The sequence below is a fragment of the Pseudomonas sp. GM78 genome (assembly GCF_000282475.1).
GTDB lineage: Bacteria > Pseudomonadota > Gammaproteobacteria > Pseudomonadales > Pseudomonadaceae > Aquipseudomonas.
Genome location: NZ_AKJF01000009.1, coordinates 1 through 49340, shown reverse-complemented (window position 1 = coordinate 49340; position 49340 = coordinate 1). Strand labels below are relative to the sequence as shown.

At 60.6% G+C, this 49340-nt stretch carries 41 protein-coding genes; 24 read left to right on the top strand and 17 right to left on the bottom strand.

Annotated features, from left to right (window positions below):
* The first annotated feature begins 315 nt into the window (after positions 1–315).
* Positions 316–843 (top strand): BRO-N domain-containing protein, encoded by a 528-nt coding sequence (locus tag PMI35_RS30855; RefSeq protein ID WP_008054646.1) that lies wholly within the window; start codon positions 316–318, stop codon positions 841–843.
* A gap of 51 nt (positions 844–894) precedes the next feature.
* Here PMI35_RS30855 and PMI35_RS30860 read toward each other — a convergent pair whose 3' ends face one another.
* Both PMI35_RS30860 and PMI35_RS30865 read right to left on the bottom strand, forming a co-directional pair.
* Complete coding sequence (locus PMI35_RS30860; protein WP_007980826.1) at positions 895–1200, bottom strand: HigA family addiction module antitoxin; 306 nt, start codon at positions 1198–1200, stop codon at positions 895–897.
* An 8-nt stretch (positions 1201–1208) separates the two neighbouring features.
* Positions 1209–1487 (bottom strand): type II toxin-antitoxin system RelE/ParE family toxin, encoded by a 279-nt coding sequence (locus tag PMI35_RS30865; RefSeq protein ID WP_008054645.1) that lies wholly within the window; start codon positions 1485–1487, stop codon positions 1209–1211.
* 579 nt (positions 1488–2066) lie between these two features.
* Between PMI35_RS30865 and PMI35_RS30870 the strand changes: the two genes are divergently transcribed.
* Entirely contained in the window at positions 2067–3560 is a 1494-nt protein-coding gene (locus PMI35_RS30870) for a YifB family Mg chelatase-like AAA ATPase (RefSeq protein WP_008054644.1), read from the top strand.
* 6 nt (positions 3561–3566) lie between these two features.
* Here the strand turns inward: PMI35_RS30870 and PMI35_RS30875 are convergent, their stop codons facing one another.
* Positions 3567–4778: an aldose 1-epimerase family protein gene (locus tag PMI35_RS30875; RefSeq protein ID WP_008054643.1), complete on the bottom strand. Its 1212-nt coding sequence runs from the start codon at positions 4776–4778 to the stop codon at positions 3567–3569.
* A 266-nt stretch (positions 4779–5044) separates the two neighbouring features.
* On the opposite strand from PMI35_RS30875, the gene PMI35_RS30880 reads away from it, so the two are divergent.
* From PMI35_RS30880 to PMI35_RS30930, 11 genes are read left to right on the top strand one after another with little or no spacing between them, the layout of a single operon-like run.
* Complete coding sequence (locus PMI35_RS30880) at positions 5045–6463, top strand: SrfA family protein (RefSeq protein WP_008054642.1); 1419 nt, start codon at positions 5045–5047, stop codon at positions 6461–6463.
* Between the two features lie 6 nt (positions 6464–6469).
* Entirely contained in the window at positions 6470–9535 is a 3066-nt protein-coding gene (locus PMI35_RS30885) for a virulence factor SrfB (RefSeq protein WP_008054641.1), read from the top strand.
* Positions 9532–12246 carry a putative virulence factor gene (locus PMI35_RS30890; protein WP_008054640.1) on the top strand — a complete coding sequence of 905 codons (2715 nt, stop codon included), beginning with the start codon at positions 9532–9534 and terminating at the stop codon, positions 12244–12246. Before PMI35_RS30885 ends, PMI35_RS30890 begins: the two co-directional genes overlap by 4 nt.
* Positions 12247–12249: 3 nt before the next feature.
* A complete protein-coding gene (locus tag PMI35_RS30895; RefSeq protein ID WP_008054639.1) occupies positions 12250–13287 on the top strand; it encodes a hypothetical protein in 1038 nt (345 codons plus the stop codon).
* Positions 13287–15278, top strand: coding sequence for a vWA domain-containing protein (locus PMI35_RS30900; protein WP_032831250.1), 1992 nt, complete (start codon positions 13287–13289; stop codon positions 15276–15278). The genes PMI35_RS30895 and PMI35_RS30900 overlap by 1 nt, the downstream gene beginning before the upstream one ends.
* Positions 15279–15288: 10 nt before the next feature.
* The gene (locus PMI35_RS30905; RefSeq protein ID WP_008054637.1) at positions 15289–15990 is read left to right on the top strand and encodes an ABC transporter ATP-binding protein; all 702 of its coding nucleotides are present in this window, start codon (positions 15289–15291) and stop codon (positions 15988–15990) included.
* Positions 15974–17197: an ABC transporter permease gene (locus PMI35_RS30910; RefSeq protein WP_008054636.1), complete on the top strand. Its 1224-nt coding sequence runs from the start codon at positions 15974–15976 to the stop codon at positions 17195–17197. Before PMI35_RS30905 ends, PMI35_RS30910 begins: the two co-directional genes overlap by 17 nt.
* Positions 17187–18731 carry an SUMF1/EgtB/PvdO family nonheme iron enzyme gene (locus PMI35_RS30915; protein WP_008054635.1) on the top strand — a complete coding sequence of 515 codons (1545 nt, stop codon included), beginning with the start codon at positions 17187–17189 and terminating at the stop codon, positions 18729–18731. The genes PMI35_RS30910 and PMI35_RS30915 overlap by 11 nt, the downstream gene beginning before the upstream one ends.
* A gap of 34 nt (positions 18732–18765) precedes the next feature.
* Positions 18766–19503, top strand: coding sequence for a hypothetical protein (locus PMI35_RS30920; protein ID WP_008054633.1), 738 nt, complete (start codon positions 18766–18768; stop codon positions 19501–19503).
* 4 nt (positions 19504–19507) lie between these two features.
* Entirely contained in the window at positions 19508–20014 is a 507-nt protein-coding gene (locus PMI35_RS30925) for a hypothetical protein (RefSeq protein ID WP_008054632.1), read from the top strand.
* A gap of 57 nt (positions 20015–20071) precedes the next feature.
* Positions 20072–21583: a vWA domain-containing protein gene (locus PMI35_RS30930; protein ID WP_008054631.1), complete on the top strand. Its 1512-nt coding sequence runs from the start codon at positions 20072–20074 to the stop codon at positions 21581–21583.
* Here PMI35_RS30930 and PMI35_RS30935 read toward each other — a convergent pair.
* Positions 21580–22521, bottom strand: coding sequence for a LysR substrate-binding domain-containing protein (locus tag PMI35_RS30935; protein WP_008054630.1), 942 nt, complete (start codon positions 22519–22521; stop codon positions 21580–21582). The genes PMI35_RS30930 and PMI35_RS30935 overlap by 4 nt on opposite strands.
* Before the next feature lie 157 nt (positions 22522–22678).
* Between PMI35_RS30935 and PMI35_RS30940 the strand changes: the two genes are divergently transcribed.
* Complete coding sequence (locus tag PMI35_RS30940) at positions 22679–24067, top strand: NorM family multidrug efflux MATE transporter (RefSeq protein WP_008054629.1); 1389 nt, start codon at positions 22679–22681, stop codon at positions 24065–24067.
* 116 nt (positions 24068–24183) lie between these two features.
* On the opposite strand, the gene PMI35_RS30945 is transcribed toward PMI35_RS30940, so the two are convergent.
* Complete coding sequence (locus tag PMI35_RS30945; RefSeq protein WP_008054628.1) at positions 24184–25857, bottom strand: putative bifunctional diguanylate cyclase/phosphodiesterase; 1674 nt, start codon at positions 25855–25857, stop codon at positions 24184–24186.
* Positions 25858–26111: 254 nt separating this feature from the next.
* Between PMI35_RS30945 and rep the strand changes: the two genes are divergently transcribed.
* Positions 26112–28121, top strand: coding sequence for a DNA helicase Rep (gene rep, locus PMI35_RS30950; protein WP_008054626.1), 2010 nt, complete (start codon positions 26112–26114; stop codon positions 28119–28121).
* Positions 28122–28177: 56 nt separating this feature from the next.
* Positions 28178–28750 (top strand): xanthine phosphoribosyltransferase, encoded by a 573-nt coding sequence (locus tag PMI35_RS30955; protein ID WP_007934646.1) that lies wholly within the window; start codon positions 28178–28180, stop codon positions 28748–28750.
* 113 nt (positions 28751–28863) lie between these two features.
* On the opposite strand, the gene PMI35_RS30960 is transcribed toward PMI35_RS30955, so the two are convergent.
* From PMI35_RS30960 to dadA, 5 genes are all read right to left on the bottom strand, one after another.
* Positions 28864–30786, bottom strand: coding sequence for an acetyl-CoA hydrolase/transferase C-terminal domain-containing protein (locus PMI35_RS30960; protein WP_008054619.1), 1923 nt, complete (start codon positions 30784–30786; stop codon positions 28864–28866).
* A 139-nt stretch (positions 30787–30925) separates the two neighbouring features.
* Positions 30926–31339, bottom strand: a complete 414-nt coding sequence (locus PMI35_RS30965; protein ID WP_032831249.1) for a c-type cytochrome — start codon at positions 31337–31339, stop codon at positions 30926–30928.
* A 182-nt stretch (positions 31340–31521) separates the two neighbouring features.
* Complete coding sequence (locus PMI35_RS30970) at positions 31522–32070, bottom strand: cupin domain-containing protein (RefSeq protein WP_007947433.1); 549 nt, start codon at positions 32068–32070, stop codon at positions 31522–31524.
* A 128-nt stretch (positions 32071–32198) separates the two neighbouring features.
* Positions 32199–33272: an alanine racemase gene (gene alr / locus PMI35_RS30975; protein WP_008054617.1), complete on the bottom strand. Its 1074-nt coding sequence runs from the start codon at positions 33270–33272 to the stop codon at positions 32199–32201.
* Between the two features lie 119 nt (positions 33273–33391).
* A complete protein-coding gene (gene dadA / locus PMI35_RS30980) occupies positions 33392–34696 on the bottom strand; it encodes a D-amino acid dehydrogenase (protein WP_008054616.1) in 1305 nt (434 codons plus the stop codon).
* Positions 34697–34853: 157 nt separating this feature from the next.
* On the opposite strand from dadA, the gene PMI35_RS30985 reads away from it, so the two are divergent.
* Entirely contained in the window at positions 34854–35342 is a 489-nt protein-coding gene (locus tag PMI35_RS30985) for an Lrp/AsnC ligand binding domain-containing protein (protein ID WP_003177284.1), read from the top strand.
* Positions 35343–35349: 7 nt separating this feature from the next.
* On the opposite strand, the gene PMI35_RS30990 is transcribed toward PMI35_RS30985, so the two are convergent.
* Positions 35350–35703, bottom strand: coding sequence for a YkgJ family cysteine cluster protein (locus PMI35_RS30990; protein ID WP_008054615.1), 354 nt, complete (start codon positions 35701–35703; stop codon positions 35350–35352).
* 146 nt (positions 35704–35849) lie between these two features.
* Here PMI35_RS30990 and PMI35_RS30995 point away from each other — a divergent pair, with 146 nt between their 5' ends.
* Positions 35850–37163 (top strand): NAD(P)/FAD-dependent oxidoreductase, encoded by a 1314-nt coding sequence (locus PMI35_RS30995; RefSeq protein ID WP_008054614.1) that lies wholly within the window; start codon positions 35850–35852, stop codon positions 37161–37163.
* Between the two features lie 142 nt (positions 37164–37305).
* Here the strand turns inward: PMI35_RS30995 and PMI35_RS31000 are convergent, their stop codons facing one another.
* Positions 37306–37551, bottom strand: coding sequence for a DUF1127 domain-containing protein (locus tag PMI35_RS31000; RefSeq protein WP_008054613.1), 246 nt, complete (start codon positions 37549–37551; stop codon positions 37306–37308).
* Between the two features lie 179 nt (positions 37552–37730).
* Here PMI35_RS31000 and PMI35_RS31005 point away from each other — a divergent pair, with 179 nt between their 5' ends.
* Both PMI35_RS31005 and PMI35_RS31010 read left to right on the top strand, forming a co-directional pair.
* Complete coding sequence (locus PMI35_RS31005; protein WP_008054612.1) at positions 37731–39164, top strand: aminotransferase-like domain-containing protein; 1434 nt, start codon at positions 37731–37733, stop codon at positions 39162–39164.
* Positions 39165–39224: 60 nt separating this feature from the next.
* On the top strand, positions 39225–40793 hold the full coding sequence (locus PMI35_RS31010) for a phospholipase D family protein (protein ID WP_008054611.1): 1569 nt from the start codon (positions 39225–39227) through the stop codon (positions 40791–40793).
* Here PMI35_RS31010 and PMI35_RS31015 read toward each other — a convergent pair.
* The gene (locus PMI35_RS31015; RefSeq protein ID WP_008054610.1) at positions 40790–41935 is read right to left on the bottom strand and encodes an MFS transporter; all 1146 of its coding nucleotides are present in this window, start codon (positions 41933–41935) and stop codon (positions 40790–40792) included. The two genes, PMI35_RS31010 and PMI35_RS31015, sit on opposite strands and share 4 nt — an antisense overlap.
* A 176-nt stretch (positions 41936–42111) precedes the next feature.
* The gene (locus tag PMI35_RS31020) at positions 42112–43605 is read right to left on the bottom strand and encodes an aldehyde dehydrogenase (RefSeq protein ID WP_008054609.1); all 1494 of its coding nucleotides are present in this window, start codon (positions 43603–43605) and stop codon (positions 42112–42114) included.
* 234 nt (positions 43606–43839) lie between these two features.
* On the opposite strand from PMI35_RS31020, the gene PMI35_RS31025 reads away from it, so the two are divergent.
* Positions 43840–44202: a cupin domain-containing protein gene (locus PMI35_RS31025; RefSeq protein WP_008054608.1), complete on the top strand. Its 363-nt coding sequence runs from the start codon at positions 43840–43842 to the stop codon at positions 44200–44202.
* 71 nt (positions 44203–44273) lie between these two features.
* Here the strand turns inward: PMI35_RS31025 and rpmG are convergent, their stop codons facing one another.
* Both rpmG and rpmB read right to left on the bottom strand, forming a co-directional pair.
* A complete protein-coding gene (gene rpmG / locus PMI35_RS31030) occupies positions 44274–44429 on the bottom strand; it encodes a 50S ribosomal protein L33 (RefSeq protein ID WP_007894709.1) in 156 nt (51 codons plus the stop codon).
* 11 nt (positions 44430–44440) lie between these two features.
* Positions 44441–44674 (bottom strand): 50S ribosomal protein L28, encoded by a 234-nt coding sequence (gene rpmB, locus PMI35_RS31035; RefSeq protein ID WP_003176907.1) that lies wholly within the window; start codon positions 44672–44674, stop codon positions 44441–44443.
* Positions 44675–45120: 446 nt separating this feature from the next.
* Between rpmB and PMI35_RS31040 the strand changes: the two genes are divergently transcribed.
* A complete protein-coding gene (locus PMI35_RS31040) occupies positions 45121–46707 on the top strand; it encodes an ABC transporter substrate-binding protein (RefSeq protein ID WP_008054607.1) in 1587 nt (528 codons plus the stop codon).
* 118 nt (positions 46708–46825) lie between these two features.
* Here PMI35_RS31040 and radC read toward each other — a convergent pair whose 3' ends face one another.
* Positions 46826–47500: a RadC family protein gene (gene radC, locus PMI35_RS31045; protein ID WP_008054606.1), complete on the bottom strand. Its 675-nt coding sequence runs from the start codon at positions 47498–47500 to the stop codon at positions 46826–46828.
* 136 nt (positions 47501–47636) lie between these two features.
* Here radC and coaBC point away from each other — a divergent pair, with 136 nt between their 5' ends.
* Together coaBC and dut are read left to right on the top strand one after the other, a co-directional pair.
* Positions 47637–48845: a bifunctional phosphopantothenoylcysteine decarboxylase/phosphopantothenate--cysteine ligase CoaBC gene (gene coaBC, locus PMI35_RS31050; RefSeq protein ID WP_008054605.1), complete on the top strand. Its 1209-nt coding sequence runs from the start codon at positions 47637–47639 to the stop codon at positions 48843–48845.
* Between the two features lie 5 nt (positions 48846–48850).
* Positions 48851–49306, top strand: a complete 456-nt coding sequence (dut, locus tag PMI35_RS31055) for a dUTP diphosphatase (protein ID WP_008054604.1) — start codon at positions 48851–48853, stop codon at positions 49304–49306.
* The last annotated feature ends 34 nt before the right edge of the window (positions 49307–49340 follow it).

Genomic DNA, 49340 nt, shown 5'->3' with positions numbered 1-49340 from the left:
CGAAGGCTGCGATTTTTTGATCCTAAGCCCCGCAACAATCCAGGCAACGTCCTACAAAATTCTCATCCGCCGTCCGATTGCGCCGCGATCCTCCGGTTCCTAAGCTCACCCTCAGCTGAATGTTTCAGCTCTGGGTTTGGCGACCTGGAAGCTTAAGGAGCATGACGACCATCGATGCAAGTCATGGCGGTTGTGCGTGGGAGACCTCCGGGTCTGCCGGGTTCCTTTTGCTCCGGTTCGCCAACCCGCGTACAACTGCCACCCAATTGTTTGGCGACAATTGCCGGCAGCCCTTAAGCAAAAGGAGCTGTATCAATGAATCGAGATGATGCTTACCTGATCCCCCACGTCTTCACCCGCCACAAACTCCACTTCCACGCCGTACTCCTGCAAAACCAACCCTGGTTCAGCGCCCGCGACCTCGGCCGCCTACTGCGCATTTACCTCAACGACCGCCAACTCCGAAAACTCGATCCCGACCAATACCAAACTACCAAAACCCTCATCTACGGCCGCATCGAAAACACCCTGCTGATCAGCGAATCCGGTGTTTACGCATTGTTGGTCTATCACTATTGCCCCGAATACCGAGGCCTGCGCGAATGGCTGACCCACGAAGTCGTCCCAGCTTTGAGAGATGCTCACCTGCCAACCTCAGCCGAACGCCCGATTCTGAGCCTGCTCAACTGGCCGGAAATGTCGCTAAGCTTGCTGCACTGGAACAACCAGCCGTGGATTCGGTTGCAGGATGTTCCGCAGATACTGCCTGATCAAGACACTCCAAGGTGCGCGATCAATGCGCCTTGGTGGAAAAGAGCCGCGAAGATGCTTCACGCATTTTGAATAAAAAACCCCACGCTTTTGGCGTGGGGCTCAATAAATCCCAGACTACAATCATGCGCAGTGCGCAAGCCGCTCGACCTGATCTCGAATCGCAGCCCCTCGTTCAATCTCGGCTTTACGCAAATCGTAAGTCGATTGAAGGTTCAGCCAAAATTCTGGGGTCGTGTCCAGACAAATCGATAGCCTTAGAGCCATATCAGCACTGACGCCCCGACGCTGGAGCACAATATCGTTCACCGTAGGTGTCGACACGTTCAATGCTCTGGCCAGAGCAGCAGCAGTCAGGCTCAAAGGCTCCAGGTATTCCTCTTTGAGGATCTCGCCAGGGTGTACCGGGCGCATACCATTCTTAGTCATTACTCACCTCAGTGATAATCGACGATTTCGACATTCTCCGGCCCGTTATAGCCCCAGACAAAGCAAATTCGCCATTGAGCGTTGATGCGGATGCTGTGCTGCCCTTTTCGATTTCCCTCCAACGCCTCCAGGCGATTGCCCGGCGGAGATCGAAGATCTTTCAGCGCCACAGCATCATCAAGCATCGTCAACTTTCGTTCCGCGACACTCAGAATGGCTGAAAACAAACGGGTCTTACCGTTGCAAAACAGATACTCGGTCTCAGAACACCTAAAGCTAACGATCATAATTTAAAGCTTAACGTTATGCATTAATCTTGAGTGTATAACCTGAAACCATAAATGCAAACGCGCTATGACGAAGCTTGGCCACCCTTTCAGAACTTTAGGAAAAGGACTACAAGCAGCCTTCAGAAAGCCTTTGAAATCCAGCTGATGCCTACAAAAACATACGGCAATTCTCATTGCGTCCGGACCGTGCTTGCCTCTTAAGCTAACTGACGAAAAAAAGCTCACACACAACTGGAGCTCGCTATGAAAAAAAGCCGTCGAGCAAAACTACTACACATCGTTCAACTTCATAACGAGGCACGCCGGTTAGCCGGGAACCTTTCAGCCAATCAACTCCGTTTTTTGGAGGTCGCTCTTGCTCGGGGCAAAGAGCTTGAGCCAAGTGGTTGGCTTGCAGGCGGAAGTGCCTATAAAGACCCTCCAAAATTAACCACCTGACTGGGCTTTTGACTAGGTATCAGCTCACTCGCAACATCCAGTGAAAGTTTGCCCCATCAGCTACCCCATCAAAGCCTCAGCCTACGTCTACTCTTGAAAAACCGCAGGAAGCGGCCTCCGTCACCTCAAGGAACGACCATGTCCCTATCCATCGTCCACAGCCGCGCCCAGGTTGGCGTGGATGCTCCCTCTGTCACCGTTGAAGTCCATCTGGCCAATGGTTTGCCATCGCTGACCATGGTCGGCCTGCCCGAGGCGGCGGTGAAGGAAAGCAAGGACCGGGTGCGCAGTGCGATCATCAATTCGGGGCTGCAGTTTCCGCCACGGCGCATCACGCTGAATCTGGCGCCGGCGGATTTGCCCAAGGATGGCGGGCGCTTCGATCTGGCGATTGCGCTGGGGATTCTCTCGGCCAGCGTGCAGGTGCCGACTCTGACGCTCGATGATGTGGAGTGCCTGGGAGAGCTGGCGCTGTCAGGTGCGGTCCGGGCCGTGCGTGGTGTATTGCCGGCGGCATTGGCGGCGCGCAAGGCCGGGCGTTCTTTGGTGGTGCCGCGGGCCAATGCCGAGGAAGCGTGCCTGGCGTCGGGCTTGAAAGTGATTGCGGTGGATCATTTGCTGGAGGCGGTCGCGCATTTCAATGGGCATACACCGATCGAGCCCTATGTCTCCAATGGTTTGCTCTACGCCAGCAAGCCCTATCCCGATTTGAATGAAGTGCAGGGTCAGCAGGCAGCCAAACGAGCGCTGTTGATTGCCGCGGCGGGCGCGCACAACCTTCTGCTCAGCGGGCCACCGGGGACCGGAAAAACGCTGTTGGCCAGTCGCCTGCCCGGGCTCCTGCCGCCGCTGTCGGAAAGCGAAGCGCTGGAGGTGGCGGCGATTCAATCGGTCACCAGTTGCGTACCGCTGAGCCATTGGCCGCATCGGCCGTTTCGCCAACCCCACCACTCTGCCTCAGGGCCCGCGCTGGTGGGCGGCGGCTCGAAACCGCAGCCGGGCGAGATCACCCTTGCGCACCATGGCGTGTTGTTTCTGGACGAGCTTCCAGAGTTTGAACGCAGGGTGCTTGAGGTATTAAGAGAGCCCCTGGAGTCCGGGCATATCGTTATTTCCCGGGCGAAGGATCGCGTACGGTTTCCAGCGCGGTTCCAGTTGGTGGCGGCGATGAATCCCTGCCCCTGTGGATATCTTGGCGAACCTACCGGGCGCTGCTCCTGCACACCTGACATGGTTCAGCGCTATCGCAACAAGCTGTCGGGCCCGCTGCTGGATCGGATCGACTTGCACCTGACCGTGGCACGGGAGGCCACGGCCCTGAATCCAGCCGTGAAACCGGGAGAGGACAGCGCCAGCGCTGCATTGATAGTGGCCGAGGCACGCGAATGCCAACAGAAACGTCAGGGCTGTGCCAATGCCTTTCTCGATCTGCCGGGGCTGCGTAAGCACTGCAAGTTATCCACAGTCGATGAAAACTGGCTGGAAACCGCTTGTGAGCGGCTGAACCTCTCCCTGCGTTCAGCGCACCGGTTGCTCAAGGTCGCGCGCACACTGGCGGACCTTGAACAAGCCGACGGAATCAGGCGCGAACATTTGGCCGAGGCGCTGCAATATCGACCGACAACGCTCTAGCCAGCGTCACCCCTTGGTCAGATCGACCAACGGCGTCTGCCGCACCTCAGTCTCCCGCCCACCTTGAATCTCGCTCACCTGCTTCAAGGCCTTATCCACAGCCGCCTTATCCGCCAACAAGCTGTAGCTGATGCGGAACTGCTTGCGTTCCTTCGGCCCGATTGTCGGTACCAGGTTCAGTGGCCGCTGATAACGGCGGTTGTAGGAAAAACTTGTTCCCGGCTCCAGCCCCGTGACATAGCCCTGGCCTTGGGTATCGGTGTTTTTCCACAGGGAGAAAACGGGCAGTGTCTGAGTGTTGAAGCCGACCGAAACCCCCAGGCTGCCGGCCTTGTTGTGCAACACGGTCAACGTATCGCCCTTGGCATCGGCATACGGCACCACGTTGTAAACCGTCTCGTCGTAGTCCTTGGTCGGTGCGCGGTAGGTTTGCCAGTCCGACAGATCGCCTTTGGCTTTGTCGTTGAACGGTGAGACCTGTTTCACCGGTGCGGCGAAGCGGGCGCCCTGTTCCAGGAACGGCGTGCTGAAGTTGCTGTGATACAGCGCCTGGTATTCCTTCGGATAGTCACCGTTGTTGGTCAGGGTGTCGTTGAGCGCGAACGTTACGCTGCCGGGTTCGGTGACCAGTTCTGTCGCCACGGAGAAGTCGACTTTCTTGAACGCCTGCTCTTTCAGTTCGCCGCGCAAGGTGATGGCGTACGGTGGTTTTTCATCGATGTGCAGGGTGACTTTGTTCGCAGGAATGTTGGCGGCTCGACCGTGCAGGGTCAGCAGTTCGCCGTTGTCGACGCCGGGGTGGCCGACCCATTCGTAGCCGCAGCGGGTGACCAGCTCATTGAAACCTTCCAGCCAGCCCAGACCACCGCGGCCATTGAGTTCGATGAAGGACGGATTGACCACTTCCTTGACTGGCGAATCCCAGCCCATGCGCACACTACCGACCGACGCCTGCAGCACGTTCATCCCGCGAGTCGGCACCACCGAGAGCTTCATCGTGCCGTTATCGATGTCGACGATGCTGACGCCCTCTTGCCGCCCGCCGTGCAAGGTACGAAGTGTCACGGAGAAGGGTTGGTCGGTTTTCACACCGAGTTGCTGGCTGGTGATCTGCCAGTTTTGCGCGGCTTTGTCGCTGTCGAGCAGGACGTAATCCCAAGCCATGGCGTGGGAGGCGGACAGCGCGCCAAGGACAACGAGGAGTTTGAGCGGGGACATGGGGAAAGCCTTTCTTGGAGTTGTGCATTTTTTATAGCGCTGATGAAACGATTCAGCAAGCTTAAAAAGTGCACCCCCTAGCCTTCCAGAGCCAATTAATATTGACCTTATGCAACCTCCGCACGCTTACGTTAGTCTCATGAGGTTTAAACCTCCTGCAGCTTGACGGCGACACCATTATGGCATCATGGTCACTTGCCAAATGCAGGAGCAGGTACAGGCACATTTGTCTGTCATTTTTGCGCAACGGATCGTATGGAGTTTGAATGCGCGGGGCACTATTACGCAGCGGTAAGAGCGGGTCATTCACTGCCCTCGGCGAAACAGGTCAACCGGTCTACCGGGCAGCCCTGCAATTGCGCGAAGCCATTCGCCGCAAGAATCCCGATTTGGTAGATCATCTGGCCATCCCTCAAAGCGATGAGCTCGGTAACCAGATCGATTGGTACAGCGCCCTCGACGGCGATGTGATTCCGTGGAGCAGCGCGACCGAAGAAGAACGCGCCCCTGCCCGCCGCCAGCTTGAAGCGCTGAAGACCGCGCTCGAAGAATTGAGCCAGCGTTTCCTGGGTACTGACTCCGCCGAACAGCAGCAAGGCGACAAAGCCGTGTTCGGCAAGCTACTCAAGCGCGTGATTCATTTCCCGGACGAAAACTTCGTTTATCTGGTGCAAGGCAAGCCGGTGCTGACCTTCTGGGGTTTCGAGCATGCCGGTACTGGCAATAGCGATCCCCTGCACTGCCTCTATCAGGTCCCGCCCGCGTTCACGCTGCCACCCGTGGCCGAAGCGCCTGTTGTTGCGCCTGTCGTGCCGGTGGTTGCCCGTCCGTGGTGGCGTCGTTGGTGGTGGCTGTTGCTGCTGCCGCTCCTGCTGCTGCTTTTGTGGCTGTTGCTCGGCCTGCGAGGGTGCGTCCCGATCCCGTTGGTGGCGGTAGATTTTCTGCCCAAGGGCGTTGTACCGGTGGAAAAACAACTGGAAGAGCCGCCTCTGACCGGCAATGTCACGACGCTGAATGGCGTCCCGGTGACAGGCACCGTTATAGGCTCAACCACTGGAACCGGCACCGCCGTGACCGGAACGCAGGGTGTGGAAACGCCGGCCGTCGAGGGTAACGAGGCTGACATGGCACCCGCCGACTTGAGCAAAGACCCGGCCATAGACCCCGCAGCTGAAAACAAAACTGCGCCACCCGAAAACAAAACTGAGTCACCTGAAGACAAGACCGCGCCACCCGAAAACAAAACCGCGCCGCCGGATGTCACATCGCCCGAAGCAGAAAAATCCGCCGCCGCAAAATCCGGCCCGCCCCTGAGCATCCCGCCAGACGCCGCCGACGGTGCCGCCAAATTTCTCGATGGCCAGTACAGCGCAGGCGCCGGGATACAGGACAGCCGAACCGGCAAACCGCTGCGCCTGGAATACCAGCTCAAGGACGGTAAGGGCCAAGTCACCGTCCACCAGGCCAACGGATCGAAATGCAGTGGGCCGGTGAGCGCTACTATGAAGGGTGGCAGCCTGGCCATCGACAGCCAGGGCCAGGCCGTTTGCGCCGATGGCAGCACTTACGAGATGCCCAAGGTCAACTGCCGCCCAGGGGCGACCACGATCGCGGACTGCACCGGCGGTTACGGAAAAGAACAATTCCCCATGTCCATGCGGCAAGTGGCCGAAAAAACGGAATAACCCGACATGTTGCCTGAAGTCACTCAATTCGAAGACACCGTCACGCTGGTCAGCGACACCGGCATCCAGTTCATGGATTTCGCCCTGCGCCTGGATCCCCGCAAGGAACCGGCGGGCGAGTTCGCACCGATGATCAGTGGGCTGATCTGCCGCCTGGCGTACAACGAAGAGAAAGACTTCTTTTTCTACGAACCTGAACCGGAAAAGGTCGAAAAAGCCAAACCTGCGTTCAGCGTCGACATGAAAAGCAGCCTCGATTTGCTCGACGGTATCTGGCTGCCGATCCCGTTTTTCCGCTTCATGCCGCCGCATCGCTTCGACGAAGGTCCGAGCAACTGGTCGCGCATGCGCTTGGTGAAACTGGAGACTCCCGACATCGACGGCAACACCCACCGCCTGACGATGGCGTTCGACAGCCGTGTGATGCCCAAGCGTGACGGCACTGCCTATCTGGCGCCCAACGAAGAAGACATCAGCTCCGGCGTGTCTTTCAAACTGGCGACCAAAGCGAGCGAAACCCGCTGGTTTCTGGCGCAGCCGTGGGTCAACGAGTGGTTGCTGGAAGTGTTCAATGAGGGCAATGCCCACCGTTCGCGCGCAGAGCTGGACATCGATATCCGCGCCAACCACCACCTGGCGCACTACCTCAACTTGCTCAGCCTGTTGAGCAAACCGTCAGCCGCCCAACAGTCGAAGGTCCAGGCGAAAGTTGAAATCCCCGAGCTGAAAGTGGTTGCCAACGACAGCAATGGCCTGGTCAAACCGATACCGGTGGACCTGGTGCTGGACGTCGGCAACTCGCGCACCTGCGGCATCCTGATCGAAAACCACGGTCAGGCCGGTTCCGGACTGAAGCAGAACTACGTGCTGGAACTGCGCGACCTGATCACCCCCGAACACACCTACAACCTGCCGTTCGAAAGCCGCGTGGAATTCGCCCAAGCGTATTTCGGCAAGGACCACTGTTCGGTCAAGAGTGGTCGTCACGATGCGTTCCAATGGGCGACGATTGCCCGTGTCGGCAATGAGGCCGGTCGCCTGGCCAGTCGTCGTCGCGGCACCGAAGGCTCCACTGGCCTGTCCAGCCCGAAACGCTATCTGTGGGACGAAAACGCCTATGGCCACGGCTGGCGCTTCAACTGCTCGTACATCAAGACCGACAATGAACCGTTTGCCACCGCCGCGCCGTTCTCGCACCTGATCAACGAAACCGGCGAGGCGCTTTACAGCCTCGAAGAAGACGATCGCCTGCCGGTGTTCATGCCGCGTTACTCACGCAGCTCGCTGATGACCTTCATGCTCGCCGAAGTACTGGCCCAGGCGCTGTCGCAAATCAACAGCCCGGCCCAGCGCTCGCGCCAGGGTCACACCCGCGTGCCGCGCCAGCTCAACAGTATTACCCTGACCGTGCCGCCGGGCATGCCGCAGGCCGAGCGCAGCATCCTCAACGAACGCATGCTGCAGGCCATCGGCCTGGTGTGGAAAAGCCTCGGCTGGCATGCCGGTGAGGAAGATCCACATCTGGACCAGGCCGTCAGCCCGCGCACGCCGATCCCGAGTATCCGTGTGGAATGGGACGAAGCGTCCTGCGGCCAGCTGGTTTACCTGTACACCGAGGTCAATGAGAACTTCGCCGGTCACCCGGAAGAGTTTTTTGACACCATCGCCCGACCGGACAAGGCCGACCGCCAACGCATCACCCTCGCGACCATCGACATCGGCGGTGGCACCACGGACCTTGTGATCACCGACTATCGTCTCGACCGCGCGGGCAATACCGGCAGCGGCAGCAACGTGCACATCGTGCCCGAACAGCGTTTTCGCGATGGCTTCAAAGTGGCCGGCGACGACATCCTGCTGGACGTGATTCAGGACTTCATCCTGCCGAGTTTCGAAAAAGCCTTGCAGAACGCCGGCGTGAAGGCCCCGAACTCACTGATGTCGCGGCTGTGTGGCGATGAATCGGTCAGTGCCCAGGACATGATCCTGCGTCAGCAATTGAACCTCCAGGTGTTCGCCCCGCTGGGCCTGGCGCTGCTCAAGGCGTACGAGCATTACGATCCGCAGGTCCCGCAAGAAGTCATCCCGCAAAGCTACCGCCAATTGCTCGGTGACAACGCGATCAGCCAGACCGTGCTCGACTACGTCAATGCCGCCGTGCGTCGCGATGTCGGCGCCCAGAGCGGTTTCGACCTGTATGCCGCGCCGATCAGCTTCGACCTGCAAAAGCTCCACGCCGCGTTCCTCAACGACCAGATCAACATCACCAAGATCCTCGGGGCGCTGTGTGAAGTGGTCGCGCATTACCCGTGTGATGTCCTGCTGCTGACAGGCCGCCCTTCGCGCCTGCCCGGCATCCAGGCGTTCATTCGCAAGGTGCTGCCGCTGCCACCGGGGCGCATTCTGGCGCTGCAAAACTACCGCACCGGCGGCTGGTATCCGTTTCACAAGAACGGCCGGATCGACGACCCGAAAAGCACCGCCTCGGTCGGTGCCATGCTCTGCCTGTTGTGCGCCAACCACAGCGTGCCGAACTTCTACTTCCGGGCATCGGCGCTCAAGCCGTATTCGACGGTCAAGAACATCGGCGTCATCGATCTGAACAACGTGATCAAGGACGCCGACGTGCTGTACCGCGATATCCAGTCCGAAGACTACAAAATCAAGCTACCGGTAATTGGCGATGGCGACGCCGCCGACACGCCACAGCTGGAAATGCGCGGCGATCTGCGCCTCGGTTTCCGCCAGTTGGCCGCTGAACGCTGGGCCGCTTCGCCGTTGTATACCTTGCGGTTCACCAAGGCGGGTCGGGAGAAGTTCTCCCGCGCGATCGGTGAAAACGGCAGCGCGCCGCTGCTCAAGGTACGGTTCGAGGTCAAACCGGCGGACAAATACACCCGCAAGCAGGATCTGGTCAGCGACCGCCTCTCGGTTCGCGACATCGAATCCAACAGTAACAACGTCAACTTCAACCCGCGCAGCGACCTCGAGCTGGAACTCAACACCATGCTCGACGCCGGCCTGAGCGAGACCAAGTACTGGCTCGACAGTGGAAGTGTGAAACGCAAATGAACGACCTGACCCCTGATCAAACTCAGCTCTCTGCCAGTTGGGCCGCTGTTTATGAAGGCGCCGGTCAGGCGCTGGACTGGATTGGCCAGACACGCGGCAATGCACCGCGCCTGGACAGCGAAGCCGACAACCTGAACATCCGCCTGCACCGCGCCCGCAACCTGGCCCAAAGCCTCGGTCGCGTGGCCTGCACGCCGATGACCATTGGCTTTTTCGGCTTGTCCCAGGCCGGCAAGTCCTACCTGATTTCGGCCCTCGCCGCCGGTCAGAACGGCAAGCTGGAAACCGAGTTCGGCGACCAGCGCCTGGACTTCATCAAACACATCAACCCGGTGGGTGGTGGCAAGGAAGCCACCGGCCTGGTAACGCGTTTCAGCCGTCGGGCGACGGTCAGTCAGGACAATGACTTCCCTGTAGAACTCACGCTGTTCAAGGAAATCGAGCTGGCGAAGATTCTCGCCAACGCCTGGTTCAAGGATTTCGACCTTGAACGGATTTCCTACGAGATCGATGAAGAGCGCATCCAACGCGTGCTCAAACCGTTCGAAGGCCGCGAAACCGGGCCGCTGCAAACGGGCGTCAACGCCGACGATCTGGTGTCGCTGTGGGATTACCTGCGCGACAACTTCCGCAACTCGGTGAAGAAGCTCGAGCACCTGTACTGGCCCAAAGCGTTGCAACTGGCGCCACGCCTGAATTTCCAGGAAAGGGCCGAGCTGTTTTCGATTCTCTGGGGTGAGCAACGCGAGTTGACGCGCGTGTACCAGCAACTGGCCGGTGCGCTGCACAAGCTGGGTCTGCCCGAGACCGTATTCGCACCTCTGAAGGCCTTGGTGAGTTTCGACAACGACACCTACAGCCAGCGCGACAGCATCATGAACGTCGACATCCTCGAACGCTTCGGCAGCCCGCAGGACTTGCCGATCGATGTTCGACCACTGGTTGGCGATCGCCTGCAAAACAGTCAGGCCATTGCGGTCGCGCAACTGGCGGCACTGACCGCCGAAATGACCTTCCGCCTGATCGAAGCGCCAGTAGATGACATCGTCAATCAGGTCGACCTGCTGGACTTCCCCGGTTATCGCGGGCGCCAGAAACTGCACGAGATCGCCGATTCCAGCGACCCCGAGTCTACCGCCAAGGACAACTCCGTTTCCCAGCTGATCCTGCGCGGCAAGGTCGCCTACCTGTTCGAACGCTACACCGACAATCAGGAAATGAACGCGCTGGTGGTGTGCACAGGCTCGACCAAACAGAGCGACGTCAACGACGTGGGCCCGGTACTGACCCGCTGGATCGAAAAAACCCAGGGCGCCGACTCGGCCGCCCGCAGCAAGCGCGACACCGGCCTGATCTGGGCGCTGACCATGCTCGACCTGCGCATCACCAACTCCCTGAGCCTGACGCCTGATCAGTACGACGAGAGCTGGAACGGCATGATCAAGCTGACCATGCTGGAGCGTTTCGGCAGCCTGAGCTGGATGAACGACTGGGCCGGCACACCGTTCCAGAACACCTACCTGGTGCGCAAACCGCGTATGGACGCGGCGTTCATCGGGCAAGACGCGACCGGTGCGGAAACCGGCCTCAATGCCCTCTATCAGGAACGTGTCAGCGCGCTGGGCACCAGCTTCGCCAGCAACGCTCTGGTGTGCAAACACATCAAGAGCCCGGCCAACGCCTGGACAGAAATGCTGCGCAACGATGACGGTGGCATCAGCCACTTCAGCGGCAGTTTCAAAGGCGTGGCCAATATCGAATTCAAATTGCAGCGCATCCGCGAGCAATTGAGCGAATGCCTCGAAGGCCTGACCACTCACGGCCTGAGCAGCTGGTACCACGCTGACGACGACAGCGCCGCAGCCGCCAAGAAAGCCAAGGCGCAAATGATTCTGACGGGCCTGGGCCGTCGCCCGGCCGTACTTGGCGAATTGATCGATCAACTCGACATGCCGAGCGAAGAGGTGCGCGACCTGTACCTCAGCGGCGTGTACGAAACCGATGACGAGCCGGCCGTGACCGACGAACCGGTCGCGCCGACGCCGAGCCAGAGCCTGTACGGCAACGACGCCGGTTTCGACTTCGATTTCGGTGACGACCTGAGCCCCACCAGCACGCCGGCGAGCAACAAAACCGGCACCCCGGCGCCCGAGCTGCAAAGCAATGAGCATCGCTTTGCCAAAGCGGCCTTCAAGGCCTGGATCGCGCACCTGCGGGAACTGACCACCCGGCAAAGCCTGCTCAACCTGCTGGGGCTGGAAAAGGCCTTGCTGGAAGCGGTGGTCGATGAACTGATCACCGCCGGCTATCGCCAGGACCTGCCGGGGCAATTGAGCCGCGCCGTCCTCAAGCGCGCACAAAGTGGCGCGCGGCGCGATCAACTGGTCGAGCGCCAGGTACTGGAAGTGCAACGTGTGCTGCGCGATTTCGTGTCCTGGTTCGGCTACCTCCAGAAGCCGGTGAACGAGCGCCCGAACAGCCGCACCGGAGCCAAGGCGCCCTTGTTTTCGTTCTACACCGACATTAGCCCGGGACAAGTGCCCGAACTGCCGGCGCAACCGTCGAACCAGGCGCAACGGTACCTGGGCGACTGGCTCTCGGGCCTGGCCTACATCACCCAGGACAATGCCGGCCATGGTGCCGGACGTGAAATCACCCCTGAACAGAACGAACGGCTGGGCCAAGTGCTCACAGCCTTCGCAGCGAGATAAGCAATGCCAATTCGTGTCGACCTGCTCGCGTTAGAGCCCAATGTGCCTGGCCAGGCCCGCCTCACTGTGAAGAAATGGCAGGGTGGCGAGGAACAGCTGGAGTTTTCCATTCAGCGCAACCAGGACGGTTTTTACCTTCAGGACCAAAAGGCCTGGAGCAACAATCCATTCTGGTTCAAGGTCTCGCGTTTCAACCTCTCGGCCGACGGCGAAGCTTTGGAGACGCAGGTCGGTCCGGACGTGGTCGACCCGCTGCTGGAAGGCGTCGCCAACTCGCAATTCCAGATCGAACTGCGCGAACAGAGCCACGGTCATGCCGATAAAGGCGTGGTTCGCCCTGGCGTTGGTTTGCTGCCGTCCACGGCCGGTGGCCAGACACGTTCGACTTACGGCAGTGCCGAATTGACGGCGCCGAGCGCACCGGCACCGGAACCAGAGATCCCGGAGATCCCGGACCTGCCTGAACTGACCCTGTCCACCGCCGAGCCAGAACTGGAGTTGGAGTCGGTGCACACCGAGCCTGCCTATTCGCCTCCTCCCGCACCGGTTAAAAAAAGCAACAAAGGCCTGATCGGTCTGTTGATTGTGGTGTTGCTGCTGGCGGCAGGCGCCGGATTCTGGTTCTACAAACGCACCCCGGCCCCTGCGGTTGCCACCACTGCCACCGCCCCCGTCGCACCTGCCGGCGCCGACGCTCAAGCCTGCACCCTCGACAGCATGAACAGCCTGCCCGAGCTGACCTTCGTCCAGACCTGCATCAAGGCGGCGCCCGACAGTGCCAAATTGCTGGAGATCATCAACCAGGCCAAGGCCAGCAAGCACTGCGGCGTCGCCCAGCGCCTGTACGCCAACCGTGCCCAGGCCGGTGACGCGCTGATCGCCAACGCCTATGCCCGTGAATACGACCCTAAATACCTCAAGGCCAGCGAGTGCTTCCCGACTGCGGACAACGCCACCGCCGCCTACTGGTACGAAACCATCCTGACCCAGGACCCGAACAACGCCGAAGCCAAGCAGCGCTTCGAGGAGTTGCAGAAGTGATGCGTTCGCCCCTGAGTCGATTCCTGCTGAGCGGTGCCGCATTACTGGCGCTGTGCATCAGCCCGCTGTCCCAGGCCGATGACAAACCGCTGATCCAGGCCGGTAAAAAGACCCTGTTCCAACGCGTGCTGACCACGCCGGGCTGCAAAGTCAGCCCGACGGCGGGCGGTGCGGCAGGCGACGCACCGCCCGTCTTCAGCCGCTTTTATGTGTACGAGCGCGCCCAGGCGAACAACGCCGAGTGGCTGAAAGTCGGCCCCGACAGCTACGGCAAAACCATTGGCTGGCTGCCTGCCAGCTGCACCACCGACTGGAAGATGCAACTGACGCTGGCCTTCACCAACCCGGCCAACCGCGACCGGCTGCTGTTTTTCAAGGACCGCGCCACCGTCGAGGGCATTCTTGATGCGCCGGACCCGGTCAGCAAAGTGGCGCCGCTGCGGGCCACGCTGAAAAAGGGCCAGCAAGCACCCGGCGTGCTGGCTGAAGAACCTGAATACTTCGTCGACCTGCAAAAGCAGTTCTACCTGCTGCCGGTGCTCAGTGGCGAAGAAGTCATGACCGAAAGCGGTTTCCGCACGCGCCTGCTCAACGTCGCTTCCGTCAGCAAGCCGGATGACAAGAACGCCAAGGGCGGTGCTGCAGGCAGCGCTGCAGGCAGCAAGGAAGCCGAAGACAAAAAGGCCAACCAACTGAAGGAATTCAGTGCGGCCGTGGTATTTGTCATCGACTCGACGATCTCGATGGACCCCTACATCGACCGCACCCGCGAGGCGATCCGCAAGGTTTACCAGAAGATCGAAGCGCAGAACCTCGGCAAGCAGGTCAAGTTCGGCCTGGTAGCTTTCCGCTCCAACACCCAGGCGGTGCCGGGGCTGGAATACACCACCAAGATGTACGCCGACCCTACCAAGGTGAAAGACAGCGCCGACTTTTTCGCAAAGATTGCCGACCTCAAACAGGCCACCGTGTCGAGCAGCAGCTTCGATGAAGACTCGTTTGCCGGCGTCATGGAGAGCATCGACAAGGTCGACTGGAACCAGTTCGGCGCACGCTACGTGGTGCTGATCACCGATGCGGGCGCCATCGAAGGTGACGACAAGCTGTCCAAGACCGGCTTGAGCGCTGCACAGGTGCGTATTGAAGCCGCCAACCCGGGCGTGGCGATTTACACCCTGCACCTGAAAACCCCGGCCGGAGCCAAGGACCACGCGAAGGCCGAGGCGCAATACAAGGACCTGTCGACCTACCCGGGCACCAACACTTCGCTGTACTACCCGGTGAACGCTGGCGACGTGCAGGAATTCGGGCGCAAGGTTGACGCACTGGCCGCAGCGATCACTACACAAGTCAAAGCGGCCTATATGGGCGAAGACGCCATCGGCAGTGCGGCGTACGCCAAGCAGGACCCGGCCGATAAAAAAATGCTCGAAGACGCGGCGCTGATCGGCCACGCCATGCAACTGGCCTATCTCGGCGAGAAGACCAACAGCAAAGCACCGCCAGTGTTCAAGGCATGGATCACCGACCGCGACCTGATCAAGCAGAACATCCCGACCACCGACGTGCGGGTGCTGCTGACCAAGTCACAGCTCAGCGACTTGAGCGACGTGATGAAGCAGATTCTCGATGCTGCCAACGAAGGCCTGATTTCGCCGACAGACATGTTCAATCGCCTGCGCTCGGTGGCGGCGACCATGGGCGCCGATCCCAATCAGCTCAAGCAGAACAGCAATGCCAAGCTGGCGGACATGGGCGTCCTCGGTGAATACCTCGAAGACCTGCCTTATCAGAGTGAAGTGCTGAACCTGGATGAAGAGACCTGGAAGAGCTGGGATGGCCTGGCACAGGAAAAATTCATCCGCACGCTGAACACCAAACTGCGGCATTACCAGCGTTACAACGCCGATGTCGATCGTTGGGTCGCTTTAGCCAAAGACAGCGATGCGCGGGACAACGTCTACCCCGTACCGCTGGAAATGATGCCTTAACGAGACGCCCATGCTCGATATCAAGAACCTGCTGGTGCGCCGTGGTGAAGGCGCACAGGCTCATCATGTGCGACTGCCGCAGTTGCAGGTCGGCGCTGGGGAAATCCTCGCCATCACCGGTGAGAGCGGCAGCGGCAAAAGCACGTTGCTCGAAGCCATCGGCCTGTTGCTCGCGCCGGTGGAACTCGAGCGCTTTCGGCTGGGCCCGACGCACGCCCAGGATATCGCCCAACTGCTCGCCACGGACGACCAGCCTGCTCTGGCAGCGGTGCGTTCACGGCACTTGGGATTCATTTTGCAGAGCGGTGGCTTGCTGCCGTTCCTGAGCGTGCGCGACAACATCAGCCTGCCGCGCCGTTTGCTCGGAATGCCGGCCAGGAGCGATCACATCGACCACGCGGTTGACGTGTTGCGCCTGCAAGGGTTGCTGGATAAACAACCTCAGGCCTTGTCGATCGGCGAACGCCAGCGCGTTGCCTGCGTTCGGGCAATTGCCCATGAACCGCTGCTGCTGTTGGCCGACGAGCCAACCGCCGCGCTCGACCCTCACGGTGCACGGCGTTTGTTCGAGTTGCTCCTGAGCCTGGTGTCGAGCATGGGCCTGAGTGCGCTCGTTGTGTCCCATGATTGGGCCTTGCTGAAGGATTTCGGCTTGCCGCGACTCGGCGCTATCAGCCATCAAGGGGAGACGCTGTTTGAACCGATGGACTGATCGCTTGTGCCTGCTGGGCTCACTGGCACTGCAAGACCTGTGGCACGACCGCAAGGTCTCGCTGTGTATCGCCGCCTCCCTGGTGGCGGTCATCGCGCCGTTGTTGTTGCTGTTCGGGCTCAAGCATGGGGTGGTCAGCCAACTGCAGGACGAACTGCTGCGCGACCCGCGCAACCTTGAAGTGAAGATGCTCAGCAACGGCAACTACGACTCGGCCTGGATCGAGCGTTTGCGCCAACGCCCCGAGACCGGTTTTGCCCTCGGCCAGACCCGCTCGCTCAATACCCAGGCTGACCTGCTGATCGGCATGCAACGGTTTGTCGAAGGCGCGGAAATCATCGCCACCGAGCCCGGCGACCCACAATTGAACCTGGCGTCACTCAACCCCGTCGGCAATCAAGTGATCCTCAGCGCCAGCGCAGCGCAGCGCCTGCAAGCCAAGGCCGGTGACAGCGTGCAGCTGCGGGCCTTGCGCCGCCTGGAGGGTGTCAATGAACGTGGCGAAATGACGCTGACGGTACTGGCCGTGCTCGACGGTGCCCGCTTCGGTCGCGCTGCCGGGTTTGTCGCCCCGCCGCTGTTGCTGGCTCTGGAGCGCTTTCGCGACGGTTATCAGGTCAGTGAGTTCGGCATTACCACCGGCAAGCCTCAGGATAACCTGCAACCGCTGTATGCCCGCGCCCGAGTGTATGCGCGTGACATCGATCAAGTCGCGCCGCTGGAACACTGGCTCAACGAACAACACATCGAAACGTCGAGCCAACTGGCCGACATCGACAACGTCAAAGCCATCAACCATGTGCTGGGGTTGATCTTCGGTGTGATCGCCATCGCGGCGCTGATCGGCTGCGTGGCGTCCATGGTTGGCGCGTTCCTGGCCAACATCGATCGTAAACGCAAAAGCCTGGCAGTCCTGCGCCTGCTGGGTTTCAAGCGCAGGTCCGTCGGCGGTTTCGTGGTCCTGCAGGCGCTGGTGCTGAGTCTGGCCGGCTACGTGGGCGGGCTGGGGTCTTATGCCGTGGGCAGTCATTTGTTCGACTACCTGCTCGGTGGCAGCCAGGCCACCGGCACCTTCGTTTGCCACATCACCGTCTGGCATGGCGTCGCCGCCCTGCTCCTGACCTTCCTGGTCGCTGCATTGGTGGCCATGATCGGCGCCCTGCGAGCCATCAACATCCAACCTGCGGAGAGTCTGCGTGAGCTATAAACGTTTTGGCTTGCTGTTGCCCCTGAGCCTCGGCTACTTGCTCGACGCCTCGGCGGCGGGCTGGGAAGAGAAGTATTACAACCCAATGCCCGAGGCTGGCGATGTCGTGCTGCCGATGCCCTGCGACGGTTCGATGGTGTTTCGCAAGGTGTTCATTCCGGTCGCAGGCCCCCTGGATGACTACCCGATCAACATCGGTCAGGACGGCGCGGAATACGGCTATGTCGAGCAGACCCGCCCGACCTTTATCGCCGGCAGTTTTACCGGGGCCAAGAACGACAAGTCCCGCTACTACCTGATGGCCAAGTACGAGATGAGTCAGTTGCAATACGCCGCACTGACCGAAGCGACCTGCCCCACCGCCGCCACCAAGCTGCGCTTGCCGCAAACGGCGGTGAGCTGGGTGCAAGCCATCGACGCCGCCGACAAGTACAACCTGTGGCTGCGCAAAAACGCCGCCGGCAAGCTGCCAAAGGAGGACGGCGCCTTGGGTTTCCTGCGCCTGCCGACCGAGGTCGAATGGGAGTTCGCCGCGCGCGGCGGGCTGGAAGTCGGTGCTGCTGAATTCCGCGACACGCACTACCCGATGCCAGAAGGCATCAACGCCTACGAGTGGTTCGCCGGGGCGCAATCGTCCAATGGCAAAGTGCAATTGACCGGCCTGCAAAAGCCCAACCCGCTAGGCCTGCATGACATGCTCGGTAACGTCGACGAAATGATGTTCGAGCCGTTTCGCCTGAACAAACTCGACCGCCAGCACGGTCAGGCCGGTGGCTACGTCGTCCGTGGCGGAAACTACCTGACCGCGCAGGCCGACCTGCACACTGCATTACGTAAGGAAGAACCGTATTACAATGCCGAAGGCCAGGTGAAAAACAAGACCACCGGCCTGCGACTGGTACTGGTCTCCCCGACCCTCACCTCTCGCGAGCGAGTCGCCAGCATCGAGAGCAGCTGGAAGAAACTCGGCACCGGCAGCCAGGAACCCGAATCCGCCGACAAAGGCACCGTGCAATCGCTGAACAGCCTCGCCTCGGGCGTCGAAGACAAAGCGCTCAAGGAAAAGCTCCAGGCCCTCGAGAACCAGCTGCGCGCGAGTAACCAGCAGCAGGAAGAAACCCGCGACCAGGCGATCCGCGCCAGCCTCAACCTGGGTGCGTTCCTGTGCACCAAGATGCTCGACGACGGCCAGTACGTGGACTTCCTGCAAAAGAACTACAAGCTCAATTGCGAAGGTGCGGACAAAGACGCCAGTTGCGACATGCGTAAAGGCAAGCTCGAGGAGCAAAAGGACCGCCTGCACAAACTCAGCCGTTACTACGCCAGCAGCCTGGTGGAGTCGGCTACCTTGTACGGCCAGCCACTGCTTGAAACGCAAGTCCCGGTGATGGAAGAAATCATCACCCGCAACAAGCAGCTGCAAGACCTGAAACCTTACTTGCGCACGCACTGGGCCAATCAGAAAGCGTTCCTGCAAAAGCAAAAAATCGACACTGCAGCCTGGCTGAACAGCTGCAAAACCGTCACTCAATAACAACGCGTCAACACCGTTACGTAGGAGTTTCACCATGTCGCGCAGCCTTTGGACTCGCTTCAAACTACAGATCGCTTTCGTAGTCGCCAGCAGCCTGCTAATGACCGGTTGCGCCAACACTGGCAGTTCCATGCTCGGCGATGGCGAAGGTGAAGGTCCCGACCCGCGCCTGACCCAGGGCAATGACGCAGAGTTCTTCAGCAAGTCCGGATACCAGGCCTGCGCCGTCGGCGCTGGTGTCGGCATCCTTGCTTGCGCGCTGTCCAACAGCAACAACAAAACCGTGTGCGTCATCGCCGCCGGTATTACCGCGTGTGGCGTGGCCATGGGCGCGAACTATTACCTGGATCAACGTCGCGCCCAATACGCCGACACCACCACCCGCCTGGCGAAGATGAACAGCGACGTCGAACAAGACACGCAGAACGTGATCGCCCGGACAGCGACCGCTCAGCAAGTGATCAATGATGACCGTGCGCAAATTGCCCAGATCAAAAAGGACATCGCCAACAAGAAAGTCGACAAGAACAGGGCCCAGGCGCAAATCGCCGGGATCGATTCGGACATCGCACGCCTGCGCAAAGACCTTGCCAACATGCGTACCAAAGTCACCGAGTACCGCAAGGTGGCAGATGCCGAGCGTTCACAAGGCTCCAGCGCCGAGATCCGGCAAGTGGAGATGAACATTCAGAGAATGAACCAGAAAGTCGTCAGCCTGCAGAAGGAAGTCGACGCCCTGTACAGCCAACGCTCCGCAATTACCCTGGGTTAAGCACATGACGCTACGACAACTGATGGTCATCACTGCCGTCCTGGCCCTGAGCGGCTGTGCGACCACGCCGGGCGAGTGCGATGCAACCAATCGCGACAGCAGCATGCTGACCAAGATGAACTGCGACTATTCCGGTGGTTACAGCGATCAGGTCAAGCAGAAGGAAGTGGCCCTGAGCGAGTCCCGAAAGCAAAACGCAATGTTCCGTCAGGTGTACGAGAACATTCAGGCCCAGCAGCTCAGCACCAAGGCCGATCTGGCCAGCCAGCAGAAATCCCAGGCGGCGCTGAATCAGTCGCTGACGCAATTGCTGAACTCGCTCAAGGCCCGGCGTGGCAATGAAGCCCAGGTGCAGAAGCAGATTGCCGACCTCGAGAAGCAGCTCAAGGCTACGCAAGTGGCGCCAACGGCCAAAGCATCGCCAGCGGCACTGGCGGCCAGGCAGCAAGAGCTGAAATCGTTGCAGAAGAAGGTCAATCAGCTGCAATTCAGCCTCGGCTACGAAGAGTAACTTTTCACCCCGCAGGGCATCCCGACGGATGCCTGCACTTTTTCAGGAATCGTCGTCATGCAGCGGGTCATCAGGGATGCGCAAGCCACATCGGAGGGGATGAGTGCACTGCAAGCCAAAGTCGCCCTCATCCAGAAACACTTTCCGCCGACCGTCGCCAGCCTGTTTGCCATCCCGCGGATGGGCAGTGGCGACGTTCTGGAATGGTGGACCGAACTGGGCGGCCAACCCACGCCTTATGCCGATCTCAACGAGGACGCGCAACGACGTTTGCTGCAAACCTATGAGGTGCGTCAGACGTCCCTCGGACAGCTGGCGGATGAACTGCAAAAACGCGGTCAAGCGACGGAAGCGGAGGACCTGCGCAGCCTGCTCGGCACGCCTGAGCTGGACAAACTCTACAGCCTCAACGGTGAGCCTTTGGTGGTGCGCTGGAACCAGCGTCCACCCAAACCGATCGTGCCACCGGTGATTCCGGTGGCACCGGTCGTACCACCGTCGCGGCGTGGCTGGTGGCTCGCGGCGGCCTTGCTCGCGCTGCTGTTGCTGCTTCTGGCGCTGTGGCTCTGGTGGTTCCTGCACCGTGAGCCGGTTGTCGTGGTTCCGCCTGTAGCGCCGGTGGTTACGCCAGCTGAGAAACCGGTTGAGAAGCCCGTTGAGAAGCCCGTTGAGAAGCCGGTTGAGCCTGTTCCCGCGCCAGTCGTGGAACCGGAACCGAAACCTGTTCCGCCACCAGAACCCACGCCAGAACCGGTACCGGTACCGGAACCCAAGCCGGTCCCGCCACCCAAACCGGCACCCGCTCCTGCACCGGAACCCAAGCCGACCCCGCCACCCAAACCGGTTCCACCACCCAAACCGGAAGTGGCGGCCCCGCCACCCGCCCCGACGCTGGACAACTTCGCATGCCGCAAAACGGCGCCGAAGTCAGAGGTCCCGCAGTTCGTGGTGGTGCTCGACACTTCAGGCTCGATGGATTTGAACATCAAGGCAGTGAAAGCCGACGAGGACTGGTTCTACGGTCCTGACCTCAACAAGCTCCTGGACCCGAACCGCACCATGCGGCTCACCGCCAGACCCAGCCGCATGGACGTCGCCAAGGAATCGCTGGCCGGCATGATCAACGGGCTGGACCCGAAGATCGACACACGCCTGATCACCTTCGCCGGCTGCGAAAGAACACCCGACCGGGGTATATATAAGTTCGGCGACCGCCCGCGGCTGATCAACGGGATTCGAGGCCTGGTGCCCGACGACGGCACACCGCTGGCCGACAGCCTGGCCCATGCGGCGAGTACCGTCGACGGGCGCAATAACGATGCGGTCATCGTGATGTTTGTCGACGGCGAAGACGGTTGCGGGCAGGACGTTTGCGCGGTTTCCCGTCGAATCGCCAGGGAACAACCGCGCCTTCGGGTCAACGTGGTGAAAATCGGTGCTGGCGGCCCGTCACGCTGTATCGCGGAAAACACCGGAGGTCGGATTTACAACAGCACCAATGCGGCTGAGCTGGGTAACCTGTTGAAACAGGCGAGCAAGGAAGTCTCCAGCAATGCCAAATGCAATTAGCGTGATGCTGAATTGAGGTGACCCAGGTGCTCGACCGCCGGTAGCTCCATGGCCCGAACCTCGCCCAGAAGGAAAACGCTGAGGCGGCGCAAACGCTCGCCTCCGGGGCGGGTTTTGGGCCAGACCAGGTAATAATTCTCACCGCTGGCGACCGCCGTCGGCCACGGCAAGCTCAGACGCCCTTGCGCAACGTCCTCAGCCACCATCAACAAATCACCCATGGACACCCCATAGCCTCGGGCGGCGGCGATCATCCCCAGCTCTAGCGTGTCGAACACCTGGCCGCCCTTGAGTGAAACTTGATCGGTCAGGCCCATGCGCTCCAGCCAACTGCGCCAGTCGCGACGGTCAGGCGTTGGGTGGAGCAGTTCGGTGCTGGCCAGGCGGGCGACGTCCCAAGGCTGATCGTTCAGAAGGTTAGGCGCGCCCACCGGAATCAGTTCCTCTGGAAATAACAACGTAGCCTCCCAGTCCGGCGGGAAATGCCCGTTGCTGAGGATCACGGCGCAATCGAACGGTTCCTGGTTGAAGTCCACCGAGTCGATGTCCATCCAGGCGCTGGTCAGCTGTACTTCATTGCCCGGTTGAAGGTGCCGAAAACGGCTGAGCCGCGCCAGCAACCAGCGCATAGTCAAGGTCGACGGGGCTTTCATGCGCAGGATGTCGTCTTCGGCGCGCAAGGTATTGCAGGCGCGCTCCAGGGCGGTGAAACCGTCACGAATGCCCGGCAGGATCAACCGCGCCGATTCGGTCAGCTGCAGATTACGACCACTGCGGTGAAACAGGCGGCAGGCAAAATGCTCTTCGAGGGTACGAATATGCCGACTGACTGCACTTTGGGTAATCGACAGTTCTTCCGCGGCCCGGGTAAACGACGTGTACCGCGCCGCCGCTTCGAATGCGCGCAGGGCATATAAAGGAGGAAGACGACGGGACATCAGGAAAGCTCCTACAGCAATTTTGAATACCCTAGCAGAAACTCTCCAGCATGAGTTTGAATCATGCTACCCATCCTTTTTATCCCTTTGTGCAATCGCCGTAGAGCGCCGAGAATCGACGCTTTCCAGTTCTCTTTGATAAACGAGCGTGATGACCATGCAGCATCCAGCGCGTATTGAACTCTGGGCCATCCTGCGGCTGGCGGGGCCGTTGATCGCCTCGCAGTTGGCGCACATGCTGATGGTCCTCACCGACACCCTGATGATGGCGCGCCTGAGTCCCGAGGCACTGGCCGGTGGTGGACTCGGCGCGGCGACCTATTCGTTCGTGTCGATTTTCTGCATCGGCGTGATCGCTGCGGTCGGTACGCTGGTGGCCATCCGCCAGGGTGCCGGCGATATTCTCGGCGCCACCCGGTTGACCCAGGCCGGGCTGTGGCTGGCATGGTTGATGGCGCTGGGCGCCGGCCTGCTGCTGTGGAACCTCAAGCCGGTACTGCTGCTGTTCGGCCAGACCGAAAGCAACGTCCAGTCGGCCGGTCAGTTCCTGATCTTCCTGCCGTTCGCCCTGCCCGGCTACCTGAGCTTCATGGCCCTGCGTGGCTTTACCAGCGCCATCGGCCGGGCAACGCCGGTCATGGTCATCAGCCTGGGCGGTACCGTCGCCAACTTCCTGCTGAATTACGCGTTGATCACCGGGATGTTTGGCTTGCCGAAACTGGGGCTGATGGGTATCGGCCTGGTCACGGCGATTGTCGCCAACCTGATGGCCCTGGCGCTGGCGTGGCACATTCGCCGGCACCCGGCCTACGACGCCTATCCACTGCGCCAAGGCTTGTCGCGGCTCAACCGCAAGTATCTGAAGGAACTGTGGCGCCTGGGCCTGCCGATTGGCGGCACCTACGCCGTGGAGGTCGGGCTGTTTGCCTTCGCTGCGTTGTGCATGGGCACCATGGGCAGCACGCAACTGGGGGCACACCAGATCGCCCTGCAAATCGTCTCGGTGGCGTTCATGGTGCCTGCGGGGATTTCCTACGCGATCACCATGCGCATCGGTCAGCATTACGGTGCCGGGCAGTTACTGGACGCACGGCTGGCCGGACGGGTCGGCATTGCCTTCGGAGCGGCGGCGATGCTGTGTTTCGCCATGGTCTTCTGGCTGTTGCCAAACCCGTTGGTCGGCCTGTTCCTCGACCACAACGACCCGGCGTTTGCCGATGTCATCAACCTCGCCGTGAGCTTGCTGGCGGTGGCGGCCTGGTTCGAGTTGTTCGACGGCGTGCAAACCATTGCCATGGGCTGCATTCGCGGGCTCAAGGACGCCAAGACCACGTTCCTCGTCGGCCTGGGTTGCTATTGGTTGATTGGCGCCCCGGCCGCCTGGTGGATGGCGTTCCACCTGGACTGGGGGCCAACGGGCGTCTGGTGGGGCCTGGCGCTGGGGCTGGCATTCGCGGCGGTGGCCCTGACGCTGGCGTTTGAGTGGAAGATGAAGCGGATGATTCGGCGGGAGCCTGCGACGGCACACAGTTTCGAGGCCGCCTAGCCCTGTAGGAGCGAGCGGGCGGCGTTCCGACTTGCCCGCGAATGGCATTACTCGGTGTTACTGATACACGGTGTAACGGCCTTCGCGGGCAAGCCACGCTCCTACAGGTTTCGCGTTTAAACGACGATTTCCAGCGGCGCCTGCTGATTGCCGTCAAACATCAGGTATTCCACCAGATCCGCCAACGGCAACGGCTTGCTGATCAAATACCCCTGCACCTGATCGCAATTGAACCCGCGCAACAGCTCCAGTTGCTCAGGTGTTTCCACGCCCTCGGCAACCACTTCCAGGTTGAGGTTGTGCGCCAGGTTGATCATCGCATGCACCAGTTGGCGGTTTTCCTGGCGCTGCTCCATGCCGCCGACAAAACTCTTGTCGATCTTCAGCAACGTGATTGGAAGGCTGTTGAGGTGCACGAAGGATGAAAAGCCGGTACCGAAGTCATCGAGGGAGAAGCGCACACCCAGGCGCCCAAGGGCATCCATGGTCTGCTTGACCAGGTCGCTGCGGCGCATGACCGCGGTTTCGGTCAGTTCGAATTCCAGCCATTGCGCTTCGACACCGCGCTCGCTGATCAACCGGCTCAGGGTCGAGAGCAACTGGCTGTCCTGAAACTGCCGGAACGACAGGTTGATCGCCATGTGCAACGGCGGCAAACCGAGTTCAAGCAACGCCTGCATATCGCGCAAGGCCCGGGAAATGACCCAGTAACCCAGCGGCACGATCAAACCGCTCTGCTCGGCCAGCGGCACGAACTCGCTCGGTGGCAGCAAGCCGCGCTCGGCATGACGCCAGCGCACCAAGGCTTCGAGGCCGACGATTTGCCCGTCTTCAAGGTTCATCCGGGGCTGGTAATGCAACTCCAGCTCATCGCGACGCAAGGCCCGGCGCAGTTCGGTCTCAAGGTCGGCGACGCTGCGGGCATTGCGGTTGATGCGTTCGTTGAAAATATGAAACGTACAGCCCTGGGTGCTCTTGGCCTGCTGCATGGCGATATGCGCGTGCCACATCAACGGGTCGGCGCCCGCCTGGGCCCGTGCATGGGCAATGCCCAGGCTGGAGCCGATCAGCAGGCTTTCGCCGTCGACCCAATAAGGCTCGGCCAGCGCTTCGGTGATGCGCTCGGCCATCCATTCCGCGCGTTGAGGCGCGCGGCGGGTGTCGATCAGCAAGGCGAACTCGTCGCTGCCCAGTCGCGCCAGTTGATCGCCGGCTTCGAGCTGGCCTTTGAGCCGCGCGACCACCTGCAGAATCAGGCGGTCACCGGCCTGGTGGCCAAGGGCATCGTTGGCGTAACGGAAGTTGTCGAGGTCAAGATGACCGAGGGCCAGGCCGCGTCCGTCGTTTTCCGCCAGCCGTGCCGTGAGCAGGGTCTGGAAACCCTGGCGGTTGGCGATGCCGGTCAGCGGATCTTGCTCGGCCAGGCGTTGCAGGGTGTTTTCCAGCAAGCCGCGTTCACGCACATGGCGCAGGCAACGGCGCAGCATGCCCGGGTCGAGATGATCGCGTACCAGCCAGTCGCTGACGCCATCGGGCGGGATCAGGGGCTCATGCTCGAGCAGCAACACCGTCGGCAGGCAGCAACGGCCCGGCGCCGGCTGGAGAGCCGGGATCGTCAACAACACCGCACTGCGGCTGTCTTCGAACAGACTGCTGACCGACTCCCAGCTCGGCGCGCTGATGAGCACGGCCGAGCTCCCCATCGGAGCCAGACACTCGCGCAACAACGCTGCCCACGCTGGCTCTTCGGCCAATAGCAGCAAACGCAAGGGTTCGACAGGCGTAGACAAGCTAGCTCCCTAGACTCTGCAAAGATGTAGGCGCCGGCATTATGCCGCGCCGATCCCTGATGACCAATGGACATCCGAGGCCTTTGTATCCGGAATTACGAACATTAGACGCGATTTTGTTGTGCATCCTGCGTGAAAGTAACAAAACCGGCAAATACAGATCGCGTTATACGTCACAAGTCGGAGAGAGCAGCACAATTCGCTGAGCCTGTTAAAATGCCGGCCCATTTCGTGACTGACTCCTGAATTTACCTATGTCCCGACTCAATCCCCGGCAGCAAGAAGCCGTGAGCTACGTCGGCGGCCCTCTTTTGGTGCTCGCCGGTGCAGGCTCCGGCAAGACCAGCGTGATCACCCGAAAGATTGCCCACCTGATCCAGAACTGCGGCATCCGCGCCCAGTACATCGTCGCCATGACCTTCACCAACAAGGCCGCGCGCGAGATGAAGGAGCGGGTCGGCACCCTGCTGCGCGCCGGTGAAGGCCGCGGCCTGACGGTCTGCACTTTCCATAACCTGGGCCTGAACATCATCCGCAAGGAACACGTGCGGCTGGGCTACAAACCCGGTTTCTCGATTTTCGACGAGACCGACGTCAAGGCCCTGATGACCGACATCATGCAGAAGGAATACTCGGGCGACGACGGCGTCGACGAGATCAAGAACATGATCGGCGCCTGGAAAAACGACCTGATCCTGCCGGCCCAGGCCCTGGAAAACGCGCGCAACCCCAAGGAGCAGACTGCCGCCATCGTCTACACCCACTACCAGCGCACGCTCAAGGCGTTCAACGCAGTGGACTTCGACGACCTGATCCTGCTGCCGGTGAAGCTGTTCGAAGAGCACGCCGACATTCTGGAAAAGTGGCAGAACAAGGTGCGTTACCTGCTGGTGGACGAATACCAGGACACTAACGCCAGCCAGTACTTGCTGGTGAAGATGCTGATCGGCAAACGCAATCAGTTCACCGTGGTAGGCGACGACGACCAGTCGATCTACGCCTGGCGCGGCGCCCGGCCGGAAAACCTGATGCTGCTCAAGGACGACTATCCGTCCCTGAAAGTGGTGATGCTGGAGCAGAACTACCGCTCCACCAGCCGCATCCTGCGCTGTGCCAACGTACTGATTTCGAACAACCCCCACGAATTCGAAAAGCAGCTGTGGAGTGAAATGGGCCACGGCGACGAGATCCGGGTGATCCGCTGCCGCAACGAAGACGCCGAAGCCGAGCGCGTGGCCGTGGAAATCCTCAGCCTGCACTTGCGCACCGACCGGCCTTACAGCGATTTCGCGATCCTGTACCGGGGTAACTATCAGGCCAAGTTGATCGAACTGAAGTTGCAGCATCATCAGGTTCCCTATCGCCTGTCCGGCGGCAACAGCTTCTTCGGGCGCCAGGAAGTGAAAGACCTGATGGCCTACTTCCGCCTGATCGTGAACCCGGACGACGACAACGCCTTCCTGCGCGTGATCAACGTCCCACGGCGCGAGATCGGTTCGACTACGTTGGAGAAACTGGGCAACTACGCCACCGAGCGAAAAATCTCGATGTATGCCGCCACCGACGAGATCGGCCTGGGCGAGCATCTGGACAGCCGCTTCACCGATCGCCTGTCACGCTTCAAGCGGTTCATGGACAAGGTTCGCGAGCAGTGCGCCGGCGAAGACCCGATCTCGGCCCTGCGCAGCATGGTCATGGACATCGACTACGAGAACTGGCTGCGCACCAACAGCTCCAGCGACAAGGCCGCCGATTACCGCATGGGCAACGTGTGGTTCCTGATCGAAGCGTTGAAAAACACGCTCGAGAAGGATGAAGAAGGTGAGATGACCGTCGAGGACGCCATTGGCAAACTGGTGCTGCGCGATATGCTCGAGCGCCAGCAGGAAGAGGAAGAAGGTGCCGAAGGCGTGCAGATGATGACCTTGCACGCCTCCAAGGGCCTGGAATTCCCCTACGTGTTCATCATGGGCATGGAAGAGGAAATCCTTCCGCACCGCTCCAGCATCGAAGCCGACACCATCGAAGAGGAGCGCCGCCTGGCCTACGTGGGCATTACCCGCGCACGTCAGACCCTGGCCTTCACCTTTGCCGCCAAGCGCAAGCAATACGGCGAGATCATCGACTGCGCACCGAGCCGCTTCCTCGATGAACTGCCGCCGGACGACCTGGCCTGGGAAGGCAACGACGACACACCGACCGAAGTCAAAGCCGTGCGTGGCAATAGCGCATTGGCGGATATACGCGCGATGTTAAAGCGCTAGAATTGACCACTTTATTTAGACCTTCGGCGCAAAAGGCGCCAAAAGAGGACAGCTTCATGGAAGCCCTGCACAAGAAAATCCGCGAAGAAGGCATCGTGCTTTCCGATCAGGTCCTGAAAGTCGACGCCTTTCTGAACCACCAGATCGACCCGGCCCTGATGAAGCTGATCGGCGATGAATTCGCCACGCTGTTCAAGGATTCGGGCATCACCAAGATCGTCACCATTGAAGCATCGGGCATTGCGCCGGCGATCATGACTGGCCTGAACCTTGGTGTGCCGGTGATTTTCGCTCGCAAGCATCAATCCCTGACCCTGACTGAAAACCTGCTGTCGGCGACCGTTTACTCGTTCACCAAGCAGACAGAAAGCACCGTGGCGATTTCTCCGCGCCACCTGACCAGCAGCGACCGCGTGCTGATCATCGATGACTTCCTGGCTAACGGTAAGGCGTCCCAGGCGCTGATCTCGATCATCAAGCAAGCCGGCGCCACCGTGGCCGGCCTGGGGATCGTGATCGAGAAGTCGTTCCAGGGCGGTCGTGCGGAGCTCGATGCCCAGGGTTATCGTGTTGAGTCGCTGGCGCGGGTGCAATCGCTGAAGGATGGCGTTGTAACCTTCATCGAATAACCCCCTGTGGGAGCCAGCCTGCTGGCGATGGCGTTGTGTCAGTCAACATCTTCCTGACTGGCAGATAGCAATCGCCAGCAGGCTGGCTCCCACAGTTGTTTTGGGTGTTGGCGTTATTGCGCGGTGGCCTTCAGGCCGGTTAGCAGCAACCGCTGAAACAGGTCTTCTTTCAAACCATCCGGGCTGGTCAGTTGCATGCGCTCCAGATGTTCCGGATACGAAGAAGGCTCCGGTGCATCCAGCGCAGCCTTGCCCAGCTCCAGCACTTCGCTCAGCTTGAACTTGCTCTTCAACCAGTTCAGCGCCCGCAACACATCCCGCTCCACCTCCGTGAAATCACAACCCAGCGGATACTCCGGAAACAACGGCGAATGCCGCGCCTGAATCGCCTGCAAGCGCTGTGGTGTGTTGTCGGTGAAACGCGGATCCAGATGGAAACCCTTCGGCAACTTGCCAACCTTCTGTGCCTGCTCGATCAAGCCCGGCTGAAAACGCGAGTCGCTGATGTTCAAAAGGGCCTCGATCACCGCCGCGTCCGTCTTGCCGCGAAGATCGGCGATGCCGTACTCGGTGACCACGATGTCGCGCAGGTGTCGCGGGATGGTGCAATGACCGTACTCCCAGACAATGTTGGAGCTGACGTCACCGCCCGACTCCCGCCAACTACGCAGCAGCAACACCGACCGTGCGCCTTCCAGCGCATGCCCCTGGGCAACGAAGTTGTACTGCCCGCCTACACCGCTGAGCACGCGACCGTCCTCCAGCTGATCTGCCACACCGGCGCCTAGCAGGGTTACGGTAAACGCGGTATTGATAAATCGTGCGTCGAGCCGCTGCAGGCGCTTGAGCTCTTCCTGCCCGTACAGCTCATTGATGTAGCTGATGCGGGTCATGTTGAATTCGAGCCGCTTGCTCTGCGGCAACTCGCGCAGGCGCTGATAGAAACTACGCGGGCCGAGGAAGAAGCCGCCATGCACCGAAATGCCGTCGGTTTGCGCCGCTTCGTCGAGGGTGCCGGCATTCGCTTGCTGCTGGGTCGGCACATCCGGGTACACCTTGCGCCGCACGATCCCGGCATCGGCCAGCACCAGCAAGCCGTTGACGAACATTTCGCTACAGCCGTACAGGCCCTTGGCGAACGGTTCGATGCCACCCTCGCGCTCGATCAGTCGTGCCCATTGGCCGAGATCCAGGTCGCTCAGCAAAGCCTGGTAAGCGTCGTTGTCGGCCTGACGCGCCAGCAATGCAGCGGTCAGCGCATCGCCCATGGAACCGATGCCGATCTGCAGGGTGCCGCCATCACGCACCAGCGTACTGGCGTGCAGGCCAATGAAGTGATCCTGCAAACCCACCGGCATGTTCGGCGTGGAAAAAAGCGTGGTGCTGTCTTTCTCGTCGATCAGCAGGTCGAAGGTGTCGATGCCGACTTCAGCGTCACCGGGCATGTAGGGCAAATCGTCGTGCACCTGGCCGACCATCAGGATCGTCTCCCCGGCCGCCCGGCGCCTGGCGATCATCGGCAGCAGGTCGAGGGTGATGTCCGGGTTGCAGCTCAGGCTCAGGCGATCGGGGTGTTCGGCATGGCTGGCCACCCGTTGCGCGACCAGGTTCAACCCGGCGGCGTTGATGTCCCGGGCGGCATGGCTGTAGTTGCTGCTGACGTAATCCTGCTGGGCCGAGGCGCTGTTGAGCAGGCTGCCCGGCTGCATGAAAAACTGCTGGATGTGAATGTTGGCCGGCAGGTTATCGCGCTGCAGGGCGGCGAGAAAATCCAGTTCCGGATAATCGCCAAAGACCCGTTCGATAAAGGGCTCGAGAAAGCGCTTTTGCAATCCATCGCCCAAGGCGGGACGACCAAGGCACAGGGCGGTGTAGATCGTCAGTTGCCGCTGCGGCAATTGCGCGACACGTTGATACAGCGCGTTGACGAAGGGGTTGGGTTTACCCAGGCCCAAGGGCAGGCCCATGTGGATATGCGCCGGCAACCTCGCCAACACCTCATCGACCGCTTGCTCGATAGAACACAGCTGCACCATCCGATCCTCCCGTACATTCCATGAAGTGGGGTTGGACCGAGCTTGCCGGGTCTTTGCTGCAATGAACAGCCTCGGGCGGCAAATTGCAGGCACAAAAAAGCCGCTCGCAAGCGGCTTTTTCGCGAAAGAGGCGGACCGGTTACAGGCCGGACATCTCTTTGATGGCGCCCTTGAGCTCGTCGTCGGAGCAGTCGGCGCAGGTGCCTTTTGGCGGCATCGAGTTGATACCGGTAATGGCTTTGGCCAGGATGCCGTCGAGGCCGCCCTGGTGATCGGCGCGTTCTTTCCACGCGGCTTTGTCACCGATCTTCGGCGCGCCCAGCAGGCCGGTGCCGTGGCAAGCATTGCAATGCTTGGCAATCACATCCTTGGGTGCCTTGGCACCACCGCCGCCGCCCGCCGCAGCAGCGACTTCCATGCCCTTGCACTCTTTGCCCTGGACACAGACCTGGCCGACTGGCTCAAGGCGCTTGGCGATTTCGTCGTTGGTCGCAGCTTGAGCGCTGGCAGCCCAGAGGGCCAGTACGGTTGCTGGTGCGGCCAGCATTTTCATAATTAGATTCACGCGTTCACCCTCAATGGTGGCTAGTCACGCCTACGGCCACGGTTCGCAGGCGGGCGCAAGTATAGCGGTAAGCCCGCGACACTGAAACAACCCCAAAGTCGAAGGGGTCTTGTTGCGCAACGGTCAAACGTCTTGGGTGCCTCGGCCATGCTGGCAGGGCGCCTCTTTCCTTAAAAGTTCGCGGGTGTTGCTGCGCTGATTAGTCGCGCCGGCGCATCGAACGGATTACGGAAACGATGCGGCTTGGTACTTTCAAAGTAGTAGCTATCGCCGGCTTCGAGCACAAATGTTTCAAGCCCGACCACCAGTTCCAGTCGCCCTTCCACCAAAATGCCGGTTTCCTCGCCCTCATGGGTGAGCATCTCGTCACCGGTGTCGGCGCCTGGTGGGTAGATTTCATTGAGGAATGCGATAGCGCGGCTCGGGTGTGCCCGGCCGACCAGTTTCATGGTCACTGCACCATCGGAAATATCGATCAGCTCGTTGGCTTTGTAGACGATCTGAGTCGGTTTTTCCTGCAGGATTTCTTCGGAAAAGAACTCGACCATGGACATGGGAATCCCGCCCAACACCTTCCTCAGCGAACTGATCGAGGGGCTGACGCTGTTCTTCTCGATCATCGAAATCGTGCTGTTGGTGACGCCCGCGCGTTTGGCGAGCTCACGCTGGGAAAGACCTTTGAGCTTGCGGATTGATTGCAGTCGTTCACCGACGTCCAATGCAGGAGCCTCCAGGGATTCAGGTTGTTGGAATATTGAGCGTTATCATGGCGACAGCGTTCAGTATTTACAACACCTTGACCTGAATCCTGTTCGGCGAGGCGACTTCCGGTTCGTACCGCCCGGCGTCAGCTACCGGAATAGAGCATTGGCACCCGGCGCAGGTTGCAGAAGATCTGATAAGGAATCGTGCCGGCGGCGATCGCCACGTCGCTGGCGAGGATGTTTTTACCCCACAACTCGACGGTCGAACCCAGACCCGCTTGTGGAATATCAGTCAGATCGACGCACAGCATGTCCATCGACACCCGGCCGATCAACTGGCTACGTTGCCCAGCGACCAATACTGGCGTGCCGGTCGGCGCCAACCGCGGATAGCCATCGGCATAACCCATGGCCACTACGCCAACGCGCATCGGCTTCTGGGTGATGAATTTGGCGCCATAGCCGATTGGCTCGCCGGTTGGCAATTCACGGACGCTGATCACCTTCGATTCAAGGGTCATCACCGGCTGCAGGCGCGAGGCCACGGCGTTGGCCTCCTCGAACGGCGTGGCGCCGTAGAGCATGATGCCAGGGCGCACCCAATCACTTGGAATCTGTGGCCAACCGAGCACCGCAGGGGAATTTCGCAGGCTGACTTCGGCCGACAAACCCTGACGCGCCTCTTCGAAGACTGCGACCTGCTCGGCACTGGCCTGGCAGTTCAATTCGTCGGCACGAGCGAAGTGGCTCATCAGCACGATCTTCGCGACCTTGCCGCTGGCCAGCAGCCGTTGATAGCCCGCCTGATAATCCTTCGGATGCAGACCAACCCGGTGCATGCCCGAGTCGAGCTTGAGCCAGACCGTGATCGGCTTGCTCAATGCGGCTTTCTCGATCGCCTCGAGTTGCCACAGCGAATGCACCACGCACCAGAAATCATGCTCGACGATCAGCGACAGCTCATCGGCTTCGAAAAAACCTTCCAGCAGCAATACCGGCGCGCGAATGCCCGCCGCCCGCAACTCCAGGGCCTCTTCGATGCAGGCCACGGCGAACCCATCCGCCTCGGCTTCCAGCGCCTGGGCACAACGCACGGCCCCATGGCCATAGGCATCGGCCTTGATCACCGCGAGGGCACGGGCCCCCGTGACTTCACGGGCGAGTCGGTAGTTGTTGCGCAGGGCTTGGAGGTCGATCAGGGCACGGGCAGGACGCATGGCGGCAGACTTCTGGTCGGTCGTTTAAAAAAAACCGGCGCTGCGGGCGGCGATAACCGCCAGTAGCACCGGGAGAGGGATCTTGCGTTGTGGCCTATCGCAGCGCGACTACAGTGAACTCACTGGTGAGCCGGGGCTGGATTGCCATGTTTTGCCGGCTCCTGACGATTGCTGCCATACCGGGAAATATCGAGGCCTTCGGCGCTGATCTGCGGCTTTCTCTTGGCCATCAGGTCAGCCAGCAAGCGGCCGGAGCCACAAGCCATAGTCCAGCCGAGGGTGCCGTGACCGGTGTTCAGGAACAGGTTCTTGAACGGGGTCGCGCCGACAATCGGCGTGCCGTCCGGCGTGGTCGGACGCAGGCCGGTCCAGAAGCTGGCCTCGGCCAGGTTGCCGCCCTGAGGATAAAGGTCATTGACGATCATCTCCAGGGTTTCGCGCCGACGCGGGTTCAGCGACAGGTCAAAACCGGCGATCTCCGCCATGCCGCCAACGCGGATGCGGTTGTCGAAACGGGTGATCGCGACCTTGTAGGTCTCGTCGAGAATGGTCGAAGTCGGGGCCATCGCCGGGTTGGTGATCGGCACGGTCAGGGAGTAACCCTTGAGCGGATACACCGGCGCCTTGATGCCCAGCGGCTTGAGCAGTTGCGGCGAGTAGCTGCCGAGGGCCAGCACGTAGCGGTCAGCGGTTTCCAGCTTGCCGTCGATCCACACGCCGTTAATGCGATCACCGGCGAAGTCGAGGCTTTGGATGTCCTGGCCGAAACGGAATTGCACACCGAGGTTAGTGGCCATTTCGGCAAGCTTGGTGGTGAACATCTGGCAGTCGCCAGTCTGGTCGTTCGGCAGACGCAGGGCACCGGCGAGGATGTTGGTGACGCTGGCCAAGGCCGGTTCGACGCGGGCAATGCCTTCGCGGTCGAGCAGTTCGAACGGCACGCCGGACTCTTTCAGCACGGCGATGTCTTTCGCGGCGCCGTCGAGCTGGGCCTGGGTGCGGAACAGTTGTGTGGTACCGAGGCTGCGGCCTTCGTAGGTGATACCGGTTTCGGCGCGCAGTTCGTCGAGACAATCACGGCTGTACTCGGACAGGCGGACCATGCGCTCCTTGTTCACCGCGTAACGGCTGGCGGTGCAGTTGCGCAGCATCTGTGCCATCCACAGGTACTGGTCGATGTCGGCAGTGGCCTTGATCGCCAAAGGCGCATGGCGCTGCAGCAGCCACTTGATGGCCTTGAGCGGCACACCCGGCGCGGCCCACGGCGAGGCATAGCCCGGCGAGACCTGCCCGGCGTTGGCGAAACTGGTCTCCATGGCAGCAGCCGGCTGCCGGTCCACCACCACCACTTCAAACCCGGCACGCGCCAGATAATAAGCACTGGTGGTACCGATGACGCCGCTACCCAAGACCATAACGCGCATTTTCATTTCCCTCATCGCGGCTAACCGCTGACGTTTGTTGTTCAAAGCTTCGGATGTGCGCAGTGTAAAAAAGATTTGCCAGTGCTTTTCACTATATAAGCGCCTATATTTGGCGACAATTCTCGGCAAAAACCCTTTTCACGGAGGCGCATCCCCTATGCGTACCAACACTCAGACCAAACGTGAGCTGGACAAGATCGACCGCAACATCCTGCGGATCCTGCAAGCGGACGGGCGCATATCCTTTACCGAGCTTGGGGAAAAGGTCGGACTCTCGACCACGCCCTGTACCGAGCGGGTGCGGCGCCTGGAGCGCGAAGGGATCATCATGGGCTACAACGCCCGGCTCAATCCGCAGCACCTCAAGGGCAGTCTCCTGGTGTTCGTCGAGATCAGCCTCGATTACAAGTCCGGCGATACCTTCGAAGAGTTCCGGCGTGCGGTGCTGAAGCTGCCCCACGTCCTGGAGTGCCACCTGGTGTCAGGAGATTTCGATTACCTGGTGAAGGCGCGGATTTCCGAGATGGCCTCGTACCGCAAACTGCTGGGCGACATCCTGCTCAAGCTGCCGCATGTGCGCGAATCCAAGAGCTATATCGTGATGGAAGAGGTGAAGGAGAGCTTGAGCCTGCCGATTCCGGATTGAAGACCTTTTAAACCAGCACCTGCCGATTCGAGGCCATGTACTCAAAGACCTGCTTCTCGACACTCGGATGAATCAACTCCACCGGCCCGCGCCCATTCGGGCACGGCAAGGTCTTGGTGGTGCCATACAACCGGCAGATCAGCGGTCGCTCGTCATACACCGTGCAGCCGTTCGGCCCCAGATGGACGCAATTGAGTTCATCCATCGCCGCATCCTGCTCGGCGCGGCTCTTGCGTGGCAGGCGGGACATTTCCTCCGGCGAGGTCGTTACCGGGCCGCAGCAGTCGTGGCAGCCGGGGACGCACTCGAACGAGGGAATCTGCTGGCGCAACGTGCGAATTTTCTGACTGTTGCAGCTCATGCAAACCACTACCGATCTCGAAACAGAAGCGGATTCTGACGTAAAAGCCCCGATCCAGACAGTACCGGCCGACCAATGTTGCCCGCCTTCGAGGTCCGGCTTATGCTCCGACAAATTTTCCAGACGCACCCATCAGGATCACGCACATGAATGGCCGTGCCCAGCAGCCTGCCCCGAATCACCGGCACACCGCCTCCTATTACGCCGCCAGCAGCCTGCCTCAGCCTGAATATCCGCTGCTGACTGGCGAACTCCTGGCTGACGTTTGCGTGGTCGGTGGTGGATTCTCCGGGTTGAACACAGCGCTGGAACTGGCGGAGCGCGGCCTGAGCGTGGTGCTGCTTGAAGCCCATAAAATCGGCTGGGGCGCCAGCGGCCGCAATGGCGGGCAGTTGATTCGGGGGGTTGGCCATGGCCTTGATCAGTTTGCCAACGTGATCGGCACCGACGGTGTACGCCAGATGAAGCTCATGGGCCTGGAAGCGGTGGAAATCGTTCGCCAGCGGGTCGAGCGTTTTCAGATCCCCTGCGATCTGACCTGGGGTTACTGTGACCTTGCCAACAAGCCCCGTGATCTCGAAGGTTTCGCCGAAGACGCCGAAGAATTGCGCAGCCTCGGTTACCGCTACGAAACCCGCTTGCTGCAACCTCATGAGATGCACACCGTGGTCGGCTCCGACCGCTACGTCGGCGGCCTGATCGACATGGGCTCCGGGCATCTGCACCCGCTGAACCTGGCGCTGGGCGAAGCCGCCGCCGCGCAGCAATTGGGCGTGAAGCTGTTCGAGCAGTCGGCCGTCACGCGCATCGATTACGGCCCCGAGGTCAAGGTACATACGGCCCAAGGCTCGGTACGGGCAAAAACGCTGGTACTGGGCTGCAACGCCTACCTCAATGAACTCAACCCTGAACTCAGCGGCAAGGTGCTGCCCGCCGGCAGCTATATCATCGCCACCGAACCCTTGAGCGAAGAATTAGCCCACGCGCTATTGCCACAAAACATGGCGGTCTGCGATCAACGGGTGGCGCTGGATTACTACCGACTCTCGGCAGATCGCCGCTTGCTGTTCGGCGGCGCCTGCCATTACTCGGGGCGAGATCCGAAAGACATCGCCGCCTATATGCGGCCAAAGATGCTGGACGTCTTCCCGCAATTGGCCAGCGTGAGGATCGATTATCAGTGGGGCGGGATGATCGGCATCGGCGCCAACCGTCTACCGCAGATCGGGCGGCTCAAGGATCAGCCGAACGTGTATTACGCCCAGGCCTATTCAGGTCATGGCGTGAACGCAACGCACCTGGCGGGCAAGTTGCTGGCCGAGGCCATCAGCGGGCAGCACAGTGGAGGCTTCGATCTGTTCGCCCAGGTGCCACACATTACCTTCCCCGGCGGCAAACATTTGCGCTCGCCGTTGTTGGCATTGGGGATGTTGTGGCATCGGTTCAAAGAGTTGGTCTGAAAGCTACCGGTGTTCTTATGGGCCTCATCGCGGGCAAGCCCGCTCCCACAGGAATTAGCTGTACTCACAAATCTTGTGAACACCCGCAATAACTGTGGGAGCGGGCTTGCCCGCGATGAGGCCCTAAAGACCGCTACAGAATTCAGATCCGCCAGAAAGGCTTAAGCCCCTCCTCCCGCGCCTGCTCACGCGTCAGCCCGACATCCTTGAGCTGGGCCGGTGTCAGCTCCAGCAATGCCTTGCGCGTGTGCAGACGACTCCAGAACCGATTCCAGCGGTTCAGGCCGGACGGCGCATTGCGCATGCCCACCTCGCGCGCACCGTGATCTTGCCCTGCCGTCAGCTCCTGACTGTGTAACGTCAGCCGCACATCGCTCAAGCCGTTCATTTTGATTGCTCCTGTTTACTTGGGTAGCCAGAGCTTTCATGATGCGTGGACGGCGAAAAGCATTACAGATTCAACCAAGCTGTATTATCTCCATACAGATTTGCCGCCAGACGCACTGAATCCTGATTTTTGGCCCCATCTGTACTGGTCAACTACATGACCTCTGACGAGACTGCAACATGACGCTCTACGTCAACCTCGCCGAATTGCTCGGCATGCGAATCGAACAGGGCTTCTATCGCCCCGGTGACCGACTGCCGTCGGTGCGGGCGTTGAGCGTTGAACATGGCGTCAGCCTGAGCACGGTGCAGCAGGCTTATCGCGTGCTCGAAGACAGTGGGCTGGCCACGCCAAGGCCTAAATCCGGATATTTCGTGCCGGTCAGCCGCGAGCTGCCCGAACTGCCAGCGGTGGGCCGCCCGGCGCAGCGGCCGGTGGACATTTCCCAATGGGATCAGGTACTGGAGCTGATCCGCGCGGTGCCGCGCAAGGATGTCGTGCAACTGGGTCGCGGCATGCCGGACATCACCACCCCGACCCTCAAACCGTTGCTGCGTGGCCTGGCGCAGCTCAGTCGCCGACAGGACATGCCTGGCCTGTATTACGACAACATCCACGGCAACCTCGAACTGCGCGAGCAAATCGCCCGGCTGATGCTCGATTCCGGCTGCCAACTGGGCTCCGGCGACCTGGTGGTTACGACCGGCTGCCATGAAGCGCTGTCCACCAGCATTCGCTCCATTTGCGAGCCGGGCGATATCGTGGCCGTGGATTCGCCGAGCTTTCATGGCGCCATGCAAACCCTCAAGGGCCTGGGCATGAAAGCCCTGGAAATCCCCACCGACCCGCTCACCGGAATCAGCCTGGACGCACTGGAACTGGCATTGGAACAGTGGCCGATCAAGGCCATACAGTTGACCCCCAACTGCAACAACCCGCTGGGCTATATCATGCCGGAGTCGCGCAAACGCTCGCTGTTGATGCTTGCGCAGCGTTTTGACGTGGCGATCATCGAAGACGATGTGTATGGCGAACTGGCCTACAGCTATCCGCGCCCGCGCACCATCAAATCCTTCGACGAAGACGGGCGAGTTCTGCTCTGCAGTTCATTCTCCAAGACCCTCGCTCCGGGCCTGCGTATCGGCTGGGTCGCACCGGGACGCTATCTGGAACGCGTGCTGCACATGAAATACATCAGCACCGGCTCGACCGCGCCGCAGCCGCAGATTGCCATCGCCGAGTTTCTCAAGGCCGGTCATTTCGAACCGCATTTGCGGCGGATGCGCACCCAATACCAGCGCAATCGCGACGCGATGATCGATTGGGTCACGCGCTATTTCCCCGCAGGCACCCGCGCCAGCCGCCCGCAAGGCAGCTTCATGCTGTGGGTGGAACTACCGGAAGGCTTTGACACCCTGAAACTCAATCGAGCCTTGCACGACCAGGGCGTACAGATTGCCGTCGGCAGCATTTTTTCCGCCTCGGGCAAATATCGCAATTGCCTGCGCATGAACTACGCTGCCAAGCCAACGGCACAGATTGAGGAAGCCGTGCGCAAGGTCGGAGCCGCCGCCATCAAACTGCTAGCGGAGACCGATGGGCTGACCGACTGACCTTTCCGCGGAGATTAGCGTCCATATGCCAACATCTGCCGCCAATCGGAACGGTCCCACGTGAGAGTCAGACAGCTCCTGCCAGCTCTTGTGTTAATTGCTTCGTTCCTTGGCGGCTGCGCCAGCTTCGACGTGCAGCGCCAACCGAGCCAGGCACTGCCGGCAAGCGCGTCGGCATTTGGCCGCTCGGTCCAGGCCCAGGCGGCGATCCATGAAGGGAAATCCGGCTTTCGCCTGTTATCGGACAGCACCGAAGCCTTCACCGCCCGCGCCGAACTGATCCGTAACGCCCAGGGCAGCCTCGATTTGCAGTACTACATCGTGCATGACGGCGTCAGCACGCGAATGCTGGTGGAGGAAATGCTCAAGGCCGCCGACCGCGGCGTGCGTGTGCGCATTCTCCTCGACGACACCACCAGCGACGGCCAGGACGTCACCATCGCCACCCTGGCGGCGCATCCACAGATTCAGATTCGTGTGTTCAACCCGTTGCACCTGGGGCGCAGCACGGGCGTCACACGCACCATGGGCCGCCTGCTCAACCTGTCGCAGCAACACCGGCGCATGCACAACAAGTTGTGGCTGGCCGATAACAGCATGGCCATCGTTGGCGGGCGCAATCTGGGGGACGAGTATTTCGATGCCGAGCCGAATCTGAATTTCACCGATATCGACATACTCGGCGTCGGCCCCGTCGCCGAGCAGTTGGGCCACAGTTTTGACCAGTACTGGAACAGTGCGCTGAGCAAGCCCATCGAGCAGTTCCTGTCGAGCAAACCGACCGCGCAGGACCTGAAAAACACCCGGACCCGGCTGGAACAATCCCTGGAAGAATCACGCAAACAGAACCATGCACTCTTTCAACAGCTGATGAAGTTTGCCACCGACCCGCGCCTGGATACCTGGCGCAAAGAGCTGATCTGGGCCTGGAACCAGGCGCTGTGGGATGCACCGAGCAAAGTGCTGGCGGACGGCGAGCCAGACCCGCAGCTGCTGCTGACCACCCAATTGGCGCCCGCACTCGATGGCGTCAGCAAAGAGCTGGTGATGATCTCGGCCTATTTCGTGCCCGGTCAGCCGGGCCTGGTGTATCTGACCGGTCGCGCCGATGCTGGCGTGTCGGTGAAGTTGCTGACCAATGCATTGGAGGCCACGGACGTGCCGGCAGTGCATGGCGGCTACGCCCCGTATCGCAAAGCGTTGCTGGAGCATGGCGTGCAACTCTTCGAGCTGCGCCGCCAGCCCGGCGATGAAAGTGGCAGCGGGCCTCGCCTGTTTTCCAGTAGATCCTATGGCGAGTCCGATTCCAGCCTGCACAGCAAGGCGATCATCTTCGACCGGCAGAAATCCTTCATTGGTTCATTCAACTTCGATCCGCGCTCGGTGCTGTGGAACACCGAAGTCGGCGTGCTGGTGGATAGCCCCGAACTCGCAGCCCGCGTACGCGAACTGGCACTGGAAGGCATGGCGCCGGCCCTGAGTTATCAGGCACGGCTGGAGAATGGCCAAGTGGTATGGGTGACCGAAGACGACGGCAAAATGCACACCCTGACCGAGGAGCCGGCCAGTTGGTGGCGACGCTTCAATGCCTGGCTCAGCACCACGGTGGGGCTGGAGCGCATGCTCTAGGCCGGTTCGACAACCGTACCAAATGCCCCTTGGCGCGACAGCAGAATCACCAGGCCCAGCGCCCCCGCCGCCATCAGCAATGGCAACGCATGCCCGCTGATCCACTGGCTGCCGGCACCGGCGATCAACGGCCCAAGCAGACAACCGATCCCCCACAGCTGTGCGATGTGAGCGTTGGCTCGAACCAGGGCATCGTCGCGATAACGCTCGCCAATCAGGATCAGCGACAAGGTAAACAGACCGCCAGCACTGGCGCCGAACAGCACCCACAACGGCCAGACCAGCAGGGTGTCGATCAGCAACGGGATCGCCAGGCTCGACACCAGCAGGACCACCGCGCACCAGGTGAACAATGCACGGCGCGACATCCGGTCCGCCAGCGCGCCGATCGGCAATTGCAGCAAAGCATCCCCCACCACCACTGTGCTGACCATCGCCAGGGCGATTTCAGTGGTGAAGCCCTGGCGCAGGCAATACACCGGCAGCAACGTCAGGATCATGGCTTCAAACGCCGCGAACAGCGACACCGCCCAGGCAATCGCCGGCAAACCGCGGCAGAAGGTCAGCAAATCACCGAAGGTCACGCTGCAGGCCTCACTGCTGGGCGCGCCACTGCGGCCCAACAGCAGCAACGGTGCCGCCACCAGCAATCCAACGCCGACCCAGAAGCCATAATCGTGCTCGGTGCCAAGTACGCCCAGCAATATCGGGCCGGCCAACTGGCTCAACGCATAACTACTGCCGTACAGCGCCACCAGCCGCCCGCGCCACTCTTCCACCACCAGTTGGTTGATCCAGCTCTCACCCAGGATGAACACCAGGGTCAGGACCACGCCGATCATCAAGCGCAGCACCAGCCAGATCGGGTAGCTGGGCAACAACGCCAGCAGACCGATGGACACGGCCCCGCCCCACAAACACAAGCGCATCAGATTGGCCGTGCCGAGACGCGCCGCCAGATGACTGGAAATCTTCGCGCCCAACAACACACCAATGGCCGGCATCGCCGCCATCACGCCGATGGCAAACGAGCCGTAGCCCCAGCTTTCCAGGCGAAACGACACCAGCGGCATGCTGACACCCAGGGCCAGGCCGACACTCAAGACAGACGCCAACACGGCGAAATACGTCGCCCAACGCATGTTCCACGCTCCTGTGGATAATTTTTGTACAGCACAAAACACTGTGGGAGCGAGCCTGCTCGCGATGACGGAGCAACATTCAACATTGACGTCGACTGTCATACCGCTATCGCGAGCAGGCTCGCTCCCACAGGGGATCTGCGTTGAGCCCCGGCATAGCCAGGGCTCGCGTCACATTACAACTTGATCCAGGTCGCCTTCAGCTCGGTGTACTTGTCGAACGCGTGCAGCGACTTGTCGCGACCGTTGCCGGACTGCTTGAAGCCACCGAACGGCGCCGTCATGTCGCCGCCATCGTACTGGTTGACCCAGACGCTACCGGCACGCAGTGCGCGTGCGGTCAGGTGAGCCTTGGAAATGTCGGCGGTCCACACCGCTGCGGCCAGGCCGTAAGGCGTGTCGTTGGCGATGGCGACGGCTTCTTCGGCGTTGTCGAAGGTGATCACCGACAACACTGGCCCGAAGATTTCTTCCTGGGCGATTTTCATCGCGTTGCTCACGCCGTCGAAAATGGTCGGCTCAACGTAGGTGCCGCCCGACTCCTGCAGCGTACGCTTGCCACCGGCCACCAGCTTGGCGCCGTCGGCATGGCCAGACTCGATGTACGACAGCACGGTGTTCATCTGCTGGGTGTCGACCAGCGCGCCGACGTTGGTCGCCGGGTCCAGCGGGTTGCCCGGCTTCCAGCCTTTCAGGGCCTCGATCACCAGCGGCAGGAATTTATCCTTGATGGAGCGTTCCACCAGCAGGCGCGAACCGGCGGTGCAGACTTCGCCCTGGTTGAAGGCGATGGCGCCGGCAGCGGCTTCCGCGGCATCCTGCAGGTTCGGTGCATCGGCGAACACGATGTTCGGGCTCTTGCCACCGGCTTCGAGCCAGACGCGCTTCATGTTCGACTCGCCGGAGTAGATCAGCAGTTGCTTGGCGATCTTGGTCGAACCGGTGAACACCAGGGTGTCGACATCGTTGTGCAGGGCCAGGGCCTTGCCGACGGTGTGACCGTAACCCGGCAGCACGTTGAGCACGCCTTTCGGAATGCCGGCTTCGACCGCCAGGGCAGCGATTCGGATGGCGGTCAGCGGGGATTTTTCCGACGGCTTGAGGATCACCGAGTTACCGGTGGACAGCGCCGGGCCGAGTTTCCAGCAGGCCATCATCAACGGGAAGTTCCACGGCACGATGGCGCCGACAACGCCGACAGGCTCGCGAGTGACCAGCCCCAGCTGATCGTGCGGGGTAGCCGCCACTTCGTCGTAGATCTTGTCGATGGCTTCGCCGCTCCAGCTCAGGGCTTGCGCCGCGCCGGGAACGTCGATGTACAGGGAGTCGCTGATCGGCTTGCCCATGTCCAGGGTTTCAAGCAGGGCCAGCTCTTCGGCGTGCTGTTTCAGCAGGCCGGCGAAACGAATCATGGTGGCTTTGCGCTTGGTCGGCGCCAGGCGCGACCAGACACCGGAATTGAAAGTGGCGCGGGCGTTTTCAACAGCGCGCTGGGCATCGGCGGCGTCACAGCTGGCGATCTTGCCCAGCAGGCGACCATCGACCGGGCTTATGCACTCGAAGGTCTCGGCGGAGACGGCATCGGTGTATTCACCATTGATGTAGGCGCGGCCTTCGATCTTCAGATCGCGAGCGCGTTGTTCCCAGTCGGCACGAGTCAGGGTGGTCATGCGAGTGTCCTCCTCTTATTGAATACGACACCCGCGTTCTTCGCGGGCGCTGTCAGGAATTCTGCCCCGTCAGCCTGCTTACGGCCGAAGGCAACCACCACCCTAAACCAGCGGCAGGTGAAGTTTCAATATATTTGACATAAGGCCGGCAAACGGCCTTGCGATGTTCATTTTAATAAACATAGACTTTGGCTCTTTCAACCACTCGCGTCGCAATCACGGGGGAATACAACAATGAGCATCCAGAACATCGTCGACTTCAGCCAGGCCACCACTGCCGTCGAACGCTATCGCCCAGACCCGGCGAAAGTCCTCAAGGGCGATCCCGAGCAAGCAGTGTACAACCACTACAACAGCCCTTGCGGCCAGTTGAATGCCGGCGTGTGGGAAGGCGCCGTCGGCCAGTGGCTGGTGAATTTCACCGAGCATGAATACTGCGAAATCGTGCAGGGTGTTTCTGTGCTGCGCGACAACGACGGCAACAGCAAAACCGTACGCGCGGGTGATCGCTTCGTGATCCCGGCCGGGTTCCGGGGTACCTGGGAAGTGCTGGAGCCTTGCCGCAAGATCTATGTGGCGTTTGAACAGAAGGCCTGATTTTTTTGCAGGCAACAAAAAAGGCCCGTATCTCGCGATACGGGCCTTTTTCGTAAGTCGGGAAAAATCAATTACTTGATTTTGCCTTCCTTGTAGATCACGTGCTTGCGAACAACCGGATCAAATTTCTTGATCTCGATTTTGTCCGGGGTAGTACGCTTGTTCTTGTCGGTAGTGTAGAAGTGACCAGTACCGGCGCTCGAAATCAAACGAATCAATTCACGCATGATTAGCTCCCTTAGATCTTGCCAGCGGCGCGGATTTCGGCCAGCACGACAGTGATGCCACGCTTGTCGATGATACGCATGCCTTTGGCAGATACGCGCAGACGCACGAAACGTTTCTCTTCTTCAACCCAGAAGCGGTGATGCTGCAGGTTCGGCAGGAAACGACGACGGGTTTTGTTGTTTGCGTGGGAAATGTTATTCCCGGTTACCGGACCCTTACCGGTAACTTGACATACTCTAGACATGCCTCAGCCCTCTAAAACCACATGCCCAACCCGGCATGGGTTGGCCGCTTAATCTCTAGTCATTGTGGCGCCAGGCGCCGCGATTCTTTAGAGGTCTTACCGGCTACACCTACAGTGAAGGAACCGGGCCCCTAGAAAAGAGCGCTGCTTTATACCAGAAAGACTGGAGAGCAACAACATTCGGTGTGCGTTGAATTGATAAAAACCCCATTTTTCAGGCGCCAGGCGCCTTGGATCAAGGCTATCGTCGATTGCGACCGCTCGTCGCAGAGAATCTTCCCGACAGGCCAATCCAGAGTTTTTCCAACCAGCGCTCACCAGAATCGATCGGCTATAGTCCCCTGAAAATGAAAAAGGGGATAGTCATTTACAATCCAGCCCACTAGGGTAAGCCTTTTCCAGACTGCACTTGCAGATGGGCCTTCGATCTGTAAAGGAACCCGACCATGCGCCTCGCTGCCCTACCGCTGTTGCTTGCCCCGCTTCTGCTGGGCCCACAGGCCTACGCCGCCGCCCTGAGCGTCTGCACCGAGGCCAGCCCCGAAGGGTTCGACGTGGTGCAATACAACTCGCTGACCACCACCAACGCCTCGGCCGACGTGCTGATGAACCGCCTGGTGGACTTCGACACGGCCAGCGGCAAAGTGGTCGCCAGCCTCGCGGACAGCTGGGAGGTCACGCCGGATGGCCTGACTTACATCTTCAAGTTGCACCCGCAGGTGAAATTTCATCGCACCGACTATTTCAGCCCAACGCGCGAATTGACTGCCGAGGACGTGAAGTTCAGTTTCGACCGCATGCTAGACCCGGCCAACCCATGGCATAAAGTCGCCCAGAGCGGCTTTCCCCATGCCCAGTCGATGCAATTGCCTGCACTGATCAAGAAGATCGACGCACTGGACCCGCTGACCATACGCTTTACCCTTGATCACCCGGACTCCACCTTTCTCGCCACCCTGAGCATGGGATTCGCCTCGATCTATTCGGCCGAGTACGCCGACAAGCTGATGAAAGCCGGCACGCCGGAGAAGCTCAACAGCCAGCCGATCGGCACTGGCCCGTTCGTTTTCACGCGATTCCAGAAGGACGCCACCGTTCGCTACAAAGCCAATGCCGAGTATTTCGGCGGCAAGCCCTCGGTCGACCCGCTGATCTTTGCCATCACCCCTGACGCCAACGTGCGCCTGCAGAAATTGCGCCGCAATGAATGCCAGATCGCCCTGTCGCCCAAGCCCCTGGATGTCCAAGCCGCGCTGAAAGAGCCGACGCTGAAAGTCGAAAAGACTGACGCTTTCATGACCGCCTTCGTTGCCATCAACAGCCAGCACCCCCCGTTGGACAAACCTGAAGTGCGCCAGGCGATCAACCTCGCCTTCGACAAGGCCAACTATGTCAAGGCCGTGTTCGAAGACACCGCCGAACCCGCCAACGGCCCCTACCCGCCCAACACCTGGAGCTATGCGAAGACGTTGCCGGGTTACCCGCACGACATCGAGAAGGCCAAGGCGTTGATGGCCAAGGCAGGGCTCAAGGAGGGCTTCCAGACCACGATCTGGACCCGCCCTTCCGGCAGCCTGCTGAACCCCAACCCGAGTCTCGGCGCCCAACTGCTCCAGTCCGATCTGGCGGAAATCGGCATTCAAGCCGAAATCCGTGTGATCGAATGGGGCGAGCTGATTCGCCGCGCCAAGGCCGGCGAACACGACCTGCTGTTCATGGGCTGGGCTGGTGACAACGGCGACCCGGACAACTTCCTCACGCCGCAGTTTTCCTGCGCGGCGGTCAAGTCCGGCACCAACTTTGCCCGCTATTGCAACCAGGACCTGGACAAGTTGATCGGCGCTGGCAAGACCACCGGCGAGCAAGGTGTGCGCACCAAACTCTACGAACAGGCCCAGACGCAGATCCAGCAACAGGCATTGTGGCTGCCCCTGGCGCACCCAACCGCCTTCGCCCTGACCAGCAAGGATGTCGAGGGTTACTCGGTCAGCCCGTTCGGGCGGCAGGACTACTCCAAGGTCAACATCAAATAGTCCGCCTCAACACAAAACCCTGTGGGAGCGAGCCTGCTCGCGATAGCGTCGTGTCAGTCAACCTGACCAGTGACTGAAAGAATGCAATCGCGAGCAGGCTCGCTCCTACAGGAGGGGTTCACATCCACCCGTACTCCGCCATCGACAGCGGGTTGCCATCGCCAATGATGAAATGGTCAAGCACCCGCACATCGATCAGGTCCAGCGCCTTTTGCAGGCGCTTTGTCAGCAGCCGGTCGGCCTGGCTGGGGTCAGTGTTACCCGACGGATGGTTGTGGCAGAGGATCAGTGCCGCCGCATTGTGAGCCAGTGCACGCTTGACCACTTGCCGCGGATGAACGCTGGTGTTGTCGATCGAGCCGCGAAACAGCACCTCAAAAGTCAACACCTGATGCCTGGAGTCGAGAAACAGGCAGCCAAACACCTCGTGGGGCTCATGTCGCAGCATCGATTTGAGGTATTCACGCACCGCCTGCGGATTTTCCAGTGCCGACTTTTCGCGCGCACGCTCGGCCAAATGGCGCCTGCTCATTTCTTGAGCAGCCTGCAACTGCGCGAATTTCGCTGGCCCGAGCCCCAATTGCTTACTGAACGTTTCCTGGTCGGCCTCCAGCAGCAAACGCAGGCTGCCAAACTGATTCAGCAGATGTCGCGCCAGATCTACGGCACTTTTTCCCACCACGCCGGTGCGTAAAAATATCGCCAGCAACTCGGCGTCCGAAAGACTTCCCGGACCCTGTTCAAGCAACCTCTCCCGCGGCCGTTCCGACGCCGGCCAATTGCGAATACTCATAGCACCTCCCTGTCTGTGGGCGCCGCTGTTCCGTAGCGGTCGCTGTGATATCGTAGCCCATCTTTTTTGCGGGCGATTTCACTCCTGGGGAGGGGGTATCGCAACGCAGTCATCAACGAAAATGAAAGGCAGGCCTATGCAGCGGCTGTATCGGAAACGCATTGTTCTGGGCGTGGGCGGCGGTATTGCCGCCTACAAGAGCGCCGACCTGGTTCGCCGCCTGATCGATCAGGGCGCCGAAGTGCGCGTGGTCATGACCCGTGGCGGCGCCGAGTTCATCACCCCGCTGACCATGCAGGCCCTGTCCGGACATCCGGTCCACCTGGACCTGCTGGACCCGGCGGCCGAAGCGGCGATGGGCCACATCGAACTGGCCAAATGGGCCGACCTGGTGCTGATCGCACCCGCGACCGCCGATTTGATCGCGCGCCTGGCCCAGGGCATTGCCGATGACCTGCTGACCACGCTGGTGCTGGCCACCGACGCCGTGGTTGCCGTCGCTCCGGCAATGAACCAGGCCATGTGGCGCGACCCGGCCACCCAGGCCAACCTGCAAACCCTCGAAAGCCGCGACATCAAGGCCTTCGGTCCGGCCTCGGGCAGCCAAGCCTGCGGTGACGTCGGCCTGGGGCGCATGCTCGAAGCCACGGAGCTGGCTCAATGCGCGGCAGACTGCTTCCAGCGTCAGGCACTGACCGGCAAGCACGTGCTGATCACCGCCGGCCCGACCCAGGAAAACATCGACCCGGTGCGCTACATCACCAACCACAGCTCCGGAAAAATGGGCTTTGCCCTGGCCGAAGCGGCGGTTGAAGCCGGCGCCCGCGTCACCCTGATCACGGGTCCTGTGCATCTGCCGACCCCGGACCGCGTTACGCGCATAGACGTCGTCAGCGCCCGCGACATGCTCGCCGCGTGCGAAGCCGCGATTCCTTGCGACCTGTTCATCGCCTCGGCAGCGGTCGCGGATTACCGCCCGGAAGTCGTCGCACCACAGAAACTCAAGAAAGATCCTACGAACGGCGACGGCTTGTTGCTACAAATGGTGCGCAACCCGGACATCCTGGCCAGCATCGCCACACGCCCCGACCGTCCGTTCAGTGTCGGTTTCGCCGCCGAAACCGAACACCTGCTCGACTACGCTGCCCGCAAGCTGAAAGACAAGAACCTCGATTTGATCGTCGCCAACGACGTCGCCAACCCGAGCATTGGCTTCAACAGTGAAGAAAACGCCTGCAGCGTGATCGACCGTGAACTTCACGCCACACTCTTCGCCCAGACCAGCAAGAGCAAGATTGCTCGCCAGCTGATCACTTTTATCGCCGAACGTCTGAACCAGGTTTAATTTACATGCACGCTTTGCAAGCCAAGATCCTTGACCCCCGCATCGGTACCGAATTCCCGCTGCCTCAGTACGCCACGCCAGGCTCCGCCGGCCTCGACCTGCGCGCCATGCTGGAGCAGGACATCGTGATCAAGCCGGGTGAAACGGTACTGATCCCGACGGGCCTGTCGATCTACATCGGCGACCCGAACCTCGCAGCGCTGATCCTGCCGCGCTCAGGTCTGGGCCATAAACACGGCATCGTGCTGGGCAACCTGGTCGGGCTGATTGACTCCGACTACCAGGGGCCGCTGATGGTCTCGTGCTGGAACCGTGGCCAGACCGACTTCACCATGGCCGTCGGCGAGCGCCTGGCGCAATTGGTGCTGGTGCCGGTGGTGCAGGCGCATTTCGAGATGGTTGAAGAGTTCGTCGAAACCCAGCGTGGTACCGGCGGATTCGGTCATTCCGGCAGTCACTGACACCTGATCCACCCCCCCTGTAGGAGCTGCCGCA

Bases quoted from the DNA above. Each gene is read 5' to 3' on its own strand.
- PMI35_RS30855 (WP_008054646.1), top strand. From the start codon at position 316: ATGAATCGAGATGATGCTTACCTGATCCCCCACGTCTTCACCCGCCAC.
- PMI35_RS30860 (WP_007980826.1), bottom strand. From the start codon at position 1,200: ATGACTAAGAATGGTATGCGCCCGGTACACCCTGGCGAGATCCTCAAA.
- PMI35_RS30865 (WP_008054645.1), bottom strand. From the start codon at position 1,487: ATGATCGTTAGCTTTAGGTGTTCTGAGACCGAGTATCTGTTTTGCAAC.
- PMI35_RS30870 (WP_008054644.1), top strand. From the start codon at position 2,067: ATGTCCCTATCCATCGTCCACAGCCGCGCCCAGGTTGGCGTGGATGCT.
- PMI35_RS30875 (WP_008054643.1), bottom strand. From the start codon at position 4,778: ATGTCCCCGCTCAAACTCCTCGTTGTCCTTGGCGCGCTGTCCGCCTCC.
- PMI35_RS30880 (WP_008054642.1), top strand. From the start codon at position 5,045: ATGCGCGGGGCACTATTACGCAGCGGTAAGAGCGGGTCATTCACTGCC.
- PMI35_RS30885 (WP_008054641.1), top strand. From the start codon at position 6,470: ATGTTGCCTGAAGTCACTCAATTCGAAGACACCGTCACGCTGGTCAGC.
- PMI35_RS30890 (WP_008054640.1), top strand. From the start codon at position 9,532: ATGAACGACCTGACCCCTGATCAAACTCAGCTCTCTGCCAGTTGGGCC.
- PMI35_RS30895 (WP_008054639.1), top strand. From the start codon at position 12,250: ATGCCAATTCGTGTCGACCTGCTCGCGTTAGAGCCCAATGTGCCTGGC.
- PMI35_RS30900 (WP_032831250.1), top strand. From the start codon at position 13,287: ATGCGTTCGCCCCTGAGTCGATTCCTGCTGAGCGGTGCCGCATTACTG.
- PMI35_RS30905 (WP_008054637.1), top strand. From the start codon at position 15,289: ATGCTCGATATCAAGAACCTGCTGGTGCGCCGTGGTGAAGGCGCACAG.
- PMI35_RS30920 (WP_008054633.1), top strand. From the start codon at position 18,766: ATGTCGCGCAGCCTTTGGACTCGCTTCAAACTACAGATCGCTTTCGTA.
- PMI35_RS30925 (WP_008054632.1), top strand. From the start codon at position 19,508: ATGACGCTACGACAACTGATGGTCATCACTGCCGTCCTGGCCCTGAGC.
- PMI35_RS30930 (WP_008054631.1), top strand. From the start codon at position 20,072: ATGCAGCGGGTCATCAGGGATGCGCAAGCCACATCGGAGGGGATGAGT.
- PMI35_RS30935 (WP_008054630.1), bottom strand. From the start codon at position 22,521: ATGTCCCGTCGTCTTCCTCCTTTATATGCCCTGCGCGCATTCGAAGCG.
- PMI35_RS30940 (WP_008054629.1), top strand. From the start codon at position 22,679: ATGCAGCATCCAGCGCGTATTGAACTCTGGGCCATCCTGCGGCTGGCG.
- rep (WP_008054626.1), top strand. From the start codon at position 26,112: ATGTCCCGACTCAATCCCCGGCAGCAAGAAGCCGTGAGCTACGTCGGC.
- PMI35_RS30955 (WP_007934646.1), top strand. From the start codon at position 28,178: ATGGAAGCCCTGCACAAGAAAATCCGCGAAGAAGGCATCGTGCTTTCC.
- PMI35_RS30960 (WP_008054619.1), bottom strand. From the start codon at position 30,786: ATGGTGCAGCTGTGTTCTATCGAGCAAGCGGTCGATGAGGTGTTGGCG.
- PMI35_RS30965 (WP_032831249.1), bottom strand. From the start codon at position 31,339: ATGAAAATGCTGGCCGCACCAGCAACCGTACTGGCCCTCTGGGCTGCC.
- alr (WP_008054617.1), bottom strand. From the start codon at position 33,272: ATGCGTCCTGCCCGTGCCCTGATCGACCTCCAAGCCCTGCGCAACAAC.
- dadA (WP_008054616.1), bottom strand. From the start codon at position 34,696: ATGCGCGTTATGGTCTTGGGTAGCGGCGTCATCGGTACCACCAGTGCT.
- PMI35_RS30985 (WP_003177284.1), top strand. From the start codon at position 34,854: ATGCGTACCAACACTCAGACCAAACGTGAGCTGGACAAGATCGACCGC.
- PMI35_RS30990 (WP_008054615.1), bottom strand. From the start codon at position 35,703: ATGAGCTGCAACAGTCAGAAAATTCGCACGTTGCGCCAGCAGATTCCC.
- PMI35_RS30995 (WP_008054614.1), top strand. From the start codon at position 35,850: ATGAATGGCCGTGCCCAGCAGCCTGCCCCGAATCACCGGCACACCGCC.
- PMI35_RS31000 (WP_008054613.1), bottom strand. From the start codon at position 37,551: ATGAACGGCTTGAGCGATGTGCGGCTGACGTTACACAGTCAGGAGCTG.
- PMI35_RS31005 (WP_008054612.1), top strand. From the start codon at position 37,731: ATGACGCTCTACGTCAACCTCGCCGAATTGCTCGGCATGCGAATCGAA.
- PMI35_RS31015 (WP_008054610.1), bottom strand. From the start codon at position 41,935: ATGCGTTGGGCGACGTATTTCGCCGTGTTGGCGTCTGTCTTGAGTGTC.
- PMI35_RS31020 (WP_008054609.1), bottom strand. From the start codon at position 43,605: ATGACCACCCTGACTCGTGCCGACTGGGAACAACGCGCTCGCGATCTG.
- PMI35_RS31025 (WP_008054608.1), top strand. From the start codon at position 43,840: ATGAGCATCCAGAACATCGTCGACTTCAGCCAGGCCACCACTGCCGTC.
- rpmG (WP_007894709.1), bottom strand. From the start codon at position 44,429: ATGCGTGAATTGATTCGTTTGATTTCGAGCGCCGGTACTGGTCACTTC.
- rpmB (WP_003176907.1), bottom strand. From the start codon at position 44,674: ATGTCTAGAGTATGTCAAGTTACCGGTAAGGGTCCGGTAACCGGGAAT.
- PMI35_RS31040 (WP_008054607.1), top strand. From the start codon at position 45,121: ATGCGCCTCGCTGCCCTACCGCTGTTGCTTGCCCCGCTTCTGCTGGGC.
- radC (WP_008054606.1), bottom strand. From the start codon at position 47,500: ATGAGTATTCGCAATTGGCCGGCGTCGGAACGGCCGCGGGAGAGGTTG.
- coaBC (WP_008054605.1), top strand. From the start codon at position 47,637: ATGCAGCGGCTGTATCGGAAACGCATTGTTCTGGGCGTGGGCGGCGGT.
- dut (WP_008054604.1), top strand. From the start codon at position 48,851: ATGCACGCTTTGCAAGCCAAGATCCTTGACCCCCGCATCGGTACCGAA.